Annotated in this window: 51 protein-coding genes and 1 tRNA gene (2 of these 52 running past the window's edge); 35 read left to right on the top strand and 17 right to left on the bottom strand. The window is 37.1% G+C overall.

Annotated elements, in window-relative coordinates; all coding sequences use genetic code 11:
- Both fabF and ACJJVM_RS08075 read right to left on the bottom strand, forming a co-directional pair.
- On the bottom strand, positions 1–285 hold the 5' portion of the coding sequence (gene fabF / locus ACJJVM_RS08080; protein ID WP_298349654.1) for a beta-ketoacyl-ACP synthase II. 969 nt of this gene lie to the left of the window's left edge; the window shows 285 of its 1,254 coding nt (coding positions 1–285); it begins with the start codon at positions 283–285; the stop codon falls past the left edge of the window.
- A 10-nt stretch (positions 286–295) separates the two neighbouring features.
- Complete coding sequence (locus ACJJVM_RS08075; RefSeq protein ID WP_013750595.1) at positions 296–529, bottom strand: acyl carrier protein; 234 nt, start codon at positions 527–529, stop codon at positions 296–298.
- 177 nt (positions 530–706) lie between these two features.
- On the opposite strand from ACJJVM_RS08075, the gene ACJJVM_RS08070 reads away from it, so the two are divergent.
- From ACJJVM_RS08070 to ACJJVM_RS08055, 4 genes are all read left to right on the top strand, one after another.
- Positions 707–1,300, top strand: a complete 594-nt coding sequence (locus tag ACJJVM_RS08070; protein ID WP_405211340.1) for a phosphoribosylglycinamide formyltransferase — start codon at positions 707–709, stop codon at positions 1,298–1,300.
- 4 nt (positions 1,301–1,304) lie between these two features.
- Positions 1,305–1,940: a viroplasmin family protein gene (locus tag ACJJVM_RS08065; protein ID WP_035326140.1), complete on the top strand. Its 636-nt coding sequence runs from the start codon at positions 1,305–1,307 to the stop codon at positions 1,938–1,940.
- Positions 1,941–2,147: 207 nt separating this feature from the next.
- Complete coding sequence (locus ACJJVM_RS08060; RefSeq protein WP_298349664.1) at positions 2,148–3,080, top strand: PfkB family carbohydrate kinase; 933 nt, start codon at positions 2,148–2,150, stop codon at positions 3,078–3,080.
- A 44-nt stretch (positions 3,081–3,124) separates the two neighbouring features.
- Entirely contained in the window at positions 3,125–5,023 is a 1,899-nt protein-coding gene (locus tag ACJJVM_RS08055; RefSeq protein WP_405211339.1) for an amidophosphoribosyltransferase, read from the top strand.
- Between the two features lie 342 nt (positions 5,024–5,365).
- Here ACJJVM_RS08055 and ACJJVM_RS08050 read toward each other — a convergent pair whose 3' ends face one another.
- Positions 5,366–5,974, bottom strand: coding sequence for a superoxide dismutase (locus ACJJVM_RS08050; protein ID WP_298349669.1), 609 nt, complete (start codon positions 5,972–5,974; stop codon positions 5,366–5,368).
- A gap of 267 nt (positions 5,975–6,241) precedes the next feature.
- Here ACJJVM_RS08050 and ACJJVM_RS08045 point away from each other — a divergent pair, with 267 nt between their 5' ends.
- The 4 genes from ACJJVM_RS08045 to ACJJVM_RS08030 all read left to right on the top strand — a co-directional run bounded on the left by ACJJVM_RS08045 (position 6,242) and on the right by ACJJVM_RS08030 (position 14,882).
- Positions 6,242–9,379, top strand: coding sequence for a UvrD-helicase domain-containing protein (locus ACJJVM_RS08045; RefSeq protein ID WP_405211338.1), 3,138 nt, complete (start codon positions 6,242–6,244; stop codon positions 9,377–9,379).
- 24 nt (positions 9,380–9,403) lie between these two features.
- A complete protein-coding gene (kbl, locus tag ACJJVM_RS08040) occupies positions 9,404–10,597 on the top strand; it encodes a glycine C-acetyltransferase (RefSeq protein WP_298349674.1) in 1,194 nt (397 codons plus the stop codon).
- Between the two features lie 120 nt (positions 10,598–10,717).
- A complete protein-coding gene (locus ACJJVM_RS08035; RefSeq protein ID WP_298349677.1) occupies positions 10,718–12,127 on the top strand; it encodes an OmpA family protein in 1,410 nt (469 codons plus the stop codon).
- 64 nt (positions 12,128–12,191) lie between these two features.
- Positions 12,192–14,882 carry a PD-(D/E)XK nuclease family protein gene (locus ACJJVM_RS08030; protein WP_405211337.1) on the top strand — a complete coding sequence of 897 codons (2,691 nt, stop codon included), beginning with the start codon at positions 12,192–12,194 and terminating at the stop codon, positions 14,880–14,882.
- 129 nt (positions 14,883–15,011) lie between these two features.
- On the opposite strand, the gene ACJJVM_RS08025 is transcribed toward ACJJVM_RS08030, so the two are convergent.
- Positions 15,012–15,806, bottom strand: coding sequence for a universal stress protein (locus ACJJVM_RS08025; RefSeq protein ID WP_298349683.1), 795 nt, complete (start codon positions 15,804–15,806; stop codon positions 15,012–15,014).
- Positions 15,807–15,853: 47 nt separating this feature from the next.
- Here ACJJVM_RS08025 and ACJJVM_RS08020 point away from each other — a divergent pair, with 47 nt between their 5' ends.
- A complete protein-coding gene (locus ACJJVM_RS08020) occupies positions 15,854–16,354 on the top strand; it encodes a GNAT family N-acetyltransferase (protein ID WP_405211335.1) in 501 nt (166 codons plus the stop codon).
- A 20-nt stretch (positions 16,355–16,374) separates the two neighbouring features.
- On the opposite strand, the gene ACJJVM_RS08015 is transcribed toward ACJJVM_RS08020, so the two are convergent.
- Positions 16,375–16,521, bottom strand: coding sequence for a hypothetical protein (locus ACJJVM_RS08015; protein ID WP_405211334.1), 147 nt, complete (start codon positions 16,519–16,521; stop codon positions 16,375–16,377).
- On the opposite strand from ACJJVM_RS08015, the gene ACJJVM_RS08010 reads away from it, so the two are divergent.
- A complete protein-coding gene (locus tag ACJJVM_RS08010) occupies positions 16,463–17,740 on the top strand; it encodes an MATE family efflux transporter (RefSeq protein ID WP_405212190.1) in 1,278 nt (425 codons plus the stop codon). The genes ACJJVM_RS08015 and ACJJVM_RS08010 overlap by 59 nt on opposite strands.
- A gap of 56 nt (positions 17,741–17,796) precedes the next feature.
- Here ACJJVM_RS08010 and ACJJVM_RS08005 read toward each other — a convergent pair whose 3' ends face one another.
- Entirely contained in the window at positions 17,797–19,683 is a 1,887-nt protein-coding gene (locus tag ACJJVM_RS08005; protein WP_405211333.1) for a cation:proton antiporter, read from the bottom strand.
- Between the two features lie 218 nt (positions 19,684–19,901).
- On the opposite strand from ACJJVM_RS08005, the gene ACJJVM_RS08000 reads away from it, so the two are divergent.
- From ACJJVM_RS08000 to ACJJVM_RS07980, 5 genes are all read left to right on the top strand, one after another.
- Positions 19,902–20,762: an MBL fold metallo-hydrolase gene (locus ACJJVM_RS08000; protein WP_405211331.1), complete on the top strand. Its 861-nt coding sequence runs from the start codon at positions 19,902–19,904 to the stop codon at positions 20,760–20,762.
- Positions 20,746–22,440 (top strand): S8 family peptidase, encoded by a 1,695-nt coding sequence (locus ACJJVM_RS07995; RefSeq protein ID WP_405211330.1) that lies wholly within the window; start codon positions 20,746–20,748, stop codon positions 22,438–22,440. Before ACJJVM_RS08000 ends, ACJJVM_RS07995 begins: the two co-directional genes overlap by 17 nt.
- A 72-nt stretch (positions 22,441–22,512) precedes the next feature.
- Positions 22,513–24,360, top strand: coding sequence for a M1 family metallopeptidase (locus ACJJVM_RS07990; RefSeq protein WP_405211329.1), 1,848 nt, complete (start codon positions 22,513–22,515; stop codon positions 24,358–24,360).
- Between the two features lie 114 nt (positions 24,361–24,474).
- Positions 24,475–25,104 carry a hypothetical protein gene (locus ACJJVM_RS07985; protein WP_405211328.1) on the top strand — a complete coding sequence of 210 codons (630 nt, stop codon included), beginning with the start codon at positions 24,475–24,477 and terminating at the stop codon, positions 25,102–25,104.
- Between the two features lie 294 nt (positions 25,105–25,398).
- The gene (locus ACJJVM_RS07980) at positions 25,399–26,154 is read left to right on the top strand and encodes a hypothetical protein (protein WP_405211327.1); all 756 of its coding nucleotides are present in this window, start codon (positions 25,399–25,401) and stop codon (positions 26,152–26,154) included.
- 99 nt (positions 26,155–26,253) lie between these two features.
- On the opposite strand, the gene ACJJVM_RS07975 is transcribed toward ACJJVM_RS07980, so the two are convergent.
- From ACJJVM_RS07975 to ACJJVM_RS07965, 3 genes are read right to left on the bottom strand one after another with little or no spacing between them, the layout of a single operon-like run.
- Positions 26,254–27,588 (bottom strand): hypothetical protein, encoded by a 1,335-nt coding sequence (locus ACJJVM_RS07975; RefSeq protein ID WP_299148604.1) that lies wholly within the window; start codon positions 27,586–27,588, stop codon positions 26,254–26,256.
- Between the two features lie 59 nt (positions 27,589–27,647).
- The gene (locus ACJJVM_RS07970; protein WP_405211325.1) at positions 27,648–28,922 is read right to left on the bottom strand and encodes a Y-family DNA polymerase; all 1,275 of its coding nucleotides are present in this window, start codon (positions 28,920–28,922) and stop codon (positions 27,648–27,650) included.
- Entirely contained in the window at positions 28,919–29,380 is a 462-nt protein-coding gene (locus tag ACJJVM_RS07965; RefSeq protein ID WP_405211324.1) for a S24 family peptidase, read from the bottom strand. Before ACJJVM_RS07965 ends, ACJJVM_RS07970 begins: the two co-directional genes overlap by 4 nt.
- A 32-nt stretch (positions 29,381–29,412) precedes the next feature.
- Here ACJJVM_RS07965 and rnpA point away from each other — a divergent pair, with 32 nt between their 5' ends.
- From rnpA to ACJJVM_RS07940, 5 genes are all read left to right on the top strand, one after another.
- Positions 29,413–29,793 (top strand): ribonuclease P protein component, encoded by a 381-nt coding sequence (gene rnpA, locus ACJJVM_RS07960; RefSeq protein ID WP_299148601.1) that lies wholly within the window; start codon positions 29,413–29,415, stop codon positions 29,791–29,793.
- Positions 29,768–30,583 carry a DUF4349 domain-containing protein gene (locus ACJJVM_RS07955; protein ID WP_405211322.1) on the top strand — a complete coding sequence of 272 codons (816 nt, stop codon included), beginning with the start codon at positions 29,768–29,770 and terminating at the stop codon, positions 30,581–30,583. Before rnpA ends, ACJJVM_RS07955 begins: the two co-directional genes overlap by 26 nt.
- A 63-nt stretch (positions 30,584–30,646) precedes the next feature.
- Positions 30,647–32,272: a S41 family peptidase gene (locus tag ACJJVM_RS07950; RefSeq protein WP_405211321.1), complete on the top strand. Its 1,626-nt coding sequence runs from the start codon at positions 30,647–30,649 to the stop codon at positions 32,270–32,272.
- Positions 32,265–33,146 (top strand): OmpA family protein, encoded by an 882-nt coding sequence (locus tag ACJJVM_RS07945; RefSeq protein WP_405212188.1) that lies wholly within the window; start codon positions 32,265–32,267, stop codon positions 33,144–33,146. Before ACJJVM_RS07950 ends, ACJJVM_RS07945 begins: the two co-directional genes overlap by 8 nt.
- A 19-nt stretch (positions 33,147–33,165) precedes the next feature.
- The gene (locus ACJJVM_RS07940) at positions 33,166–33,585 is read left to right on the top strand and encodes a carboxypeptidase-like regulatory domain-containing protein (RefSeq protein WP_405212186.1); all 420 of its coding nucleotides are present in this window, start codon (positions 33,166–33,168) and stop codon (positions 33,583–33,585) included.
- Positions 33,586–33,642: 57 nt separating this feature from the next.
- On the opposite strand, the gene ACJJVM_RS07935 is transcribed toward ACJJVM_RS07940, so the two are convergent.
- Positions 33,643–34,098, bottom strand: coding sequence for a GNAT family N-acetyltransferase (locus ACJJVM_RS07935; protein WP_298349729.1), 456 nt, complete (start codon positions 34,096–34,098; stop codon positions 33,643–33,645).
- 33 nt (positions 34,099–34,131) lie between these two features.
- Positions 34,132–34,563, bottom strand: a complete 432-nt coding sequence (gene rpiB / locus ACJJVM_RS07930) for a ribose 5-phosphate isomerase B (protein ID WP_038598131.1) — start codon at positions 34,561–34,563, stop codon at positions 34,132–34,134.
- Between the two features lie 1,330 nt (positions 34,564–35,893).
- On the opposite strand from rpiB, the gene rnr reads away from it, so the two are divergent.
- The 4 genes from rnr to ACJJVM_RS07910 all read left to right on the top strand — a co-directional run bounded on the left by rnr (position 35,894) and on the right by ACJJVM_RS07910 (position 39,869).
- Complete coding sequence (gene rnr / locus ACJJVM_RS07925; protein ID WP_405211319.1) at positions 35,894–38,098, top strand: ribonuclease R; 2,205 nt, start codon at positions 35,894–35,896, stop codon at positions 38,096–38,098.
- A gap of 66 nt (positions 38,099–38,164) precedes the next feature.
- Positions 38,165–38,332, top strand: a complete 168-nt coding sequence (locus ACJJVM_RS07920; RefSeq protein ID WP_169741090.1) for a hypothetical protein — start codon at positions 38,165–38,167, stop codon at positions 38,330–38,332.
- A 60-nt stretch (positions 38,333–38,392) separates the two neighbouring features.
- A complete protein-coding gene (locus ACJJVM_RS07915) occupies positions 38,393–39,064 on the top strand; it encodes a head GIN domain-containing protein (RefSeq protein ID WP_405211318.1) in 672 nt (223 codons plus the stop codon).
- 103 nt (positions 39,065–39,167) lie between these two features.
- A complete protein-coding gene (locus ACJJVM_RS07910; RefSeq protein WP_035326195.1) occupies positions 39,168–39,869 on the top strand; it encodes a LysE family translocator in 702 nt (233 codons plus the stop codon).
- Positions 39,870–39,917: 48 nt separating this feature from the next.
- Here ACJJVM_RS07910 and ACJJVM_RS07905 read toward each other — a convergent pair.
- The 3 genes from ACJJVM_RS07905 to ACJJVM_RS07895 all read right to left on the bottom strand — a co-directional run bounded on the left by ACJJVM_RS07905 (position 39,918) and on the right by ACJJVM_RS07895 (position 40,767).
- A tRNA-Cys gene (locus ACJJVM_RS07905) sits at positions 39,918–39,988 on the bottom strand.
- A gap of 153 nt (positions 39,989–40,141) precedes the next feature.
- A complete protein-coding gene (gene folB, locus ACJJVM_RS07900) occupies positions 40,142–40,498 on the bottom strand; it encodes a dihydroneopterin aldolase (RefSeq protein WP_035326199.1) in 357 nt (118 codons plus the stop codon).
- Between the two features lie 59 nt (positions 40,499–40,557).
- Positions 40,558–40,767, bottom strand: a complete 210-nt coding sequence (locus ACJJVM_RS07895) for a zinc ribbon domain-containing protein (protein ID WP_035326201.1) — start codon at positions 40,765–40,767, stop codon at positions 40,558–40,560.
- Between the two features lie 190 nt (positions 40,768–40,957).
- On the opposite strand from ACJJVM_RS07895, the gene ACJJVM_RS07890 reads away from it, so the two are divergent.
- From ACJJVM_RS07890 to ACJJVM_RS07875, 4 genes are all read left to right on the top strand, one after another.
- Entirely contained in the window at positions 40,958–42,991 is a 2,034-nt protein-coding gene (locus tag ACJJVM_RS07890; RefSeq protein WP_405211317.1) for a glutamine--tRNA ligase/YqeY domain fusion protein, read from the top strand.
- A gap of 182 nt (positions 42,992–43,173) precedes the next feature.
- Positions 43,174–43,548, top strand: coding sequence for a YtxH domain-containing protein (locus ACJJVM_RS07885; RefSeq protein WP_298349752.1), 375 nt, complete (start codon positions 43,174–43,176; stop codon positions 43,546–43,548).
- Between the two features lie 21 nt (positions 43,549–43,569).
- Positions 43,570–43,989 carry a phage holin family protein gene (locus ACJJVM_RS07880; protein WP_405211316.1) on the top strand — a complete coding sequence of 140 codons (420 nt, stop codon included), beginning with the start codon at positions 43,570–43,572 and terminating at the stop codon, positions 43,987–43,989.
- The gene (locus ACJJVM_RS07875; RefSeq protein ID WP_405211315.1) at positions 43,976–44,236 is read left to right on the top strand and encodes a hypothetical protein; all 261 of its coding nucleotides are present in this window, start codon (positions 43,976–43,978) and stop codon (positions 44,234–44,236) included. The genes ACJJVM_RS07880 and ACJJVM_RS07875 overlap by 14 nt, the downstream gene beginning before the upstream one ends.
- Positions 44,237–44,302: 66 nt before the next feature.
- Here the strand turns inward: ACJJVM_RS07875 and ACJJVM_RS07870 are convergent, their stop codons facing one another.
- Positions 44,303–45,262, bottom strand: a complete 960-nt coding sequence (locus tag ACJJVM_RS07870) for an SPFH domain-containing protein (protein ID WP_035326207.1) — start codon at positions 45,260–45,262, stop codon at positions 44,303–44,305.
- A gap of 168 nt (positions 45,263–45,430) precedes the next feature.
- Here ACJJVM_RS07870 and ACJJVM_RS07865 point away from each other — a divergent pair, with 168 nt between their 5' ends.
- Positions 45,431–46,105, top strand: coding sequence for a hypothetical protein (locus tag ACJJVM_RS07865; RefSeq protein WP_299149368.1), 675 nt, complete (start codon positions 45,431–45,433; stop codon positions 46,103–46,105).
- Positions 46,106–46,161: 56 nt separating this feature from the next.
- Here the strand turns inward: ACJJVM_RS07865 and gltX are convergent, their stop codons facing one another.
- Complete coding sequence (gene gltX, locus ACJJVM_RS07860) at positions 46,162–47,679, bottom strand: glutamate--tRNA ligase (protein ID WP_405211314.1); 1,518 nt, start codon at positions 47,677–47,679, stop codon at positions 46,162–46,164.
- Between the two features lie 173 nt (positions 47,680–47,852).
- On the opposite strand from gltX, the gene ACJJVM_RS07855 reads away from it, so the two are divergent.
- A complete protein-coding gene (locus ACJJVM_RS07855) occupies positions 47,853–48,815 on the top strand; it encodes a hypothetical protein (RefSeq protein ID WP_405211313.1) in 963 nt (320 codons plus the stop codon).
- 5 nt (positions 48,816–48,820) lie between these two features.
- Here ACJJVM_RS07855 and ACJJVM_RS07850 read toward each other — a convergent pair whose 3' ends face one another.
- Complete coding sequence (locus ACJJVM_RS07850; RefSeq protein WP_405211312.1) at positions 48,821–49,876, bottom strand: alkane 1-monooxygenase; 1,056 nt, start codon at positions 49,874–49,876, stop codon at positions 48,821–48,823.
- A gap of 155 nt (positions 49,877–50,031) precedes the next feature.
- Here ACJJVM_RS07850 and ACJJVM_RS07845 point away from each other — a divergent pair, with 155 nt between their 5' ends.
- The 5 genes from ACJJVM_RS07845 to ACJJVM_RS07825 form a co-directional block, all read left to right on the top strand.
- Positions 50,032–53,568, top strand: a complete 3,537-nt coding sequence (locus ACJJVM_RS07845) for a hypothetical protein (protein ID WP_405211311.1) — start codon at positions 50,032–50,034, stop codon at positions 53,566–53,568.
- Entirely contained in the window at positions 53,555–53,962 is a 408-nt protein-coding gene (gene ybeY / locus ACJJVM_RS07840) for an rRNA maturation RNase YbeY (RefSeq protein ID WP_405211310.1), read from the top strand. The genes ACJJVM_RS07845 and ybeY overlap by 14 nt, the downstream gene beginning before the upstream one ends.
- A 176-nt stretch (positions 53,963–54,138) precedes the next feature.
- Positions 54,139–56,016: a tRNA uridine-5-carboxymethylaminomethyl(34) synthesis enzyme MnmG gene (mnmG, locus tag ACJJVM_RS07835; protein ID WP_405211309.1), complete on the top strand. Its 1,878-nt coding sequence runs from the start codon at positions 54,139–54,141 to the stop codon at positions 56,014–56,016.
- Between the two features lie 37 nt (positions 56,017–56,053).
- Complete coding sequence (locus ACJJVM_RS07830; RefSeq protein ID WP_405211308.1) at positions 56,054–56,887, top strand: class I SAM-dependent methyltransferase; 834 nt, start codon at positions 56,054–56,056, stop codon at positions 56,885–56,887.
- A 307-nt stretch (positions 56,888–57,194) separates the two neighbouring features.
- Positions 57,195–57,671 carry the 5' portion of an OmpH family outer membrane protein gene (locus ACJJVM_RS07825; protein ID WP_298349775.1) on the top strand. It continues 39 nt past the right edge of the window, so 477 of the gene's 516 nt are visible here — the first part of the coding sequence; it begins with the start codon at positions 57,195–57,197; its stop codon lies beyond the right edge, outside the window.

Below are 57,671 nucleotides of genomic sequence, written 5' to 3'. Positions count from 1 at the left end.
CGAGTCAAGGTCTATGCCCGCATCATTGATAGCCTCATCTGAGGCTACCAATGCGTACTGAGCAAATCTGTCTAGCTTACGAGCTTCTTTCCTATCAAAGAAGTCGAGAGCATTAAAGTTTTTAAGTTCACAAGCAAACCTCGTTTTAAACTTTTCTGCATCAAAATAGGTGATGGGCGCGCACCCGCTTTTCCCTGTAGAAAGTCCTTCCCAGTATTCCTGAATATTATTTCCTATCGGGGTAAGTGCACCAAGTCCGGTAACTACTACTCGCTTTAACTCCATATGTAGGGACTTATTTAGCCTCTTCTATATAAGATACTGCTTGACCTACGGTCGCAATATTTTCTGCTTGATCATCTGGAATCTGGATATCAAATTCCTTTTCAAACTCCATAATGAGTTCCACTGTGTCTAGTGAATCAGCGCCTAGGTCGTTTGTGAAGCTTGCTTCAGTTACAACTTCGTTTTCGTCTACTCCTAATTTGTCTACGATAATCGCTTTTACTCTTGATGCAATGTCTGACATAATTTTCTAATTTAAATTTTTATTTAAGTCGCAAAAATAACAAACTTTACGGTTAAACAAGTTTGCAACTCAAAAATGTGAAGGTAATTTACGGAAATATAAAAGAAGTTCCTTTCTATAACCTTCAAATAGTTACTAATATTTCTTTATTTCGCACCCACAACAGCAACAAGAAAAATGAAACGAATTGTGATTTTTGCCTCGGGTAACGGTACAAATGCCCAGCGTATTATAGAGTATTTTCGGGATCGTACGGATGCACAAGTCGTGCAAGTACTTACTAACAACCCGCGTGCCAAAGTTTTAGAACGCGCCACAAAACTAGATGTATCCGCATTAAGTTTTAACAGAAAAGCTTTTTATAAAAGTGATGATGTACTGCATTTACTCACTGCAACAAAGCCAGATCTTATCGTTCTTGCTGGTTTTTTATGGCTTTTTCCAGAAAAAATCATTTCGGCATTTCCAGATAAGGTCATAAATATACATCCTGCGTTGCTACCTAACTTTGGCGGTAAAGGGATGTACGGAATGAATGTGCACGAGGCTGTTTACGCTTTCGCGAAAGCGGAATACCTTAAAAATCCCACTCAAAAAATTCAAACAGGCATCACCATACACAAGGTAACACCCGAGTATGATAAGGGAGATTTTTTATTTCAAGCCAAAGTTGAAGTTACTCCAGAAGACACCCCAGAAGCAATTGCCAAAAAAATACACCAGCTAGAATACACGCACTTTCCAGAGGTAATCGCAAAGTTCTTATCTTAGAGAGATGGCAAAAAAAGAAAAATTCTACGTGGTCTGGGAGGGTAAAAAACCTGGAATCTATACATCTTGGAAAGATTGCAAGGCAATGATTACCGGTTATGCTGGGGCAAAATACAAGAGTTTTGACACCTTTGCTAAAGCAAAAACCGCTTACAATGGAGACTATAATGACTTTAAAGGCTCCTCAAAAAAGAAAAAAGTACTCACCGCCGAAGAAAAAGCAACATACGGCGAGCCTAACCTCTACTCTATCGCGGTAGATGCGGCAAGCTCTGGTAACCCAGGCGTGATGGAATATCGTGGGGTAGATACTCAAACAGTAAAGCAACTCTTTCACCAAGGGCCTTTTAAACAAGGAACTAATAATATAGGAGAGTTTCTAGCACTTGTACACGGGCTGGCCTACTTAAAAAAGATAGGTAGCGACCGTCTTATATATAGTGACTCCCGCATAGCAATAGGCTGGGTAAAAAAGAAGCATTGCAAGACTAACCTCAAACAAAGTCAAAAAAACAAAGATGTTTTTGACCTCATCACACGGGCAGAGCAGTGGCTTAAAACAAACACCTACACAACCACCATCGTAAAATGGGAAACCAAAGCCTGGGGAGAAATCCCAGCAGATTTTGGAAGGAAATAAGTATGATTATGAAGACAGAAAAAAAGAGAATATATACGATAGCAATTTCGGCTTTTCTTACCACGCTGGTTATAAGAAACTGGGATGCTTTAAAAAGTTTTATTGCTAATTTATTTGCATAATTTAATTTAAAATTTTCGCGAAAGCGGTCTCCTTAAAGTTGAGTTGTCAAACATTCAAAACCGTATATTTGCACAAAAATTATAGATGAGTAAATTGGTTATAGTTGGTTCTTGCGCTTTTGATGCTATAGAAACACCTTTTGGAAAAACAGATAAAATTATTGGGGGAGCTTCTCCTTATATAGGACTTGCTGCGGCACAGTTTGATAATGTTGATCCAGCCATCGTAGCCGTAGTAGGTGATGACTTCCCTCAAGAGTATCTTGATTTTCTTGCAGAGAGAGGTATTAACACAGACGGTATAGAGGTTGTAAAAGGTGGTAAAACATTTTTCTGGAGTGGTAAATATCATAATGATATGAACTCTAGAGATACACTAGCAACAGAGCTTAATGTACTAGCAGATTTTTCTCCTAAGGTTCCTGCATCACATAAGGAAGCACCTATTGTAATGCTAGGTAACTTGCAACCACAAGTACAGCTTAGTGTTATCGAGCAAATGGATGTAAAGCCTAAGCTTGTGATACTAGACACAATGAACTTCTGGATGGATATCGCGCTTGATGAGCTTAAAACTACGCTCAAAAAAGTAGATGTTATTACTATAAATGACGAGGAAGCACGCCAGTTGAGCGGTGAGTACTCTCTTGTGACTGCTGCAAAGAAGATTCACGAGATGGGACCTAAGTATGTAGTCATTAAGAAGGGCGAGCACGGAGCGCTTATCTTTGAAGGAGATAAAATGTTTTTTGCACCAGCATTACCACTAGCAGATGTTTTTGACCCTACGGGAGCTGGAGACACCTTTGCGGGAGGATTTGCAGGTTATATTGCACAAGCAGGAGACACTTCTTTTGAAACAATGAAGACGGCTCTTATATATGGCTCTTGTCTAGCATCCTTTACTGTAGAAAAATTTGGAACAGAGCGATTACAATCTGTGACACCAGAAGAAATAAAAGAAAGATTGCATCAGTTTAAACAACTTGTTCAATTTGACATAAACATAAACGACTAAATCCTGCGCTCCAAATTTTTGGAGCGCTTTTGTTTTATAAAGCTATGAGTGACGCTATTAAGCACGAATGTGGTATTGCAGTAATAAGACTAAAAAAACCACTAGAATTTTATAAAGAAAAATACGGTACCGCTTTTTACGGTGTAAACAAGATGTACCTTATGATGGAAAAACAGCACAACCGTGGTCAAGACGGAGCTGGTTTTGCCAGTATAAAACTAGATGTTGCTCCGGGTGAGCGTTACATCTCAAGACAGCGCTCTACGGCACAACAACCCATACAAGATATTTTTGCAGAGATTAATGGGCGTATCAATACCCTTATGACGGCAAATCCAGATAAAAAGGATGACGTAGCCTGGCAAAAAAGTAATGTCCCTTACATAGGTGAGCTACTATTAGGTCACGTGCGCTATGGGACCTTTGGAAAAAACAGTGTAGAGAGTGTACACCCTTTCTTGCGTCAAAACAACTGGATGCACCGTAACCTTATAGTTGCTGGTAATTTTAATATGACTAATGTAAACAAGCTTTTTAACAAGCTCGTTTCATTAGGACAGCACCCTAAGGAACAAGCAGACACTATCACAGTGATGGAAAAAATAGGTCACTTCCTTGATGATGAAGTAGCAAAACTTTACAAAAAACTTAAAAAGGAAGGTTTTAATAAACAACAAGCCTCACCTCAAATTGCAGAGCGTCTCAAGGTGGCAAAAATTTTACGCCGTGCTTCAAAAGATTGGGATGGCGGTTATGCAATGGCAGGACTTCTAGGTCACGGAGATGCATTTGTACTAAGAGATCCAGCAGGTATACGTCCAGCATATTATTTTGAAAATGACGAGGTAGCCGTGGTAGCAAGTGAGCGCCCAGTTATACAAACCGCCTTTAACGTGCCTTTTGAAGAGGTAAAAGAGCTTGATCCAGGTGCCGCAGTTATTGTAAAGAAAAACGGAACGCTTACTGTAGAGCAAATTTTAGAACCGCTTACGCGAAAAGCGTGTTCTTTTGAGCGCATTTATTTCTCAAGAGGATCTGATGCCGAGATTTATAAAGAGCGTAAAATGCTAGGTCGTTTATTAATGCCTCGTGTATTAGAAAGTATAGATCACGACACAAAAAACTCTGTTTTTTCATTTATACCTAATACCGCCGAAACATCTTTTTACGGGATGGTAGAAGCAGCACAAGATGAGCTTAACAGACAAAAGGGAGAAAAAATACTCGCAGCAAAGGGTAATCTTACAGAAGTGCAGCTTACAGAAATTTTATCGCAGCGATTACGTACTGAGAAGATAGCTATAAAAGATGCAAAGCTTCGTACGTTTATTACAGAAGATAGTAGCCGTGATGATCTTGTAGCTCACGTTTATGATGTTACCTACGGAGTAATAAAGCCAGAAGACAAGCTAGTAATTATAGACGATAGTATCGTAAGAGGTACCACTCTTAAAAAGAGTATTATCAAAATGATGGCTCGTTTAAACCCTGCCAAAATAATAGTAGTTTCAAGTGCTCCTCAAATACGATACCCAGATTGTTATGGTATAGATATGGCGAGACTTGAAGATTTTATTGCCTTTAGAGCAGCTATAGAGCTTCTTAAAGATACTGGCAAGGAAAGTCTTATAGATGAAGTATACAAACAGTGTAAAGAACAAGTAGATCTTAAAGATAAGCACGTTAAGAATTATGTAAAGCGTATTTATGAACCATTTACGCAGCGTGAGATTTCTAAAAAAATCGCTCAGTTACTTACAGACAGTACTATAAAAACAGAAGTAGAAATTATCTATCAAACGGTAGAGAGTTTACACGAAGCGTGTCCAGAAAACCTAGGAGACTGGTATTTTACCGGAGACTATCCTACTAATGGTGGACACCGTGTAGTTAATAGAGCTTTTATAAACTTTGTAGAAGGAAATAAAGAAAGAGCCTATTAATGAGCTTCTTAAGAAAACCTTAAATTATTAAAAAACTGTGTATTTCGTCTAAAAATTGAGTTTTTTATCTAAAAATTAAGTAATACTTAAAAAATGACACCTATATTAGCAAAGCCATAACATAAGTAGGTTAAGTTAATGGTAGATTTGGGGCAAAAAAAGGTGGATCTTTCCGCCTTTTTTTATGTGCAATTTTCACCTAGAATGATGTAGTCAATTTCTTATTAAAAGATTTTTATCACTCCTCATTACAAACTTTAGTAGCGTACTCTCTCAGAGAGTTAAAACATAAAAAAAGGTCCATTCTAACGAATGGACCTTTGTAATTATATAGGCTATCGCTTATTTATTCTGAGCATATAGAGCGCTTACTTTATCCCAGTTTATAACATTAAAAAATGCGTTTACATAATCTGGACGTCTGTTTTGGTAATTAAGGTAGTATGCGTGCTCCCATACATCAAGTCCTAAGATAGGAGTTCCTCCACAACCTACTTTAGGCATAAGTGGGTTATCTTGATTAGGTGTTGAGCAAACCTCAACTTTTCCTCCTTCGTGCACACATAGCCAAGCCCATCCTGAACCAAACTGTCCTCCTGCTGCAGATGAGAACTTGTCTTTAAAAGACTCAAAGTTTCCATAAGCGGCATTTATTGCATCTGCTAGTTCACCCGTAGGCTCTCCTCCACCGTCTGGAGACATTACTTCCCAAAAAAGTCTGTGGTTATAAAAACCTCCACCGTTATTACGCACAGCAGTGTTAGACATATCTAGGTTAATAAGTATATTTTCTATAGTCTTACCGTCAAGGTCTGTTCCCTCTATGGCTTTGTTAAGTTTTGTAGTATATCCAGCGTGGTGTTTTCCGTGGTGGATCTCCATTGTCTTTGCATCAATGTTAGGCTCTAGAGCATCTTTTGCATATGGTAATTCTGGTAAGGTAAATGACATTTCTCTTTCGTTTTTGGTTAAACTTCAATTCTGATTTTAACAAAGTTACATAAAGTAAGGTATTCTTTGTGTTATAGAATTCTTATAAATGGGTGTACGCTTTCGCGAAAGCGTAATAATACTCAACAAATTAACGCAACTATTTAGAAAATAATGGTCTTACACATATAGACACTCATTTTAGGGGTATTATATGTGTCTATATTTTTATTAGTTTGATGTTTGACAAGGCCACCTTTTATGGGTGGCTTTTGCTATATTAGTGCTATGACCGAAAAGAATAGCTTTATTGTTCTCAATGCCTCTGCAGGATCTGGTAAAACATACAGCCTTGTAAAGCAATATATCACTACACTTCTTAAAAGTAATGACCCTAACAAGTTTAGACATTTACTAGCCATCACTTTTACAAACAAGGCTGTGGCAGAGATGAAAAACAGGGTGCTAGATACTCTTAAAGCTATAGGTGATTATAATGGTGGTGACAAACCAGATATGCTAGAAGACCTAGCAGTAGCTAGTAATATGCCAGTAAATGTTGTGGTAAAAAAAGCTAAGGAAATCCTCAATAGGATTCTCCATAATTATGCGGCTTTTGATATTGTTACTATCGATACACTTACACATAGAATTATACGCACCTTTGCAAAAGATCTTAATATCTCTAGCAGTTTTGAAGTGTCTCTAGATCAAAAAACGCTTAGTGCGCAGGCCGTAGATGCTCTTGTGGCAAAGGTGGGTGTAGATGACACCATTACTAAGGTGCTCGTAGATTTTGCTCTTGAAAAGGCAGATGATGATAAAAGCTGGGATATAAGCAGAGATTTACTAGAAATTGCCTCGCTACTACATAATGAAAATGACCTTAAGGCGCTGGACCGACTTAAAAGCAAGTCGCTATCAGACTTTGATGCACTTGCTACATTTCTTAATACCCAAATTAAGTCCCTAGCTAGCAAGCAACAAGAAATGGGCAAAAACCTTATAGATTTTATACACGGGTTAGGTCTTGATCAAAAAAGTTTTGCCAGCGGCTACTATTATAAATTTATAGTCCAAGTGGCAAGTGGTGTAAGAGGCCTGAAATTTTCTGGTTCTGGTTATAAAGATAATATTGAGGAATATGCGTTCTATACAAAAGGACAAAAAGATGATATAAAATCTATAATAGATGCAAACAGGCAGCGCTTTGTAGATGACTTTTTAAAACTAAAATCTCTTGCCAGTAAGCAAAAAAAGTATGAGGCTTTTCGCTCTAAGCTTATACCCCTTTCTGTTTTACACCTTATAAAAAAGGAGCTCGACCTTATTAAAGAAGAAGAAAATGTATTGCTCATATCAGATTTTAATGCCCTTATCTCAAAATCGCTTAAAGATCAACCTGCTGCATTTTTATATGAGCGACTAGGTGAGCGTTATACAAACTACTTTATAGACGAGTTTCAAGACACCTCTGTGATGCAGTGGGATAACCTTGTCCCACTTATAGATAATACCATAAGTAGTGCTTCTGGTGATGAAGTAAGTAATTCTCTACTACTAGTGGGTGATCCAAAACAAGCAATTTATAGATGGCGTGGTGGAGAGGCAGAGCAATTTATCGCTCTCAGTCATCAGATTAATCCTTTTACCACAGAGGCTACCGTGGCTCGCCTAGACACTAACTATAGAAGTAATGAGTCTATTATTCATTTTAATAATAGCTTTTTTACCCACCTCGCCACTCATTTTGATAATGAGCTTTATGGTGAGATATATAAAGCAGATAACTCACAGGGTACAAACAGCAAAAAAAATGGGTACGTATCTCTAGAGTTTATTGATTATGAAAATAATACCGAAGCAGATCTACTCTACCCTGAGCGCATTCTAGAAATCATAAAGAACGTCACTTCACAAGGCTATTTACATAGTGATATTTGTATACTTACCAGAAGTAATAAGCACGGCACTCATATAGCACAAGTTTTACAAGAGGCGGGTACAGAGGTAGTATCTTCAGAGAGTTTACTTATCGAAAATTCTCCTACCGTGCAGTTTATACACAACTTTATCACAATGCTTTCTTTTCCAAAACAGTTAGAGTATAGACTTGCTGTACTTTACTTTTTGGGAGCACATTATAATATAAAAGACACCCATAATTTTTACAGTACTCATACGGCTAGCACATTATCTGAATTTTTAGAGCAACTCAAAGCTTTTGATGTTTTTATACATCTTGATTACTTAAAAAACCTCTCTCTTTATGAGTATATAGAGTATATCATTCGCTCCTTTTACTTAGCCCCATTATCTGACGCCTATGTTGTGGCATATCTTGACCTAGCATATAATTATGCACAGGGTAATAGTGGCGGCATTCTAGGTTTTATAGACTACTGGGAAGAAAAAAGAGAGAAAGCAAGCATTGTAGCTCCAGCACAAGAAAGCGCTGTACAGATTATGAGTATACATAAATCCAAAGGGCTAGAATTTCCAGTTGTAATTTATCCTTATGCAGACTCAGACTTATATCGTACTCGTGGTGAGCACCAGTGGTATCCTATGGAAAATGAAGATATAAGTGATTTTGAGACACTAATGGTTCCGCATAATAATGCACTTAATGATTTTGGAGAGGCGGGTACTGCTCTTTTTGAAAAAAGAAATAATGAGCAACAATTTGACACTATTAATGTTTTATATGTGGCTCTTACTAGAGCTTCTGAGCGGTTATATGTGTTATCACGCTTTCGCGAAAGCGTAAAAAAAATAGGTTCGTACAGCGACCTTTTTATCGAATACTTGCAAGCACATAATATATGGAATAACGACCAGCGAGTTTACTCCTTTGGGACAGAAACCCCTGCTCATAAAAAAGACGAAGCAAGCGATTATACATCCTTTGTACCCACCATACGGTCTACAGCCAAAGAAGAGTTAGGTATACAGGTAATTACTCAGGCTAGTTTTTTATGGGATGAGAAAAAGCAAAATGCAATTACTTACGGTAATCTCATACACGAGTTAATGGCTGCTGTTACAGACCACAATACAATTACAGCCGTAGTAGACGATGCTGTGCGCCACGGTATCATACCTCAAGAAAGCCGAAAGGTTATGACAGGCATAATGAATCAGGTTGTCTCACATCCAGACCTAAAGGTATTTTTTGAAGAAGAAAACACGGTTTATAATGAGCGTATGATACTGGCTAGCGATGGTCGTTTTCATATACCTGATCGTGTTGTAGTTACTCCAGACGGAAGCACTATAATTATAGACTATAAAACGGGTGTCCATAACGACTCTTATGCAAAACAACTTGCAACCTACGCCGGGTTATATCAAGAGATGGGTTATAAAGTAACTCACAAACTGCTTGTTTATATAGACAGCACGATAGAAGTAGTCGCGGTTTAATACCTTTGTAAAAAACAAACACATATGTACGGTAGTATACAACAACATTTACAAAAAGAACTTGCAGAAATTAAAGATGCAGGGCTATATAAAAAAGAGCGCATTATCACATCTCCGCAAGATGCGGTAATCACAATTTCTACAGGAGAAGAGGTAATAAACTTTTGTGCAAATAACTATCTAGGGCTATCATCACACCCAGAAGTAATACAAGCTGCAAAGGATACAATGGATACTCACGGTTTTGGGATGAGTTCTGTACGTTTTATTTGTGGTACACAAGACATACATAAAGAATTAGAGCAGCGTATTGCAAAATTTTATGGCACAGAAGACACTATATTATATGCTGCCGCATTTGATGCAAATGGTGGTGTTTTTGAGCCGCTACTAGGTAAGGAAGATGCTATCATATCAGACTCGCTTAATCACGCTTCTATTATAGATGGTGTACGTCTTTGTAAAGCTGCTAGATATCGCTATGCAAATAACGATATGGCAGATCTAGAAGAACAGCTCAAAAAAGCAAATGCGGATGGCGCTCGTCACAAAATAATTGTAACAGACGGTGTATTCTCAATGGATGGTCTTGTTGCTCCCCTAGATGAGATCTGTGATCTAGCAGATAAGTACGATGCCCTTGTAATGATAGATGAATGTCACGCTACAGGTTTTATAGGTGAGCGCGGTATAGGCACACTAGAAGAAAAAGGTGTGCTAGGTCGTATAGATATAATAACTGGCACTTTAGGTAAAGCACTAGGTGGAGCTATGGGTGGATACACAACTGCAAAAAAAGAGGTGATAGAAATACTACGCCAGCGCAGTCGTCCATATTTGTTTTCAAATTCACTAGCCCCTGCCATTGTGGGTGCATCAATAAAAGTCTTAGATTTATTAGAAAAAGACACTTCTTTACGAGATAAGCTAGCAGAAAATACAGCATATTTCAAAAAAGGGATGAAAAAAGCAGGTTTTGATATTATAGATGGAGACTCAGCAATTGTTCCTGTAATGCTATATGATGCAAAGCTCTCCCAAGATATGGCAGATGCACTTTTGGAAGAGGGAATTTATGTTATAGGATTCTTCTTTCCCGTGGTACCAAAGGGAAAAGCCCGTATTCGCGTACAATTAAGTGCTGCACATTCTGTAGCACATCTTGATGCCGCCATTGCAGCTTTTACAAAAGTTGGTAAAGATTTAAAGGTGATTTAGACCCTGCTTACCCCCTGTCTATAAGGGCGGTTTGTAAAAATTTAGTACTTTTAGCTTTGTTGATTAATTTTAACAACTTACTTTTGTCGGTAATTAACACTTAAAATTTAAGACTAAACAATGAAACATCTTAGCAGATTTTTAGTTGCAGCACTTATGATTCTTGCTTTAGGATCAGTGAATGCACAAGACGCAAACAATCCTTGGGCTATCTCAGTCGGAGTAAACGCAATTGACACGTACCCAGTAGGTGACGCACTAGACGTATCTCCAGGAGCTGGTGAATTAAGAGGAAATCTTTTTGAAGAATTCTTTAATGTTGAAGATCACTGGAGCATTGTTCCTTCAGTTTCTTATGTAAACGTTTCTCGTTATTTAGGAGATGGTTTCACATTTGGAGTATCTGGTTCTTTAAACAGAATTGATAAATTAGGTGATGAAAGACCAAGAAACGAATTACAATACTACGGAGCTGATGGAGATTTCTCTTATAGCTTAAGAGATCTTATCAATGGTGAAGGTGGATGGTTTGATCCTTCTCTTTCTGTTGGTGCTGGTTATACGTGGGTTGAGAGTTCACTAGACGGTGAGTTAGGTGGTTTTGGAACTGCAAATGCTGCTGCTGGAGTTAAAATCTGGTTAGGAGAAAACTTCAATGTTGGTGTACAATCTAAATATAAGCACGCTTTTGAAGATGACGGAATCAAGCACTTTCAACACGTTGCTGCTGTAGGTATTGTTTTCGGAGGAAAAGATACAGATGGTGATGGTATATATGACAAAAATGACGCTTGTCCAGAAGTTGCAGGTCTTCCTGAATTTGACGGATGTCCAGATTCTGACGGTGACGGTATCCAAGATTCTAAAGATGCTTGTCCTACTGTTGCTGGTTTAGCAGAGTTTGATGGTTGTCCAGATACAGACGGTGATGGTATCCCTGATCCTAAGGATGCTTGTCCTACTGTTGCTGGTATCGCTGCCTTAGGTGGTTGTCCAGATGCAGATGGTGATGGTATCAAAGATGCTGATGATACTTGTCCAAACGAGGCAGGACCACGTGCTAACAACGGATGTCCTTACCAAGATAAAGATGGTGACGGTGTTTTAGATAAAGATGATGAGTGTCCAGACGTTGCAGGTACTGTAGCAAACAATGGATGTCCAGAAGTATCTGTTGAGGTACTTAATGACCTTAACGTACAGTTCAAAAACGTACTTTTTGATTACAACAAAGCTTCTTTACGTTCAGAGTCTTACTCTACGCTAGATAATGTTGCATCTATAATGATGGAATACCCAAAAACTCGTTTCCTTATTGAAGGTCACACAGATGATAGAGGTCGTGATTCTTACAACCTAAACCTTTCTGATCAGAGAGCTGCTTCAGTAAGAAGCTACTTAACAGGAAAAGGAATCCCAGCTGCTCGTTTAGAGTCTAAAGGATTTGGTGAAGCTAGACCAGTTGCTTCAAATAAAACTGCTGCAGGACGTCAAGAAAACAGACGTGTTGAGCTTTCTATTCTTAAGTAATAGAAAAAAGATTTTATAATCTTAAAAACGCCTCGCAATTGCGAGGCGTTTTTTATTTTAGACTATGCAAAGTTTTATAGACGTAGTACTAAATAAAGAACAGAATATAGAGGGTGCTAACCTTATATTTATTGTTCCTAGTAGAAGAGCAGGTAATACACTTAGAAAGAAGGTTGCTGTACGTGCAAGTAAGACTTCATTTGCACCACAAATATTTTCTATAGAAGAATTTATATCCCATATTACTGGACTGAAGTCTGCGAGTAATGTAGATCTAATTTTTAATCTTTACGAAAGCTATACAGACGTCGTAGAAAAAGAGAAATTAGTTCCTTTTCAAACTTTCTGTGGATGGGCGCAATCCATACTTAGTGATTTTAATGAAGTAGATAGATTTTTACTCGATCAAAAAGAAGTCTTTAATCATCTCAAAGATGTAAAAGAGTTATCAGAACACTGGTCTTCTTCTACAAATGAGATTGTTGTAAATTATATAGACTTCTGGAACAACTTGCTTGAGATTTATACAGTTTTTTGCGAGAAATCTCTGCGTACAGATGCTGTACATCAAGGTTATATTTATAGACAAGCTGTAGAAGTTATAGAACACTACATATCCTCATCTTTAGAGATACGTCACATCTTTCTGGGTTTTAACGCTCTCAACACCGCAGAGCAACAAATTATACAAGCTATACTAGCCTCTGGAAATTCTGAGATATATTGGGATACAGAAAAGTCATTCGTCAAAAACCCATATCACGAGACTAACCTCTTTATAAAAAAATACAAGAATGACTGGGCGTATTATAGTACCAAAGACTTTTCTTGGAGTTTTGATAACTACAGCACCCCAAAAGTAATTAATACATACGCTTGCTCTCAAGATATACTACAGGCTAAGACACTTGGGTCTATACTAGAAAATATACCTCAAAAAAACTTGTCGAGTACTGCAATAGTTCTAGGTGATGAGGCACTATTGTTACCAGTTCTTAATGCGTTGCCCACCCATATACATAAGGTGAACATTACAATGGGAATCCCGATAGGTAAAACACCCACGGCTTCATTCTTTGATCAATTACTTTCATTAAAGAAAAACCCACAAAAAAACGGTTATTATTTTAAGGAGGTTTTAAAGATACTACGTAACCCTATAACACAATCACTGCTAGGTGATACGGCAACAGTACTTCAAGAAGAAATTATCAAAAAAAATCTCATATATGTTTCACTAGAAGATATTCTTACTAAAGTGAAACCAACTGACCTACAGATCACAAAAACGCTCTTCTTAGATTGGGACAATCAGCCCAAAAGTGCAGTTACAAATTGCCTTAATATCATACAAGAATTAAGAACTAGTTATGATGAAAGCAAAGACGCACTGCAAGTAGAGTACTTATATGGATTTTACGTAGCATTTAATAAGTTAAAAACGCTTATGGATGATAGAGACCATATAACAGATGTTGCTACATTTATTCTCTTCTATCGTGATATTATATCTTCAGAAACGATAGACCTTAAAGGTGATCCAGATGAGGGATTACAGATAATGGGGGTGCTAGAATCTCGTGTGCTAGACTATGAGCACGTAATACTCACCTCGGTTAATGAGGGTATACTTCCTTCTGGAAAGAGCCAAAACTCTTACATACCCTATGATTTAAAAAAGTTATATGACCTGCCTACCTATTCAGAAAAAGATGCTGTATATGCCTATCACTTCTATCATTTATTACATAGGGCGCGCACTGTAGATTTACTATATACCACTCACAGCACAGGGCTGGGTAGTAGTGAGCAAAGTAGATTTATAAGACAGATAGAAGAAGAAGGAATACATACCATACATAAATATACCGTTACTCCCGCTTCACAACCCGCCACAATAACTGCAGAAAAAATAGAAAAAACGCCAGAGGTAATCACAAAATTATCTCGCCTTTTTAAGAAAGGTATATCTCCCTCTGCACTCACCACCTACTTACGCAATCCAGTAGTATTTTATGAACGATACATTCTGGGCATAGATAATAGTGATGAGGTAGAAGAAACTGTAGCGGCAAATACAATGGGAACCATTGTGCATAATACGCTAGAGGAGCTTTATAAACCCCACATAGGTATTGTACTTACAGAAGATATTTTAAAAAATCTCATAAAAGGTATCGAACCAGAGGTGCGTAATCAATTTAAACTAGAGTATGGCCTCACTCATATACAAGAAGGTAAAAATAAGATCATCTACGCGGTGATATGTCGCTACGTTTACAATTACCTAAAAAGAGAGATATCTCTGCTTAAAAAGGGGAATGTGGTCATAATACAGGCGGTAGAAGATGATTTGCGAGACATACCTCTCACAGACACTGTTTCCCTAAGAGGTAAAGTAGATCTTGTAGAGCAACGCAATGGAAATCTCAACATAGTAGATTATAAAACTGGTAAAGTAGCACAGACAGATCTCAACCTAAAATCTTATGAAGACTTACTCCTTCCAGAAGGTAAGTTTGAGAAAGCTTTTCAAGTTCTTATGTATGCTTATATGCTCAATAAGAAAAAGCCCCTAAGCTTCCCTGTAAGTGCTGGGATTATTTCGTTTAAAAATCTACAATCAGGTTTCTTAGCTTTCAAATACAATAAAAATCAAGAGATCACAGCAGAAACACTTCTGGAGTTTGAGGCCGTTTTAAAAAGATTGGTAGAAGAAATATTAGACCCTTCTATTCCCTTTACAGAAAGGTAGTTTACGCTTTCGCGAAAGCGTACTAAAAACATATAAAAAACCCATCAATAGGAATTGATGGGTTTTCTTTTTTTAAGTCTATGCGTCGAATTCTAGTTTTCAATTTGGCATTAGTGCCGAAATTAAAATTTACTCTTGAACTCTTAAAATGAGTAGTGGCTTAGATGTAAAAAACTCTTTTTTGAGTACTACATTTTTCTCCCAAAGCTTTTTAAAGAAACCTCTCTTTCTGCGCACTACACAAACCATATCTGGATTTACAGACTGAAAGTGCTCAAGAACACCTTGATATGTTGTTGCGTTTGAGGTGGTTTTATAAGATGCACTTATCTCCTTAAGATCTTCAGAGATTTGCTTCATCTTTTCATCACTTTCTGGAGTTTCTACGTGTAGCAGTTGAATTTCTGTGCCAAAATGCTTCTGCATTTTTTTAAGCGGTTCTAAATGGCGTTTTTTATCAAAATTTCCATTTTTAAAAGCCATTAGTATTTGAGATGGCTGCTTAAAAGTTTCATTTTCTGGCACAATAAGCGCTGGTATATTTGTACTCTTTACAAGCTTTCCGGTTGTATTACCAAGATAAACCTCATCACGTACAGAGTTACTGCGTGGCGAGAGTACCATAAGATCTACAGGCACGTGTTTATTAAAACGCTCTACACCATCTACCACTCCACCTTTTATAGGATGCGATACAACAGAGACTCCTTTATGATCAACAGTACTTACCACTTTCTCTAGTGTGTTTTCTGTATCTTCTTTAAGAACGGTGTTTAACTTTGAGGCACTTCCTGCTTTAGAAAATTCTTGAAACACTGAGATAACGTACACATTTGCATCTACCTCTTGGGCAAGATCTATTGCATATTGAAGTGTGTTAACCGCACTCTTTGATGAACCTATAGGAACAAGAATATTTTTCATACCGTAATTTGTAATTTTACATAAGATTACAAAAATACTTTTAAACTGTGATTGTAAAGGCAAAAAAAATAGACATTCCAGAGATACTTGCGCTCACTAGAGCGTGCGCAAAATCTATGATTGATAAAGGCATCTATCAATGGAATGAGCATTATCCCAGTGCCAGCGCTTTTGAGCAAGATATAGAGCGTGAGGAACTTGTGGTTTTAAAAAAAGACGGAGCTATCATAGGGACCATCGTGGTGTCTACCATTATGGACAAGGAGTATGAAGATGTTGAATGGTTAACTCCATCTCAAGGCAATATCTACGTACATAGACTAGCCGTACATCCAGATATGCAGGGTAAGGGTTATGCAAGAAAAATGATGAACTATGCACATCAATTTGCACAACAAGCTGGAGCACCTTCTATACGGCTTGACACATTCTCACAAAACAAGCGTAATCAACAATTTTATGAATCTCGCGGTTATAAAAGGTTAGGTAGTATCTATTTTCCAAAACAAAGTAATGATCCCTTCTATTGTTATGAGCGCATTTTATAAGGTGTATTTTTGCAACTCAATTATTCTAACATCTGAGTTATCACTATACTATCGCACAACATAGATATTTCCTTTAAGCGCATACAGCAGCTGGCTGTTCCTGCGCTTATTGCTGGTATTGCAGAGCCTGTACTCTCTAGCACAGATGCTGCAGTAGTAGGCAACATTGCAGAAAATAGTGTCGAGGCGCTCGCCGCTGTAGGTATTGTGGGCTCTTTTCTATCTATGCTTATATGGATACTAGGGCAAACACGTAGTGCCATTTCTACTATAATATCTCAAAACCTGGGTGCTGGTAAGCTTGAAGATATTAAAGTCTTGCCTGCACAGGCTATCTACTTTAATATCATTCTATCTATCATTGTTTTAGGCTGTACATACTTCTTTGTAAAAGAGATTTTTATGCTTCTCAATGCAAAAGGGCTAGTGTTATCTTTAAGTATAGACTATTATAATATACGCGTGTGGGGTTTCCCACTTACACTGTTCACCTTTGCCGTGTTTGGAATTTTTAGAGGATTACAAAATACCTTCTGGCCTATGATTGTGGCAATTATAGGCGCCTCTCTTAACATAGGTCTTGACTTTATGTTTGTATACGGTATAGACGGTATTATTGAGCCTATGGGAGTTAAGGGTGCTGCCTGGGCAAGTCTCGCAGCACAGGCTGTAATGGCTATACTAGCGCTTGTGCTTTTACTTATAAAGACAGACGTTTCTCTTAGACTACGATTACCGCTGCATCCTGAGATTAAAAGACTTATCTCGATGAGTCTTAACCTCTTTATAAGATCATTTTCTCTCAATGTAGCTCTTGTACTTGCTGTGCGTGAGGCGACCGCAATAAGTGATGAGACAGTAGCCGCCCACACCATTGCGGCAAATATATGGCTCTTTACAGCATTCTTTATAGATGGCTATGGAGCAGCAGGTAACCTATTAAGCGGTAGATTGCTAGGTGCAAAAGACTACCCTAACCTTTGGCTACTCACAAAACGAGTTGTAAAATATAACTTGGTTGTTGCTGTTTTCTTGATGATTATCTGCGCCATTCTATATAAACCTATGGGCTTACTCTTTAGTAATGACGATGCAGTACTTACCGTATTTTATGGCGTATTTTTTATGGTGATTGTAATGCAACCTATTAATGCTATTGCCTTTACTTTGGACTCAATTTTTAAGGGACTAGGAGAGATGGGCTGGTTACGTAACACGCTTCTTGTAGCTACATTTATAGGCTTTGTACCCGTGCTTTATATAAGTAAATATACGGGGTGGGGTATTTTGGGAATATGGTGTGCCTTTATGGTCTGGATGCTTTTTAGGGCAGGGATGCTCATTTTCTTTTACAAGAAAAAATATTATCCACTCGCTATAAAGTAACGTTTTTATGAATATATGAGGGGTTGAGAGCGCTTTCGCGAAAGCGTACTAAAAACCTATTCTTTTTCTAATGGTTCCTCTACCTTTTTATCGCTCTCTTTTTGAGTGTCTAGCAATTTTTCATCAAAAGGCTTTCCTAAATAAACAATTTGACTACCCTGGAAAGACTTAACATCTAGCTCTTGTGCAAAAGACCCTATAATGTGAATGGTTCCGTTTTTTTGTTTTACAAAAAGTGGAATCATCTCTTCATCATCTGTAATAATTTTTACCGCTTTTGAGTACTCCTCTTTTGAAGAGATAGGCACTTCACTTATGGTAGGATACTGTCTTGTGACCTCTGTCATATTTATAAAATCATCTGTTGCAGAGAAGAGACCTTCTTTAGGTAACTGTGCTATGTTATCCATCTCTCTTTTTGAGATGAGACGGTACGCGCCGTTTTCTCCAAATTGTTTTCTAAAACGGTTTATCGCATACTTATTTATATCACTATTACCCGTAAGAGACATTAGGTATCCTATATCGCTTAGCTCTACGTCATCTGTAAGATCGTCTGCATAAATATTTGCCTGCATTGCCTTAAGTCCAGCTTGTTTTGCAACTTGTATATGATTTGTATTACTGTCAAGTAGCACAACGTGGCGTCCATTTTTTTGAAGATACTTAGCAATAAGACGTGGCATTTCTGAGGCTCCTACTATAAGTATTCCTTCAGATTTTACTAAAAATACGCCCACCGCCTTTGCAAACAGTCTAGCCGTTGTCGCGTTAAGGAGTACTGTACCTAGTACAATCATAAATACAAGTGGTGTAATATACTCTGCACCCGGCTCTCCTTTAATAAGAAGTTTTGACCCAAAGAGAGAAGCAATACCTGCCGCTACAATACCGCGTGGACCCACCCAAGAGATAAAAAGCTTTGCGTTAGTCTGTAAATCTGAGCCCCAGGTACTCAAGAAAACCCCTATGGGTCTTACTATAAATACCACAACAAGAAATAATGCTAGTGTCTCCCATCTATATAGTAACTCAAGGTCTACAAGGTTCATATTTGCCGACAGTAAAATAAACAGTACCGATATAAGTAGTACACTAAGTGACTCCTTGAAGTAAAGTAACTCTTTTATATTAGGTAGGTTTATATTACCTAAAACCATCCCCATTACAACTACAGCTAGCAGTCCAGACTCGTGAGCAAACTGGTCTGACATCACAAATACGCCTAGCACTGCCGCTAGTGTAAAGACATTCATCAAGTAGTGTGGTACTAGCTTTCGTTTTACAATAAAGGCAAGCGCGTGTGCAAACGTAAAACCAAAGGTGCTACCAAAAAGCACAATTTTTCCAAACTCAACTAGTGCTGTTTTTGTAAAAGCAGCGCCCTCCCCTACAGAGATAAACTCATACATTAGTACCGCCACAAGCGCGCCTATGGGATCTATAAGAATCCCTTCCCATTTAAGAACGGTAGAGATATCACGCTTTACAGGCACATTTCTTAATATAGGTGATATTACTGTGGGTCCGGTTACAATGATTAATCCAGAAAACAACAACGATATCTGTAAGCTTAGTCCAAAAATCCAGTAAGCAGCAAGACCAGCTCCTATAAAAGTTACGAGACTTCCTATAGAGATAAGCTTGGTAATTACCGGGCCTACATTTCTTATTTCGTCACGCTTTAAGGTAAGTCCGCCCTCAAAAAGTATAATAGATATCGCTAGCGAGACAAAGTAGTACAGACTCTCTCCCGGAAATAATCCTTCTTCTCCATTCCAGATAGGTTCTATCCATTTTGTACCATCTTCAGATATAAGTGTAGATACGGGTCCCACAAAAAGACCTATGAGTAGTAGTGGTAAAATGGCAGGTAATTTTAAACGCCAAGCAGCCCATTGTGCAATGATCCCTAAAATTATGATTCCGGCTAGTTCTAACATATGAATTCAGTTTTGATGCGATATTAATGTTTTAAAGCTTTTGGCTCTCGTTGTGAAGTTACAATTCTTTGTTAAAAACTAGTGTGTATAAGGGTTTAAAAACTCTCTTTTTGGTATTTTGCAGAGATTTGTGCGGTGGTTAACACGCTTTTTTTGAGGTGTATTACGCTTTCGCGAAAGCGTAAAAAAACCATTATCATTCTTATTGACACGTTTTTATGAAAATATACCCTATTGAGGCAGGAAATTTTAAACTAGATGGCGGTGCGATGTTTGGCGTGGTACCTAAGTCCATATGGAGTCGTACTAACCCTGCAGATAGTAACAACCTTATAGATATTGCAGCCCGCTGTCTCCTTATAGAAGATGGAAATAAGCTCATCCTTATTGATAATGGTATGGGTGACAAGCAGTCTGAGAAGTTTTATGGATATTACTACAGATGGGGAGATCACTCTATAGATACATCGCTAGCCAAGTATGGTTTTCATAGAGATGATATTACTGATGTGTTTATGACGCACCTACATTTTGACCACGTAGGTGGCGCCATACAGTGGAACAAAGATCATACGGGTTATGAGCCAGCTTTTAAAAATGCTAAGTTCTGGACTAATGAAAATCACTGGCAGTGGGCTATTGAGCCTAATAATAGAGAGAAGGCGAGTTTCTTAAAAGAAAACCTCATCCCTATGCAAGAAAGTGGACATTTACACTTTATAGAACGTGGTGAAAATGCCTTTAAGGAAACAAGCGAACTAGGTTTTGGTATTCTCTTTGCAGATGGTCATACAGAAAAGCAAATGTTACCACATATACAGTATCAAGATAAGACCATTGTCTTTATGGCAGATCTTGTACCCACATTAGGTCATTTACCCGTACCTTATGTGACTGGTTATGATACACGCCCACTTCTATCTATAGATGAAAAAGAACAATTTTTAAAACAAGCGGCAGATAATAATTATTACCTCTGGCTAGAACACGATGCTCACAATGAGCTTGTTACTGTACAACATACCGAAAAAGGTGTGCGTGCAAAAGATATTTTTACCTTTAATGAACTATTTAATTAATAATATGAAGATTCAAACTACAAAATCCTTTCTTCTTGCAGCTACTGCTGCAGCTTTTCTAACAGCCTGTGACACGCCTAGCGCACTCGTTACAGTACCGGTAGAAAATGTAGATAGCAACCCTCTTAAAGTAGCTGCCCTTACAGATGCTCAAGAAAAAGCGTGGAGCTATGCAGACCTTAAAACAGACACCATACCTGGTATGAGTGTAAATCGCACCTATGAAGAAATCATACCTAATAAAACTGGACAGCAAGTTATTGTTGCTGTTATAGATTCTGGTATAGACATAGAGCACGAAGATTTAAAAAATAAAATCTGGACAAACCCTAACGAGATACCGGGCAATGGTAAAGATGATGATAACAACGGGTATGTAGATGATATACACGGATGGAATTTTCTAGGTGATGTAAATGCAGAGCAGCTAGAGTTTGTGCGTATTATAAAAAGATACGAGAGCCAGTTTGAAGGTAAAACACTAGCCTCTATACCAGCAAATCAAAAAGATGCTTTCCAACAGTATCAAAAAGCAAAAAGTGAGTATGATACAAAAGTAACAGAGGCACAAGCAAATAAAACACGCTATGAGCAAATTTTAGGGCAACTTAAAACATCGCACGCGGCTGTAAAAGCAAAGCTGGGTAAAGAAGATTATACTGCGGCAGATCTTAAAGCCATCGCAAATCCTACGGCAGAGATGCAGCAGCACGTTGCGTTCTTAACACAAATGTTGAGCTATGCAGACTCAATACCTGAGTTTATTAAAAATATAAATGATGGTGTAGATTACTTTACAAATCAGCTAGAGGCAAACTACAACAAAACAGCAGATTTTAGAAAAGTACTAGGTGATGATCCTTATGATATCACAGATACAAACTATGGTAATAACAACGTGTACGGGCCAGAACCAGACGGTGCAAAACACGGTACACACGTAGCAGGTATTATTGCTGCAGAGCGTGACAATGGTAAAGGTATGAATGGTGTTGCAAATAAAAACATCAAGATTATGGCACTACGCGCAGTACCAGATGGTGATGAGTATGATAAAGATATCGCACTAGCAATACGCTATGCGGTAGATAATGGTGCAAAGGTGATCAACACCTCTTTTGGTAAATACTACTCTCAAAATCCAGAGTGGGTTTATGACGCAATAAAATATGCGGCAAAGAAGGATGTACTTATTGTAAATGCTGCGGGTAACGAAGGGATAAGCCTTGATGATCCGGCAAATAGAGTATACCCTAACGATCAGATAGATAATGTAAATGAGATGAGTGACACCTTCCTTACTGTAGGAGCACTTAACCTTAAGTATGGTGGAGAGCTTGTAGCAACCTTCTCAAACTATGGTAAGTCTCAAGTAGATGTATTTGCTCCTGGTGTACGTATATACAGTACCACTCCAGAAGATACGTATGAGTTTTTACAAGGTACATCTATGGCATCGCCTAACACGGCTGGTGTTGCAGCAATGCTACGTAGCTATTATCCAAAGCTAAGCGCTACAAACATTAAAAACATCATAATGGCTAGTGGTCTTGCTACCGGTACTCAAGTTATCTTAGGAGGTGATGAGACTAAGAAAGCGCGTTTTAGCGATATTTCAAAATCTGGTGAGATGGTCAATATGTACAATGCTTTTAAACTAGCAGAACTACAAAAATAATTTTAGTAATTTCTAAAAATCCCAAGTTCCTCAATAGTGGAATTTGGGATTTTAACTTTAAATCAATCTATAATGAAAAACGCTTATAAATTACTGGTGATGGTATCGTTGTTCGCTTTCGCGAAAGCGTATGCACAAAACAACACCTCTTACTGGCAACAACACGTCGACTACGAGATGGAGATCGATATGAATGTAAAAAACTATCAGTACGATGGTAAACAGAAGCTAGTGTATACAAACAACTCACCAGAGACGCTAGACCGTGTGTACTATCACCTTTACTTTAACGCATTTCAACCAGGTAGTGAGATGGATGTGCGCTCGCGCAACATTGCAGATCCAGATGGTCGTGTTAAAGATCGCATAAGCAAGCTAGGGCCAGATGAGATAGGTTTTATAAAAGTAAACAGCCTTACTCAAGATGGTAAAAAATTAAACTATGAGGTAGCCGGTACTGTGCTAGAAGTACAACTCGCTGCACCTATCGCACCAGGAGCAAGTACAACCTTTAATATGGACTTTAAAGGACAAGTACCTGTACAGATACGCCGTAGTGGTCGTAACAATAAAGAAGGTGTCGCACTATCTATGACACAGTGGTACCCAAAAATGGCCGAATATGATTTTGAAGGCTGGCACGCACATCCTTATATCGCTCGTGAGTTTCACAGTGTATGGGGAGACTTTGATGTAAAAATCACAATAGATGAAAACTACACCGTAGGTGGTACAGGCTATTTACAAGATCCAGAGGATATGGGTCACGGGTATGCTGGCACTTCTATGAAGCCTGGTAAAAACGCAAAGCGTGGTAAATTACAATGGCACTTTAAAGCACCAAACGTACACGACTTTACCTGGGCTGCAGATCCTGAATATGTACACGATGTGATTATGGGAGAAAATGATACAGAGCTACACTTCTTCTATAAAAATAAAGAGTCTATAAAGGCAAACTGGAAAAAGCTACAGCCTATGACGGCAGACTTACTTGCCTTTTATAACAAGCACGTAGGTACATACCCTTACAAGCAGTACTCTGTGATACAAGGTGGAGATGGTGGTATGGAGTATGCAATGAGTACACTTATCACTGGTGAGCGCAAGTTTGGGAGCCTTTTTGGTGTGACTGCACACGAGATGGCACATACTTGGTTTCAATTCTTACTGGCAAGTAATGAGGCAAAACACGAGTGGATGGATGAAGGATTTACCTCATATATCTCTGCTCTGGCCGAAAATGAACTTACAGGAGGTAATAACCCTAATCCAGTTGCTGGGTCATACAGAGGGTACTATTACCTTGTAAAAAGCGGTAAAGAACAACCACAAACTACACACGCAGACCGTTACAACGAGAATATGCCTTACAGCATCGCTGCATACAGTAAAGGAGCCGTATTTCTAGCACAACTAGGATACGTTATAGGGGAAGATAACCTTAAAAAAACGCTCAAAAAATACTTTGATGATTTTGCTTTTAAGCACCCTACGCCTAACGATATTAAACGTACGGCAGAGAAGGTTTCTGGTATGGAGCTAGACTGGTACCTTACAGACTGGACACAAACTACAAATACCATAGACTACGGTATCACAAGCGTTGAGGCAGATGGTAATAAAACAAAGGTTACGCTTACGCGAAAAGGGTTAATGCCTATGCCTATAGATCTTTATGTAGATATGGCAGACGGTTCTCAAAAATCATATTATATGCCACTGCGTATGATGCGTGCCGAAAAACCAAACCCAACGCCAAACATTACTCGCAAGCAACTCGCAGACTGGCCTTGGACAAACCCTACATATACCTTTACAATAGACGCACCTATAAGTAAAGTAAAGATGATGAAGATTGATCCTACCTCAAAAATGGCAGATATTGATCAAACAGATAATGTGTGGGAAAACAAGTAAGATAACCTCACATTACTAGCACTTAATTAAACCAGCTCATTACGAGCTGGTTTTTTTGTTTGAATGCTTTTTTGGATATATTGCAAGCTCACATCAATCAAATCATCAATTTTAATGTCACTATTTAATTACAACCCTTCTGGGTTTGCTACAATCACAGGGCTTACTACGCCAAAAATTTACAAAACTACGCTTAGTTGTTTCTTACTACTTATTACCTTAGTAACAACGATAAACGCCCAAGAGACAGATGCACTTCTCGAGAAAGGAATGGTAAAGGCAAACTTGCTTTTTGCCCCATCTATTAATTATGAGTATAATGTATATGATAACTTTACTTTAAAGGCAGAGGCGGGAATAACTCCTACTTACTTTGATATTTTCGGAAGTAAAAAAGTTGCCTTTTTTCAAAAATATGAGGCACAGGGCAAATATTATTACAACCTTAAAAAGAGAGTCTCAAAGGGTAAATCTGTAAGCGGTAATTCTGGAAACTTTGTGGCTGCAGTCTATAATTACCAAAATAAAGAAGCCTTGTTTAGTGAAGCAAGCAGGTCTACAGATTTCTCAACGCTAGGTGGTGTTTGGGGTTTTCAGCGTAGTTATAATTCTGGGCTCAGTTTACTTTTTGAAATAGGCTTTGGTTATGACTTTGCATATCGATCTAATGGCAGAGATACTAACGGAAGACCATTTCCTCTCATAGGTTTTGAACTAGGGTGGGTAATTTTTAAACATAACTAATGAAGAAGCGGCTACTATCTTTAATAATTTTAAAGACTTAAAATTTGAAGATTCTGATACTAACCTAGCGCTCCCTAGCAATGGAGGTTTAGGATTGCGGTTTCTTATTCGCTATCATTTGTGATAAACTGGTAGACATATAGAATATGTGGGAGAACTAGTAATAATCTCACATTACTAGTATACTTATTTAAATCAGCTCATTACGAGCTGGTTTTTTTTATAAAGACTTTATGATTCATAATCTTTTGATACTATGATAGTTTTATATTTTTAAACGTGAGTAAAGCGTTTATGAATTATAAGTTACTTTTTCTTTTTTGCTTGGTGGGGAGTTATACCTCAGCACAGACGCTCGAAGGGACTATTTATAATGCAACGCAAACACTACCTGGTGTAAGTGTAAAAAACCTGTCAAGAAATATACAAACCCAAAGCACTAGTAATGGGTCCTTTATAATTGCGGCGGCTGTAAATGATTCTATTTCTTTCTATCTCTTCCCATATGCACCTCAACTTAAAGTGATCACCGTAAAAGATATGACCAGCCCCATAGTCATTGAGTTAAAAGAAGTAAACAATGAACTTGACGAGGTACTCTTACATAATACACCTAAAAAAGAAACCACTTTTAGTGGGCCAGCTTATGAGCATACAATCCAGCAGTCTATACTAGGAGATATTGACAAAAATGGGCATCTCTACGTCCCACCAGCGTCTACTTTCGGAATCAACTTAGTTGCACTATTTAAAAAGGCACGTAAGCTATTTAAGAAAAAGGACGGACGGAGAAATGCAAAAACAACTCCAGCCATTACGTCCTTACAATTAGAAAAACTCTTTAAAGAGGATCCTGTCTTTAATGATGACTTTTTATACAACGAGCTAGGCCTACCAGAAAATAGTGCTTACTACTTTTTTGACTATTGTGAATCACGACAGTTAGATACAAACCTCCTCAAACCCAAAAACAGCTTCTTGCTTATAGATAAGCTTATCACCCTGAGTGAGGAATACAAAGAGTTGCTTCGTAACCTCAATCAAAATTAATGAACCATTACTTATAGTTACATTCTATTTACTCAGCTTATAATTGTCTATTAATTTTTTTACAACAGAGTAAAGCCTTTCGTAGTTTTATGTTAAGATTTATTTGGTTGGATAATACCAAAATGGAATCGTTCCAAGTGTATCGTTTACAATTGAATCATTCCTATTTGTTGTTTTTGATATAATTTGAAATGTATGACGCCCACGCTCGAGGTTTTTCAAATCAAGAAAAGTTTCATAACCTCTCTGACCGTTTTCCAAAAAACTAGCTATAAAATTATCCGAATATGTAATGCTATCTATCTTAATGACCGTAATACTATTTAAAGTCTTCAAATATTCTTTGAAATTATTTGAGTCATAGTCTACATCATCTTTAAAGAGCTTTGAGAAAAATGTGTTTACACCGCGTTGATCGTTTTCTAAGGATAGTGAATCATTCAATTTCAATATAATATCTTCTAAACTTGCATTATGCGTGAGAAAAACACGTAAAGAGTTTTTTGAAACATTTTTTCTTTGAATTGCAAAGTCTCTAAAATAACGCTTTCTACTATCCTCAACTCCTTCTAAGTACATTCCTCTAGAAGCAAAATTTTCACTTGCGGCATTTTGAGATCTGTGGAAATTAGATTGCTCATATCTTAATGTTGTTAATGTAGCTATCGTAATATAAAATGGTATCATCCAAAAGAGAATCCTTTTACCTTTCCTATCATCTAAAAAATTATAGAGAATAGGACGATAAATAAATGAAAGAGACACATAACTCATAATCCAATAGATTGGAAAATAGAGCATTGCAATCGTTTCATTTTTCTTAAGTATACCTTGTCCTAAAAAATCAACAAGCATAATTAATAGCACAATCGCAAAGCCTATTACCGCAAAGCCAACAAGCATAACAATAACTATTGAGTCTAAATTTGAAGCAGAAACTACAGCAAGTGCAAATATGATGGCAAAGTATATAAGAAAAGACAACCCTATGAAAACAATTAAAAAACTCAAAGAGAAAATGATACTACAGTAATCCTCAAGCTTACCTATGTACTTATCAAACGATACTATCTTCTTACTAAGGTATTTTGTGAATTTCTTAGAATAATTTAATTCTTCAAAAATTATATCTCCTGAGTAGTAACGTAAGCCAATAGCACCTATCCACAATCCTCTCAGGACAAGGTGCACAACCAGGTTAAATATTAGTATATAATTAATACTAAGTAAAACAAACCCAGCCCCAGCAACTAATCCACCTGTGCGTCTATCTACAGAGTTAACTATACTATCCACTTTAGCAATTAAGGGGTCTATGGATGAAAATAATCCTAAAATCACAAACCCAGACACAAGCAATTCTAATTGCCAGCTCTCTCGTTGTAATTTATCAAGCCACTTTCTAAATTTCTTAGATGTATAATCGTTTTGCACTGGGAAAAAATTTCAATAATTACTTGTTAATACTCAGCAATATAAGTGCTATTTTTTAATTACCCCTTCCCTATCTCCAGTAAACTATCCCACTGGGTTGTATATCGTGGGCTGCGCTCCTCTTTAATGAGTTCCCATTCCTTATTACTTTTTGAAGTGCCAGATAATCCTGCCGAAACTGTAGACTTCCCGTAGCGATTATTTATCGCGTCAAAGGCTTTTATGAGGCGCTTATCTCCCGTCGCTTCAGGCATAAAGAGATTACCTTGTACTTGCTCCTCTGGTATGAGACCTAAAAGGTCTACGCCCACTTTTTTGTACTTAAATCCCGGCTTATAAATTCGCTTTAACGCTTTCTTAGCTTCCACGATAAGCATAAATGTATCATTAGTAGGGACAGATAAGGTTACAATGGTCTTATCTGCGTGTTGCACATCATTTGTGCTGTGATAGTTTGTGGTGAGATATACACGCAGTTGTGTGCAGCAACATTTTTGGGAGCGTAGCACCTCGCTTACTTCACTTATGTAGTAAGCGCAGGCTTCTTCTATTTGTGGTAGGTTATCCAGTTTTTTTCCAAAGGATTTTGCCGTTCCTATTGCTTTTTTCTTTCGCGGAAGCGTTTCAAAAGGAATACAAGATTCTCCATTAAGCTCCCTCCACAAGCGCTCCCCTACTACGGTCATTTCTTTACGTACCCACGCCAGTGGTACTTCTGTAAATGCATAAGCTGTAAAGACACCTATGTGAGCGAGACGCTCCACGTGCTTTTTACCTAGCCCCCAGATGTCTTTTGTCTCTGCCCAGTTAAGTGCCTCTATGCGTCGCTCCTCGGTATCCATCACATACACGTGGTCAAAGTGTGCTACCTTTTTTGAAATACGGTTTGCAAGTTTTGCCAGTACCTTAGTAGGTGCAATGCCTACTCCTACGGGTATCCCAGTGCGCTGTACAATTGTATTTTTAATTTGATGACCGTAGGCATTAAGATTTACGTGAGTCATCCCAGAGAGATCTACAAAAGACTCATCTATACTGTACACCTCAACGGCAGGTGAGAACTCGCGCAGCACATTCATCACGCGGTCAGACATATCTCCATACAAGGTGTAATTTGATGAGAAGAGCGTGACATCGTTTTGTGCCAGCAACCCTTTTATTTTAAAAAGTGGGTCGCGATATGGGATATGTGTGAGCGCCTTTGCTTCTTTATTTTTTGCTATGATACAGCCATCATTATTACTCAGTACAGCGACAGGTCTACTCTTTAAGTCAGGTCTAAATACCTGCTCACAAGAGGCATAAAAACTATTACAATCTACCATCGCAATCATACCGCCTTGTGTATTATGTAGCTTATCATTCCCCAGAGTTCTATAGGTTTTGAAGCATTTATTCTTTGCACATCAAAACCCTCTTCTGTAATAACTAATGCCAGTTTACCCTCTTGTACTACTTGTGCGCGATCTATTATCAAAACATCTTTATCAAGAATGTTATGTGACTTCCAGCTATCACCCTTTACACGTACAAAAAAGGTCGCATCACGAGAAGAACTAAGCTCCTTATTGAGGTCTATCATAGGCTCACGATAATGCGTCGCAGGACTGGGGAAACCTGTTTGTACAGACCTGTTACCCGAGTAGTCTGTCACGGCACGTTTTACTTTTTGAGGTTCTGTATTCATAGATGACAAAATTATGGATATTTTCCAATAAAATGTATTTTTTCCATTATTTGATGTGCTGTATTGTGATTTTTTTGCTTTCGCGAAAGCGTATATCTCCTCCATTACCTACCTCAATTCTACTATCTTTGCCAGCAATGGCACACACATACCCAAGAAAAGAAAAGCTAAAATCTAAGAAGCTCATAGAAGCGCTTTTTATAGAGGGAAGGTCTGTCAAGTCTTTTCCGCTGCGGCTCATATATATAGAGACACCGCTCAAGGAAGAAGGCATATCACATCAAGTGAGCGTTTCTGTATCTAAGCGCAATTTTAAACTTGCCGTATCTCGCAATCGTATAAAACGCTTGATGCGGGAGTCATATCGTTTACACAAAGACCAGATTTGTATAAAAGGCACGACCTTTGTGATGCTTATTATCTATACAGGTCGAGAAGAAGTCTCTCAACAACAGCTGCATAAGGCTATGGTCAAACTTATAAAACGATTTAATGATGCGATATCTACTACTACTTAGTTTTCTACTTATAATCGGTTGTGATAAAAATACTGATGGGCTTAATGATAATCTCATAGCGGCAGATGCTGGATATGCACCAGAAATGCTAGAAGAAATGGTTATTACGGAGGTTAATAGCCCTCAAAAATCTACATCTTCTAAAATAATTAAAACAGCGTCCATACGTTTTGAAACTAATGATCTTACCACCACTCACAAACGTATTCTTAAAGCTATCAAAGAGGCACAAGGCTATGTACAAAATGATAATGCTGGCACCCATAGCTATGGTCGTACGTATCAAAACCTAACCGTACGTATACCTACTCGCAACTTTGATAGTGCTATAGAGCGCATATCAGAGGGAGTTGCATACTTTGATGAGCGCACTATCTCGCAAGAAGATGTAACTGCAGAGTTTATAGACATAGACGCACGCCTTAAAGCAAAGCGTGCGCTAGAAGACCGTTATTTAAATCTCCTTTCACAAGCAAAAAACGTGAAGGAAATGCTCGAGATAGAACGCGAGCTGGCACAAATACGTGAAGAAATAGAAGCAAAACAAGGAAGACTTAAGTACCTACAGAGTCAAGTCTCGCTTAGTACGCTTGAGATCGAGTTTTATAAGGATGAAGTAACTACACAGGTTACAAACTCTTATGGTAGTAAGATGGTTAATGCACTTAAAAGCGGTTGGAACGGAGTTTCGGTTTTCTTTTTAGGTTTGTTGCATCTCTGGCCTTTTCTTATCTTGTTAGGTATAGGCGCATTTTTTATGCGCAGATGGATTAAAAAAAATAAAAAGTAGATAATTACGCTTTCGCGAAAGCGTTATACGCACAACTATAGTCTCCTAGAGACATCTTGTATTATGAAAAAGAAAATATTCATTCCCGTTATTGCTGTAGTCATAGGTATCAGTACGGTTAGTTTTAAAAGCGACTTTTTTGAAATCGCAAAGCAAATCGAAATTTTTACAGAGCTCTTTAAGGAGCTTAATATGAATTATGTAGATGAGACAAACCCTGCAGAGCTTATGGATAGTGCCATAGAGGGTATGCTTGCAGATCTTGATCCCTATACAAAGTACTGGACCGAGCAAGAGGTAGAAGATGCAAAAATTAACCGCTCTGGAGACTACTCTGGTATAGGTGCCACCGTGCGCAATCAAGACGGAAAGATGACCATTACAGAACCGCGCAAAGGCTACCCGGCAGATAAAGCAGGTCTTAAAGCAGGTGATGAGATTATAAAAATAGGTGACATTACCGTGGCAGATGTAGATGGTGATGCCGGAGATTTACTTAAAGGAGCACCAAACAGTGAGGTGGTCATTACCTACAAGCGCCAAGGAAAAACCGATAAAGCAACTATAAAACGCTCTGCGGTAGAGATAGATGCAGTCCCGTTTTCAAAACTCATAAATGGTGATACTGGGTACATCGTGCTTACAAAGTTTAATAAAAAGGCATCTAGCCAGGTAAAAGAAGCACTTGTGAGTCTTAAAACAGATGGTGCTACAAAGATTATACTTGACCTACGTGGTAACGGTGGTGGCTTACTAAGTGAGGCTATAAATATTTGCAATCTCTTTTTACCTAAAGGATCTCTCATTACAACCACAAAGTCTGTAGTAAAAAAATACAATAAGACCTATACGACTTCGCAAGAACCTATAGATACAGAGATACCGCTTGTGGTGCTTGTAAATGGTAGATCTGCCTCTGCCTCAGAGATTGTTTCTGGAGGTTTACAAGATTATGATAGAGCTGTGGTGGTAGGTGCTAGAACCTTTGGTAAAGGTCTTGTACAGCGCCCTAAACCGCTCACTTACGGTACATCTGTAAAAATTACAATATCTCGCTACTACACGCCTTCTGGTCGCTGTATACAAGCCCTAGATTACTGGAATCGTGATGAAAATGGAAATGCTGTACGCACCGATGCTGCAGACTATAATGAGTTTAAAACTAAAAACGGTCGTAAGGTATTAGACGGTGGTGGTGTATTACCAGATATACAAGTGAGCTCTGCAAAGTTGAGCCCAGTAACTACTGCCCTTCTCAAGGATAATGCGATTTTTGAATATGCTACAGATTACTATTATAATCATCAGTATAGCGATATGAGTGAGTTCTCGTGGTCACAAGCAGATTTTGCAGACTTTAAATCATTTTTAAATCGTACAGGTTTTAAGTATGAAACCGGTACAGAAAAAGCATTTGCAAAGGCACTAGAACAAGCAGATAAGGATGATCTTAAAACAGAAGTGTCGGCGGCTTACAATCAACTTAATAATGCGATAACCCTAGCAAAAGAAAAATCTATAGATGAGCGTCAAGATGAGATTGAAAATCTACTCATAGATGAGATTGTAAAGAGATACTTTTATCGAGATGGTCTTTATGAGTACCAGATTATAAATAATGTAGAGGTTAAGGAAGCGCTAGCAGTACTAGCAGATAAAAATCGCTACAATAAGATTTTAAATAATTAAAAGGACTGCGCTACATATAGCCCTACTCCTATTATCTGTACAAGCTTTTGCTCAGGTAGATAAAACACACGAAACCTTTTTTGAGACAGATAAATCTAATCTCGTTGCTATAGAAAATGCAAAGCTAGAACGCTTTATTACCTCTTTGCCTCTAGATAAAATAGAAGATATCTCTATTTATGGCTATTGTGATGACCGTGGCACAGATGCCTATAATAACTGGCTCTCACAAGAGCGTGCAAATACTATTAAACAAAAGTTTGTAGATAGAGGTATTGCAGATAGTATCATAAAAAACTCAGACGGAAAAGGAGAGCTACTTCTCACCAGACTAGATGATGTAGGTAGTGAGGTGCAACGTACCCTTAATCGTAAAGTAGAGATTATTGTTTCTTTATTACAACCTCGCGTAGTTCCAAAAGAAGCCGTTGCCGAAGAAAAAGAACTAGAAGAGACAAAGGATAGATATAAAACCTTTGAAGATGAGCCTATTGTAAAGGGAGACCGTATCCTTTTAAAAAACATCCTTTTTAAAACTAACTACAGCTATATACACGGAAAATCTCGTAAGGACCTCAACAAGCTAGCCAAATATCTTGCTGCACATCCTGAGATTATTTTTAAGATACAGGGTCACGTGTGTTGTGTAGACCACGGCCGTGATGGTATTAATCTAAAGACCGGAAAACGTAATCTCTCTGAGGCGAGAGCAAAATTTATATACGATTATCTTGCAGACCACGGTGTAGCAAAAAAACGAATGCGCTATCAAGGTTTTGGTAGTAGATTTCCACTAGGTGGTGACCCTAAAGATGATAAGCGTGTAGAGATTCTCGTTACTTATGTGAAGAAAGTAAAGCCGAAGAAAAAATGAAATTAATTTGAAATGACTTATCCTTTTTTTACTCCTTGTTAATGTTACAATAGTTATATCACAAAATAGTGACACTCATACTTCATTTCGACAAATAACAGGTGTTCTCATAGATGAAAACGAAATGCCTATTCCTGGACAAAATGTAATTATATTAGGTACTACAGTTGGTACTCAAACTGATTTTGATGGGAAATTTTGTCTTACAATTCCCAATGATATTTTGGTCTTTATTTCCTTACCATTTTGTTTTGAACAAATTACTCGTCAAGTTAAAAGTGATGATACTCATTTGATTTTACAAATTGGGAAAAAGAAAAGAAAATCAGAAAGAGCAATGATTAAATGGAACTTAGTGAGTGATAAACAGAAGCTAGATTTTCAATCAATATATAGGGGTAATGCTTATCTAAAAGCTCAAAAATCTTATTGCCAGTAATTAATTAGCTAACATTGCTTGAAGTACGCTTTCGCGAAAGCGTAAAAATTCTCACTATTATTTTTTCAGCATCCCAATATGAGGAATACCATCTTCTAGATAGCCCTCACCTACTTCTTTAAAACCAAGATTGTTGTAAAAACGTTTGAGATACGTTTGAGCAGATATTTTTATGGTTGTCTCATCATAATACCGCTCTACAGCTTCTATAGATGTGTTCATTAAATCATAACCGTAAGTGTGAGCGCGTTCATTTTCTTGCACTACTACCCTACCTATACTGGCATTTTCAAAATAGGCTCCTGGTCCAAAAATTCTGGTATATGCGACTAGCTTTTCGTTTTTATAACCCATCACGTGTACTGCATCTTGATCTTTACCATCTACATCTTGATACACGCAGTCTTGCTCTACTACAAAAACCTCAGCTCTAAGTTGTAGTATATCGTACAACTCGCTCGTATTAAGAAATTCAAACTTTTTGATTTTAAAATCAAGGGCTACTTTGTCCATAAGTAATACCCGCGTAGCGGGATTTTTATAAGGCTAGTTACAAGCTATTTTATCTACACGTCTCTGGTGGCGACCTCCTTCAAACTCTGTAGTAATAAATGCTTTTACCATCTCAAGCGCCTGCATTTCTGAAGTGTAGCGTGCTGGTATCGCTATTACATTTGCATTATTATGCTCACGTGCAAGAATGGCAATCTCTTTTATCCAGCATAGTGCCGCACGTACACCTTGATGCTTATTAACAGTCATTGCAATACCGTTACCACTACCACATATAACGATACCAAAATCTGCCTTACCCTCCTCTACATCTGTCGCAACAGGATGTCCAAAGTCTGGATAGTCTACACTATCTGGTGTGTCTGTACCATAATTACTAACAGTATGCCCGGCTTCTTTTAAAAACTTGACAATAACATTCTTATAACTAGGTCCTGCGTGATCGTTTCCTATAGAGATTTTCATAGTACGTTTGTTTGAGTAACAAAGTTAGTAAATAGCGGTATTGTTTTATCGTTTTACTTAAGCGGTAATTTAATACTGACTATAATTTTGTGCTCTTTTTGTTCTTTGATAAAGTTACACACTTAATATGCTGTCTATCACAACCTTAATAGGTGTATGTATATAAACCTCTTACTTTGTTTACAATTGTTGATAACCGTGAAAAACCTGTTAATAGCAATTGTCAATAACTTTTAAGCAATACTGATAACTCTATTTGTGATTATAAAATAAAAATACAATACAGGGCTTAGGGTATATAAACCTAATTTTTCTATCCCAAATAATGATCAAAATTATGAGCACTAAAAGGAGCGATTTTTAATAAGTTAATAACTCAAGTTATAAGCAATTGTATGTGAAGTGTGGTTATCAACATTTGTTAACTACCTAACGTAACATACAGATTTACAAGCCTATTTAACTGTAATAACTCGTAGATAAGATGTCAATAACTATCAAAAAGTCACTTTTACAAAGAACAGTTCAAAAAGTTATACCGCTATTCACACTATATAATAAGCATCAATTTTTTTTTAAATTTTTAAAGAAAAGAAATATATATAATATTATATGTGAATAACATCTAGAAGTAACTAGAAGAAAAAAAGGAGAAGAAGACTGTTTTAAAAAGTGTTGACAAGGAGATTTGTTTCACTTACGTAAAAAGGGAAACTGAAAAGAAAAATAAAGTTGCTAGGTTATGAGTGATAACTCACTCGCTCTTGAGAAAACGGTGTCGAGGTGTGATTAGAGTTTTCTTCCTCAAAGGTTGCGTTTATATATATCGCAAAGCCTATGATTCCAATAATGAAGATTATTAGAAATAGTAAAGTGTTTTTATGAAAAAGCTTTGATGTATTCATAGTGCTCGTCTCTATAAAGACGCTACAAAAATACAATTGTTACACTAATTTTAAGATTTTTTTAAGAAAAATAGAAATAACTGTTAATTTTAAAGTTTTGATTTTTAAAATGTTACCATAAAAGGGATGTTTTAAGTGATATGAGATTAAGATTTACTGTTTCCGTAATTTTGAGAATGACTGTTATAAAATGTTTTAAGGCATAGCTTTTGCACAGTACTCTTTACATATCAAAATGTCTTGACTTAAAGAGTATAAAATTTTAATGCTCTTGCTACATACTCTTATAAGTAGCTCGTTTCATCTTTTCGCGAAAGCGTAATAATCACAAACCCTGTTTCTAAAAGGTTATAAAAACTTAAAATTTTAACAGAAATACTGAAGTTGAACATTTTAAGACTAATTTTGTACCAGATATAAAATAAATGAATAAGAAGAAGAGAAGGAGAGGACCAGGAAAAATAACAAACCTCTCAGAAAGAATACTAAAAATTCTAAAAGCAGATCATCACAAAACTTACAATTACAAACAAATAGCGGCAAAACTTGATGTAGATGATCCATCTAGCCGTAATCAAATAATCAAAAACTTACAGCAACTTAAAGCCAAAGAACAAATCGTAGAAGAGGGACGTGGCCAGTTTAAGATTGCAGCAAATAAAAATTACCACACTGGGATACTAGATGTTTCTGGTAAAGGTGGTGGTTATGTGATGGTAGATGATCTTGAACAAGATATCTATGTACCACCTCATCACTTAAATAAAGCACTTAATGGTGACGAGGTTGAGGTATATATATACCGCCAGCGTCGTAGTAAGAAACACGAAGGTGAGATTACAAAAATCATCAAGCGTAAAACTGAAGAATTTGTAGGGGTTGTAAAACTCCAAAAAAAGTTTGCCTTTGTACTTACATCTGAGTCTAACAAGATGTATACAGACATCTTTGTACCACTTAAAAAAATAGGTGATGCACAAGATGGTGATAAAGTAGTGGTTACCATAGAAGACTGGCCAGAAAAAGCAGACTCTCCTTATGGTAAAATCACAAAAGTACTAGGTAAACCTGGTGAGCATAACACAGAGATACACTCTATACTTGCACAATATGGATTGCCATATGAGTTTCCAAAAGAGGTAGAAGAGTATGCAAATAAGATAGATACTTCTATAAAAGAAGAGGAGATCGCAAAGCGTCGTGATATGCGTGATGTACTCACATATACCATAGATCCAAAGGATGCAAAAGACTTTGACGATGCATTAAGTTTCCAAAAACTAGAAAATGGTAATTATGAAGTGGGAGTGCATATTGCAGATGTAAGCCACTACCTCGTACCAGGTACCATACTAGATGATGAGGCTTATGAGCGTGCAACCTCTGTATATCTTGTAGATAGAGTAGTACCTATGTTACCAGAAATATTGAGTAACGGTGCTTGTTCTCTACGTCCCAATGAAGAAAAATATACCTTCTCTGCTGTATTTGAGATGGTACCAGAAACTTCAAAAATTGTAAACTCTTGGTTTGGACGTACAGTTACTTACAGTGATGCGCGTTTTGCTTATGAAGAAGCACAAGCCATTATAGAGAGTAGATCTAATATTATTCCAGCGGCAGTATCACTTACTGGTGAAGAGTATACAGTTACAGATGAGCTTGTAGAAGCAACGCTAGAGCTAGATAGACTCGCAAAAATTATGCGCCGCCAGCGTATGAAGGATGGAGCTATCTCTTTTGATAAAGTAGAGGTAAAGTTTAATCTTGATGATGATGCAAACCCTACAGGAGTTTTCTTTAAAACATCAAAAGATGCAAATAAACTCATAGAAGAGTTTATGCTACTTGCAAACAGAAAGGTGTCTGAGTTCATAGGTAAACAACGACCTAAAAAGACCTTTGTATACCGTATACACGACGAGCCTAATGATGAGAAGCTTGCCTCTCTTGAGAAGGTGGTAGGCAAATTTGGTTATAAAATGAACCTCACAGATCGTAAAAGTGTAACCTCTTCTCTTAACCAGTTACTCGTAGATGTACAAGGTAAGAAAGAGCAAAATATGGTAGACACACTTGCCATACGTACTATGAGTAAAGCTGTTTACAGTACAGAAAACATAGGTCACTACGGTCTTGCTTTTGAGTATTACAGCCACTTTACCTCACCTATACGTCGTTATCCAGATGTAATGGTGCATCGTTTATTACAACATTATCTAGATGGCGGAAAATCTGTTAGTGAAGAAGAGTATGAACAAAAATGTAAGCACTCATCTCATATGGAGCAGCTTGCTACAAGTTCAGAACGTGATAGCATAAAGTATATGCAAGTCAAGTTTATGCAAGACCATCAAGATGAAGAGTTTGTGGGTGTTATCTCTGGAGTTACAGAGTGGGGAATCTACGTAGAAATCATCTCAAATAAGTGTGAAGGTATGGTGCGTTTGCGTGACATAAAAGGAGATCACTATGAGTTTGATCAAGATAGCTACTCGGTCATAGGGCAGAAGTCTGGTAACCAGATTACCCTAGGAGACGAGGTAGTAGTAAAAGTAAAAGAAGCAGATCTTGTTAAGAAACATCTTGACTTTACACTTGTAGGTGTTAAGGAAGGGCTGCATCAATAATAAATACGCTTTCGCGAAAGCAAAAAAATAAGCCACTTTATAAAATTTATAAGGTGGCTTTATTGTATGAAAACAAAACAATGCCATACCTGCAGTACACAAACTGAAGTTGCCTTTAGAGTACGACTTGACAGTAAAAAGCAATGGGTTTTTATTTGTGAAGACTGTTGCAATCTTCATAAAGATAGTCCTGGTTATACGTATGGCGGTACTTGGAAAGGGAAGCGTCATTAATTGTAAGACTGTAACAATAGAGAATACCACCTGTCTCTATAACAAACAAAGACAATTATTATGAAAACAATAGTAACATTTATAGCTATACTTATAACGAGTATTTCTTTTGCTCAAAGTCCTATCACAAAAAATGTAGGAGATTTTACAGAAGTAAAAGTATATGATCGTATTGTGGTAAACCTTGTAAAGTCTACCGAGAATAAGGTGGTGATTACTGGTGAAGACGTAAGCCAGGTTAATGTGGTAAACAAAGATGGAACCCTTAAGATTAAAATGGATCTAGATCTCATTTTTGATGGTAATAAGACCTTTGTATACGTGCATTATAATAATCTAGAAGTTATAGATGGTAATGAAGGAGCTGTTATTACCTCAAACGAGCTTATAGAACAAGACAAGATTGAGATTAAGATGCAAGAAGGAGCTCGCGTTAGAGTAGGTTTACAAGTGCGAGAAGCCCTTTTAAGAGCAGTTACAGGAGGTATTATAGAAGCGAGTGGTCAAGCAACGGTACAGAGAGTAAAAGTAAATACAGGTGGCATTTATGAGGGTCGTAATCTAGAGACAGAAACTGCAGAGATATTTGTACAAGCTGGAGGAGAAGTAGAGGCTTATGCGAGTAAAATGGCAGACCTTACTATACGTGCCGGTGGTGACATTGTGATTTACGGTAATCCTGCAGAGGTAAAGAAGCATCGCACCTTTGGAGGGCGTATAAAGATTATGTAACCATAATGTATTCTTAAATTATAGAGGGATGTTCATAACCAGTGAGCATCCCTTTTCTTTTGTAAATCCCTTTACCTAACTTTGTGTAAAGCACTATACTTTTATGTTTGAAGATCTACACACGGCCATACCCCTAGGATTTTTCCTAGCGTTCTTAATAGGGCCTGTGTTTTTTGTGTTGCTGGAGACGGCGGCTACAAAAGGTTTTAGAGCTGCTCTAAGTTTTGATATAGGTGTTATCATAGCAGACATTATTTTTATAATGGTTGCTTACTTAAGTAGTTATCAACTGCTAGAAAACTTAAGTAACCAGCCAGGTCTCTACGTTTTTGGTGGTGCTATATTGATAGTGTACGGCCTTACTATTTATCTCAAAAAACCTACGCGTGATGCATTAGATCCTAATAGAGCAAAGGTGAAAAAAGGAGGCTACCTACAACTTTTTATAAAAGGATTCTTACTTAATTTTATAAATATAGGAGTGCTAGTTTTCTGGCTAGGTATCTTAATAATTATAGGACCTACTGTAGAAAATGATGGAGAGCGCCTTCTTGGGTTTTTTATCGGGATGATAGGTGCTTACTTTATTACAGACTTAGGTAAGATTATTCTAGCAAAACAACTTAAAAGATATCTTACTCCACGTAGAATTTTCAAACTAAAAAAGGTTTTAGGCCTTGTTCTTATAGTTTGTGGTCTTGTACTAGTTACTAAGGGTTTTGTACCCTCAGACGAGTTTAATATACAGCAAGAGATGGAGCGTTTTCAAGAAATCCCAGAGATTACGCCAGATAGTATTACCTAGAAAATAATACTGCATAAAAAAAGGAACTCCGTATGAAGTTCCTTTTTGAGGTATCGAGCGGATTCGAACCGCTGTAGATGGTGTTGCAGACCACTGCCTAGCCACTCGGCCACGATACCAGTTGTGCGTGCAAATATAGGAATAGATTTGTGATATAACTTATGAGAATCACTACTTTTTTACATCCTCCTAGTTGCAATTATGCATTATCAAGAAGAGATATAAAAACCTTGTCCTTTTTTTACAGCATTTATATTGTTTAAAATTAGTACTTAACGGGTTTTAGTACGCTCTACTGTAACCATTTCTACATCGCCACCTATAGGAGGATTTACCTTAGATACTGCGACTGTTGCTACTTGTATGAGTGCTTCCTCATTAAAAAATCGTACCAGTATACGCTCGCAAACGGTCTCAAGTAGGGCAGAGGGTATTGCCATTTCTTCCTTAACAATACGGTTAAGTAACACATAATCTACCGTGTGAGATAGCGTGTCTGTTTGAGCACTTTTAGATAAATCTGCCTCAATTTCTACATCTACTCTATAATCAGATCCTATGGCTGTCTCTTCAGAGAGGCAACCGTGATATGCATAGGCACGTATATTTGTTACTCTTATTTTTCCCATATAGCGGTATTGTTTATAAGTAGTCAAAGTTACAATACGTACAATGTATTACAAGAGTACTATGCTCCAAAGAGATCAAAAATATTACTCAGCGCACTAGTTTTTGCTTTATAGAACTCCGTATATGAGCAGTTTTTGCAAGTAACCGTACTGTATTTTTCGGTTTGCATATTAAGTAATTTAGTAAGAAAGCTACCAGTAGCTCTCATTTGCCCTATGCTATAAGTTGTATTTGCACATTTTGGACAGGTATAGTTGAGTGTTTTCATAAAGGTATTTTGATTACTATATGAGTATGGGTTTACCTTGTTTTGTTACAATATGTAGAAAGTGTTGAGTTATATATATATGATTTATAGAGGTTGTACTACGCTTTCGCGAAAGCGTAAAAAATACCCGTCAAAACACCTGCACAACCCATCGTCAAAATGATTAATTTTACCACAAGAATTATAGGTTATGACAGAAGAACATAAATCATTAAATTTTTTAGAGCAAATCGTTGAAGAAGATCTTAAAGGGTCTTATTCTAAAGAAGATTTACGCTTTAGATTTCCACCAGAGCCTAATGGGTATTTACACATAGGGCACTGTAAGGCTATATGTATAAGTTTTGGACTAGGGGAGAAGTATGGTGCACCGGTAAACTTACGTTTTGACGATACAAACCCAGCCAAAGAGGAGCAGGAGTATGTAGATGCCATTAAGGAAGATGTCTCGTGGTTAGGATACCAGTGGGATAAGGTATGTTTTTCTAGTGACTACTTCCAGCAATTATACGACTGGACTATCCAGCTCATTAAAGATGGAAAGGCTTATGTAGACTCACAATCTAGTGAGGCGATGGCAGAGCAAAAGGGCACACCTACACAACCTGGTGTACCTGGACCTTATCGTGATCGCACAGTAGAAGAAAACTTAGACCTCTTTGCTAGAATGAAGGCAGGAGAGTTTAAAGAAGGAGAACACATACTACGTGCTAAGATTGATATGGCACACGTAAATATGTTAATGCGTGACCCTATTATCTATAGAGTGCTACATAAAGATCACCACCGTACAGGTAGTGACTGGTGTATATACCCTATGTATGACTGGACGCACGGAGAGAGCGATTATATAGAGCAAATATCGCATAGTTTATGCTCACTTGAGTTTAAGCCTCATAGAGAGCTATATGACTGGTTTCTTGACCAAGTTTATACAGGTGAAGACTTACGTCCAAAACAAAGAGAGTTTGCACGACTTAACCTTAACTATACCATTATGAGTAAGCGCAAGCTTCTTAAACTGGTAGAAGAAGGTGTTGTATCTGGCTGGGATGACCCACGTATGCCTACTATCTCTGGTTTACGTCGTCGTGGGTATACTCCTGCTTCTATACGTAATTTTATAGATGCAGTAGGTGTTGCAAAGCGTGAGAATGTGATAGATGTAGAGCTATTAGAATTTCATATACGTCAAGATTTAAATCGTACAGCACCACGAGTGATGGCAGTTCTTGATCCTGTAAAGCTGGTGATTACAAATTATCCAGAAGGAAAAGAAGAGTGGCTAGATGCAGAAAATAATCCAGAAGATGAGAGTGCAGGTGAGCGTAAAGTTCCTTTTAGTAAAGAGCTGTACATAGAACGTGAAGATTTTAAAGAAAATGCTGGTAGTAAATACTTTAGACTTACTACGGGTAAAGAAGTCCGTCTCAAAAATGCATATATCATAAAGGGTGAAGAAGTCATAAAAGATGCAGATGGAAACATCACAGAGATACATTGTACCTATGACCCAGAGAGTAGATCTGGAAGCGGTACAGAAGCTTCTAAGCGCAATGTAAAGGGAACACTTCACTGGGTATCTATACAACACGCGATTAAGGCAGAGGTGCGCTTATTTGATAGACTTTTTAGTGATGAAAATCCAGATGGTCACGAAGACAAGGATTTTATGGAATTTATAAATCCTAACAGTTTAACAACCATTACAGGCTACCTTGAGCCTAGTCTCAAAGATGTTGAGGTAGGTGACTTATTTCAGTTTCAGCGCAAGGGATATTTTAATGTAGATAAGGACAGTACCCCATCACATCTTGTTTTTAATAGAACGGTAGGTTTACGTGATTCTTGGGCAAAAATTAAGCCTAAGCAAGCCTCACAAAAAAATCAAAATGCACCAAAACCTCAGCAGCAACAAGCATCTGCATTGAGTACCATAAATAAACTAGGTAAGAAGCTAGCAAATCTTCCAGAGGAGAAGCGTCTTACTACAGTAGCAGATATTCAAAAACTAGCAGCCCAGCTTACAGAAGAAGAGGTAAAAGGATTCTTTAACACTGCGGCAAAAAAGGTAGGAACTCGTCTTGCGGGTATGGAGAGTTTATACGCTTTCGCGAAAGCGCAAAACAAAACCATTAAAGACATAGAAGGTGCAGAAGCATTTGTCGAAAAAGCAAGAGAAGATAAGAATGAGTTGCTGCAAGAAGCGGCAGCAAGGTTTTAAGAAATAGGGATCTCTATTTTAACTAAAATTGGCATAAAAACCCGTTATCTAGAAAGATAGCGGGTTTTTTTAACATTTATTATGAGCTGGTATTGTGGATATTAACCGGTTATTAACGGAGAATAATGGGCTATCAAAATATCTTTACACAACAACAATTACTAATCAAAAAAAGCAGAGATATGAGTAAGTCAAGTAATACATTATTAGCATTAGTTCTAGGTGGTGCAATAGGTGCAGCAGCAGGAATTCTTTATGCTCCAGAAAAAGGAACTAAGACTAGAAAAGACCTTTCTAAAAAGGCTAAGAAAGAACAAGAAAAGCTGGTAAAACAACTTAAAGAGACTAGAGAGTCACTTACAGATAATGCACAACAGGCAAAATTATCTTTTGAAGAAAAATTAAATAATACTATCTCAACTGCAAGTCATAAGGCAGATGATGTAATTTCTACACTAGAAACAAAACTTGCAGAACTGAGACTTCAGAACGCAAAATTGCAAAAGGAAGCAACAGTCGAAAAAGCAAAGGTAAAAACAGAAAAAGCATTATCATAAGCCTACTTAAACCAATCAAATATGGCTTTTGAAAAGTTAACAGATAACCTAAAAGGACTCACAGATAACGGGCAACAGTATGCTAAGGTTACTGCAGAGTACTATAAACTCTCATTGTTTAAAAACGGGATGAGAGGATTAGTAAGTGCTGCAAATATGGCTTTACGAGCTACTTTTGGTCTACTTGCTCTACTATTTTTATCTATTGGACTTGCTATTGTAATAGGTGATGCATTAGATAGTCCAAGCAAGGGCTATTTTATAGTGGGCGGTATATACTTTCTTATTTTCTTGTTAGTATTCTTATTTGCAGGAAAACCACTTGAGCGTATGTTACTTACAAAGTATAGTAAAATGGCTTTTAGCGATGATTCCTTTAAAGAAACGCCCTCTGCAGGAGTTCCTATGTCTATAAAAAATAAGATAGATGAGAGTATATAATAACTTTGACCAGATAGAACACGATCTTAAAATCCTTAAACTTAAGAGACAAATAAGTGAGGAGGAGGTAAGAATTAATGTAAATGGCGCAAAGACTGGAATGAGCTCTGGCCTATCTCCAGTTTCCTCTATAGGTAATCTTGTAGGCTCACTCGTACAAAAGGCAGTAGTAGCAAAATTACTTAGTGCAATCTTTGGCTACAAGCGCGTTAAGGAAGTAGATAAAAAAGGAGAATATAAAGCGTAGTATCGCATTATTATTTACAAAAAAAGCCCCAAGATTTCTTAGGGCTTTTTTAATATTAAAAAGATTTTAGTCTTCTTGAGAATCTCTATTTTTCTTGTTTATGATTCCTTTTGCTTCATTTTCTTTTTTCATTTGCTCACCTATTTGATTTGAAGCTACAAATGAGGTGATCATATCATTAAGCATATTGCTACCCGCCTGTGGTGAGTTAGGCATAAGTATAAGGTTTGAGTTAGTTTGCTCACCCATAGATTGTAAAGTATCATAGTGTTGTGTTACAACAATAAGAGCAGATGCTTCTTGAGAATTTATCCCCACATTATTTAATACATCTACAGACTCCTCAAGACCACGAGCGATCTCTCTACGCTGGTCTGCAATACCTTGTCCTTGTAAACGCTTAGACTCTGCTTCTGCACGTGCTTTTGCTACTATCTTTATACGGTCTGCTTCTGCTTCAAACTCTGCAGCCACTTTCTCGCGTTCTGCTGCATTAATTCTGTTCATAGCTGCCTTTACCTGTAAATCTGGATCAATGTCTGTTACAAGTGTTTTAATGATGTCAAAACCGTAGTTAGACATTGCTTCATTAAGCTCACGCTTTACTGCAATGGCAATATCATCTTTACGCTCAAAAACGTCATCTAGTTTCATTTTAGGCACCTCTGCACGTACTACGTCAAAAACGTATGAAGTAATTTGATCTCCTGGGTTTTCTAGTTTGTAAAAAGCATCATATACTTGATCTTTTACTACTTGAAACTGTACAGAGATTTTAAGTCTTACAAAAACGTCATCTTTTGTTTTTGTTTCTACCACAACATCTAGTTGTTGAATTTTTAGGTTGATACGCCCCGCAATTTTATCTATTAGAGGGATTTTAAATTGTAATCCAGAATTACGTACCCCTACAAATTTCCCAAAACGCTCGACTACAGCAGCGGTTTGTTGTTTTACCATAAAGAAAGCAGAGATTAATACAAATAGTGTAAACACTATTAGTACAGGAAGAATAACTTGACTCATAATTATTGTTTTTGATGGTTTATTGAACCCTTTACAAAGGTTCTCATAAAGATAAGTAGCTATTATCGAGAAAAAGTAACACTTAAGCTAAAAGTTTCTGAAACGAAATAAACTTGCTCTATATTACAAACTGATTAATCAAAGTCGTTCTAGTCTGAACCTCAATATATGAGATACATAGTTTTTTTAATATTCTTTGTTATAGGTATGGTTACCGTAACAGCACAGTCTTATTATAGTCCAGGTAACTATAATAGATTAGGGCTGCAGGCAAAACTCTCAGTACTAGATATAGATACCCAAAACTTTAATCTAGAAGGAGAAACGGGGTTTCTAGGTGGTCTTACCACAAGGGGTAGATTATACAACGATTTTGGAATTGTTTATGGGATTGATTTTTTAAGTGCTAATATAAATTTACAAAGTCGTCCACTAGGAGAATCGCGTCTAGAAGAAACAAGATATACAGTAATAGGAGCACAGCTTAATCTATTATTTAGTTATAATCTTATAGAAAAACATCTTGCAATAGATTTTGGTCCTGCCTTACTTGTTAATGGTAAAATGAATTTAAGACAGACGGGCCAGAGGGATAATATAGTAGAAGGCTACACAGCATTAAGAGCAGAAGATATTGAAGAAATATCACGTATAAATGGCTTTGGAATTATAGGTATCACCGCTGGTTTTGAGCACGTGAGATTTATTATACAATATCAATATGGATTTACAAATATGTTTAATAATCTTAATGACCGAGATCTATTAGATGTAGATCCTAATGCAAATAATTTTAAAGGATCTCCATCTTTACTAGCTGGAGGTATTGTTCTTTATCTTTAAAGCACAAAAAAAGAGGAAGCTATAAACTCCCTCTTTTTTAGAATATCAAGTAATAATTATCCTAGCGTAGCGATAGCATAATCTATACGTCGCAGTGTTTCTTCTTTACCTATAGTAGTTGCAATATCAAAAACATCTGGTCCCTGCATAGCTCCCACTAGCGAAAGCCTAAAAGGTTGCATTACTTTACCAAATCCTAGTTTACTATCTACTATCCAAGCTTTAAGAGCTGTTTGTGCCTCTATAGTTGTAAAGTTATCTACACCATTAAGTATGATTTTTACTTCTTCCATAATAGCGTTAGTACCTTCTTTCCAGGCTTTTTTTGACGCTTTTTCATCAAAGGCAGTAGGAGCTGTAAAGAAGTAGCTACCTAAGGTCCAAAGATCTTCTACAAATACAGCACGCTCTTTTATAAGTGTTACAACCTGTGTAGTATATGCTTCTGTAGCCTCAACACCTTTCTCAGTTAACAATGTAGAGAAAGCTGTTGCAATAGTTGCTACGGGTGTTTCTTGCATATACTGCTGCTGGAACCATTTTGTTTTTTCTGGATCAAATTTGGCACCGCCTTTATTAACACGTTTTAGGTCAAAGGCAGCAATAAGCTCATCAAGACTAAAGATTTCTTGCTCTGTACCTGGATTCCATCCTAAAAAGGCAAGCATATTTACTACAGCCTCTGCAAAGTATCCATCTTCTCTGTAACCAGAAGAGATTTCATTACTCTTAGGATCCTGCCATTGTAGCGGAAACACTGGAAAACCTAGTTTATCTCCATCACGCTTACTTAACTTTCCTTTACCCACTGGTTTAAGGATAAGCGGTAAGTGTGCAAATTTTGGAGCTGTCCACCCTAATGCTCTGTATAGCAATACGTGTAAAGCAAGAGATGGTAACCATTCCTCACCGCGTATTACGTGAGAGATTTCCATAAGGTGGTCATCTACAATATTTGCTAGGTGATAAGTAGGCATACCATCAGACTTAAATAAAATCTTATCATCTAGTATGTTTGTATCTATCTCCATATCACCACGTATCTCATCTTGAAGTTTTAAAACTTCATCTTGAGGAGATTTAAAGCGTATCACATAGTTATCACCAGCTGCGATGCGCTGTTTAGTTTCTTCTTGAGAGAGTACAAGTGAGTTATCTAGTTTAAGACGGTTATGCCAGTTATATATAAAAGTTTTACCGTTTGCCTCGTGATCTTTTCGGTGAGCATCTAGGCTCTCTGCCGTGTCAAAAGCATAGTAAGCATTACCAGAATCTATAAGCTTCTGTGCATAGGTATGATACATATCCTTGCGCTCGCTTTGTCTATATGGTCCATATCCACCATCTTTAGTAGGTCCCTCATCATAAGAGATACCGCACCAGTCTAGACTCTCACGTATGTAATCTTCGGCACCAGCTACATAGCGATTTTGATCTGTATCTTCTATACGTAAGATAAAAGTACCTCCGTGTTTCTTTGCAAATAAGTAATTAAAAAGCGCCGTGCGCACACCACCGATGTGCAATGGCCCAGTAGGTGAAGGTGCAAATCGCACTCTAACATTTTGAGACATAGTCTTAGATTTTGTGCAAAGATACTTTTAAGAAGAGTAAAATTTTGAGATTTGGGGTTTAAAGTTTTTACGCTTTCGCGAAAGCGTATTTCTTAAAAAATCGTAGCTAATGATTATCGGAATTTACTTTCCCGATAATAGATGTGATTACATTTATTTCAAAATAGAAAATTATGAGACAAATTATTCTTTGTGTAATGCTTGGTTTACTTGTAGGTTGTGAAACAGATGAAAAGGCAATAACAACCGTCTTAGAAGAGGTAGAAAGAGGTGCAATTATACGTACTGTATCTTATAATAATGGTGAAGTATATGTAGGAGATGAAAACTCGATGTTTAGCTTAAATATTGAAGAACAAGATATTATGGATGGCGATCTTTTAGAATCTTTATTGATTTATGTTTCATTTATTGATCGTACACCAGATAATGGCAGTAATAATATAGAACGTATAGAGCTAGAGACACTACTCGCTTCAGATTTTAATGAAGGTCCCTCTGGTTTACCTGTAAAAACACTAGAATACTCATATGCAGAGCTTCTAGCTGCCACTGGTTTATCTATTGACCAAACAATGTGTAGGGATCAATTTAGATTGGACTTAGAATTAAATCTTACGGATGGAAGAATATTTAGAACCACAAATTCTGCAGGAACCGTGGTAAATAATTCAGGCTTTTTTAAATCACCTTTTACCTATCTTATTAATATCGTATCACCTATACAGGAAGCAGAATTTACTGGGATATATTTTATGGAGCAAATAGAAGAGGGACCTCTAGGCAAAACTTTTCCACTTATTCCTACAACTGTAAGATTGGATAGAGGACATTCAAATAATGTTAGAACAATTACTCTTTTGGATATAGGAACAGATGATTCGCCAGATATTGAGTTTAGTATTGCTTGTGACTATGCAGAAATCACGAGGTATCAGAAGACAAAATTACCTATTTGTTTACACGGTCCTGATCCCACAGATCGTATTTTAATAGGTCCAGATAATCCTCCGGGACTAGTAGACGAAATAGATGATACCGTTTTTGAATTATATATTTTAGAAGGTTTTGAAGGTTATAATACAGAGTGTGACTTAGTTGATTCTCCAGCAAAGTTTAGGTTAACTAAGCAATAGATTTATTATGACTTATGGGATTCAATGCGCTGATCTGCTGGGACTCGCTTGTTCATAATCTTAAACCATAAGGGTGGTAATAGCGATAGTACCATACTGGTAGGATATCCATATGGTAGTTGCGGGCTTATGTCGTGATAATCTAGTAATTGATATTTCTTATTTGCACGATAGTGGTGATCACTGTGACGGGTAAGTTCATAGAGCATTATGCGTCCAAAAACGTGGTTACTATTCCACGAGTGTACTTCTCTTACACGCTCATAACGGCCACTAGGAAGTTTTTTACGTCTCAACCCATAATGTTCTATGTAATTAATAGTCTCAAGGAGTAAAAAGCCTGCGATTGCTGCAAAAATTACAACCATAAGACCTAAAGAGCCAAAAAACCAATAGGCAACAAACAAATAACTAGCTTGAAAAATGTGATACCAGAACATATCATTTTTAAAAGATAAAAAAGAGTTATTTGCTCTTTTTAATAGGTCCATTTGTATCCTCCAGGAGTTTGTATACTGCTTGTAAATAGAAGAAACCCAAAAAGAATAGAGCGATTGATTATACTTTGCTGTGGCCGGATCTTCTGGAGTGGCAGCTTTAAGATGGTGGCCATAGTTATGTTCTATATAAAAGTGCATATAGAGTGCTGGCAGTAGGAGGAGTTTACCTAGAGTTCGCTCAATTTTACTTTTACGATGACCCAGCTCGTGAGCTACGTTTATTCCATTAGAGCCTATTACAATACCGGCAGAAAATATGAGACCTACAAGCTCTGCAAGGCTAGTTTCTTGAGTAGTTACTGTGGACAATGTAAGTAATAATATACCGTACACAATCACAATGTTTAGATACAATAAGAAATCTGTCCAGTGTAATGATTGCTTATCTTCCTTTTCTTGAGAGTCTATATTAACCTCATTTACAGGTAAAATTGATTCAATGATAGGTACAAGTACAAAGGCATAAATTGGGGTTAACCACACCCAGACATCTTGATAAGTAAGACCTATAAAAGCACATAGTGGAGTAGAGTAGGCAGTAAGATATTTGAGATCTTTCATAGGGTAAAAGTGCTGTGTTTAATATATTGTTAGAAAGGACAAAGCAATAATCTTGCATAAAGTGTTGATAGGCAAGATTATTGTAGACAAAATAGAACATTCTTAAAACATAATAAAATAGTACTTTAGAGGTTGCTATAAAGAGAATACCTATAATGATGAACAGGTTTGAAAAGATAGAGAGGAAGTTAGAAGGTTTTATTAAGAAGTATTACACAAATGAGTTGCTTAAAGGCGTGATTTTGTTTTTTGCTTTTGGGGTCTTATATTTTTTACTCACCCTCTTAATTGAATATTTCTTTTGGCTCAGTCCTGCAGGTCGTACCGTTTTATTTTGGGTTTTTATTCTTGTAGAAATAGCACTTCTCGCCAAATTCATTTTACTACCACTATCTAGACTTTTTAAACTCTCAAAGGGAATTAACTACAAAGATGCTGCGAGTATAATAGGTAATTATTTTCCAGAGGTAAGTGACAAACTTATAAACACATTACAGTTACACAAAGATGCTGGAGACTCAGAACTTATGCTGGCGAGCATAGCACAAAAAAGTGAAGAGCTAGAGCCGGTACCTTTTAAGCTAGCCATAGATTTTAAAAAAAATAGTAAGTACTTAAAGTATGCTGCCATCCCGATTGTGGTATTTCTTATCGCAAACTATGCAGGTAAGGAAAAGGTATTTTCTTCTAGCTATGAGCGTGTTGTAAACTATAATGAAGCTTATGAGCCACCAGCTCCTTTTTCTTTTTATGTGGTAAATGAAGATTTACAAGCTATAGAGAATAAAGATTTTGAACTTAGAGTACGTACCGTAGGAGACGTAATTCCGGAGGAGGCAAGTATACGCTTTAACGATGAGGTTTATTTTTTACAACAAACAGCTCCAGGAGAGTATAGTTATGTTTTTGAGCAACCTACAGAAGATGTGACCTTTAGCCTTCAAGGTAATAAGGTGGTTTCTCAACCTTATGATCTTGAGACACTTAGAGTTCCGGTACTACTTGATTTTGAGATGGTTATAGATTATCCTAATCACACTAATAAGCGCACAGAACGTATTAAAAATACTGGAAATGCAATTATTCCAGAAGGCTCAAACGTGAGCTGGGAGTTACGTACAAGACAAACTGATAATGTAGATCTTGTGCTTAAGGATACGATTATTTCTTTCGCTTTAAGCGAAAATAAAAACAACAGCACATCTTACAGCACCTCTAAGCGTATTTATAATAATACGAGCTACGAGGTAAGTACGAGCAATGCAAGATTAAAAAACTATGAAAGCCTTGCCTATAACTTACAAGTTATAAAAGATCAATACCCTCAACTATTACTAGAGGCAAAAAGAGATACAGTAAACGAACAACAAAACTATTTTTACGGTAAAGTAAGTGATGACTATGGATTAACTAAGTTGCAAATCGTGTATTACCCGTCTGAAACTGAAGTAAAGCAATATAAGACTATTGCTATATCAAACGGTAATGTAGATCAATTTGTTTATGCCTTTCCTGATAATCTTGACTTGCGGGAGGGTGTAAATTATGAGTATTATTTTGAGGTTTTTGATAATGATGCTGTTCATAATTACAAGAGCACAAAGAGTACAATTTTTAGCTACACAAAACTCACAGAGGATGAACTCAAAAACAAACAACTAGAGCAACAACAAAAATCAATTAGTAATCTAGACAAGTCTTTACAAAAGATGAAGGAACGAGAGGAGGAGCTCAAAGAAATCTCTCGTACTCAAAAGGAGAAAAAGGAACTTACCTTTAATGATCAAAAAAAGCTAGACAATTTCTTAAAGCGACAACAGCAGCAAGAAGAAATGATGAAAGACTTTTCTAAACAACTTAAAGAAAATCTGGATGAGTTTCAAAAGGAAGAAGAACAAACAGATGAGGACAAAGAGAGGTTAAAGGAACGTCTCGAACGTCAAGAAAAAAAGGCGAAGGAAAATGAAAAACTTCTCAAAGAGTTACAAGAGCTGCGAGAAAAAATGCCAAAAGAAGAGCTCTCAGAAAAGCTAGAGGAATTAGAAAAACAGAATAAAAATAATAAGCGCAACCTTGAGCAAATGGTTGAACTTACAAAGAGATATTACGTTCAAAAAAAGGCCGAGCAAATTGCAAATGATTTACAAAAGCTTGCAGAAAAACAAGAAGCATTAAGTAAAAAGGAAGGAGCAGAAAATACCAGTGAGCAACAGCAACAACTTAATGAAGAATTTAAAAATCTAGAGGAAGCGCTTAAGGATCTTGAAAAAGAAAATCAAGAACTTAAAAAGCCAATGGATATTCCGGGGGATGAGCAAAAGCAAGAAGAAATTGAAGAAGAGCAACAAGGGGCTTCACAAGAATTAGAAAATCAAGAACAGCAACAACAACAAAGTGGGCAGCCTCAAGACACATCTGCAGCACAGAAAAAACAAAAAAAGGCAGCAGATAAAATGAAGCAAATGAGCCAGTCTATGCAGTCACAAATGCAAATGTCTGGTGAGGAAGCATTAGAAGAGGATGCAGAGATGCTTAGACAGATACTTGATAATCTATTAGTTTTTAGTTTTGAAGAAGAAGTCGTGATGATGAACTTTAGAAGTATGGATGATAAAAATCCTAACTATGCTAAAAAGCTAAGACGCCAGAATGTTTTAAAACAGAATTTTGAGCATATAGATGATAGTCTTTATGCATTATCATTACGTCAACCTAAGCTTGATGAGGTAATAAACGAGTCACTAGTAGACATAGATTATAATATGAATAAGGCGTTAGAGCGTCTTGCAGAAAATCAAATTATACAAGGAGTAAGCAGCCAGCAATATGTTATTACTGGAGCAAATGAACTTGCAGACCTTCTGAGCCAGTCTCTTGATGATATGCAAAATGCTATGATGTCTAGCAAGGGCTCTGGAAAAGGCAAAGGTGCTGGTGTAGGTTCTGGCGGTGGTGGCGGTGAGCAATTGCCAGACATCATACAAAGTCAGGAAGAGCTCAACAAAAAAATGGGAGAGGGAAAAAAACCTGGTGAAGGTAAAGATGGTGAGGATGGTGATGGCAAGGAAGGCGGAGAAAAGGCAGGTGGCGATAAACCAGGTGGTGAAGAAGGTGAAGGAAAAGGAGGGGAGCAACCTGGATCTAATGGAGAAGGCGGAAAAGAAGGTGAAGGAAAAGGTGGTCAAGGAGGCAGTAAAGAATCAAGTAATGGAGATAAAGATGGTGAAGGAGAAGGTTCTGGTAATGGCGAAGGTGAAAATAGTGGGGATGAGTATGAGCAAGGATTGCTTTATGAAATTTACAAGGAACAGTCTAGATTAAGACAGCAGTTACAAGATGCAATTGAGCGTGAAGGTCTAGGTGATGACGCAAAAAAACTTGTAAAGGATATGCAGAAAGTTGAAGAGCAATTATTAGACAAAGGATTTAGTAATGAGACTATGCAGAATATGACTAAACTTAAGCACGAATTATTGAAGCTCAAGGAAGCCACTTTTCAGCAAGGTCAAGAAGAAAAACGTGAGGCAAATACAAATCTTAAGAGTTTTTCAAATCCCGTAAATAGTGCTTTAGAAAAAGCGAAAAAATATTTTAATACAACAGAAATTCTTAACCGTAACGCACTTCCTCTTAAAGAAGAATATAAGCGTAAGGTGCAAGATTATTTTCAGAAGAGCGATGATAGAATTTAATAGTACAAATGATTTTGAGTTAGTTAATCCAGAACAAATCATTACTTGGTTAGAAGGAGTTATTAGTGCAGAAATGAAGATTGTCGGTGAGCTTAATTACATCTTTTGTGATGATGCTTATTTACATAAAATCAATGTAGACTTTCTTGACCACGATACATTTACAGATATCATTAGCTTTGACTATACTCAAGGCAATGTAGTAAGCGGCGATATGTATATCTCTGTAGAGCGAGTAGAGGAGAATGCTCAAGATTTTAATTGCTCTTTTAGAGACGAATTAAGCCGTGTTATGGTACACGGTATACTTCACTATTGCGGTTATAAAGATAAGAGTACAGAAGAGGCGAAGCTTATGCGTAGTAAGGAGAATACCTATTTAGCATTGCGTTAAGTAGTAATTTTCTTACAATTACAATTTTCAATAGTTTTGGCTTCTTATAACCTTAACTCTGTAAGTGATTAAAACTATTTATCTTTGCACGATTTTCTGTTAGGGTAATCACGCTTTCGCGAAAGCGTAATACAAAGTGTTCAATAAAGGACACGTTTAATGTTCCACGTGAAACAATGAGTTTATTTCAAGATACATATGATGTAATTGTAGTTGGTGCAGGTCACGCAGGTTGTGAAGCTGCTGCCGCTGCTGCAAATATGGGAAGTTCTACGCTTCTTGTAACAATGAATCTACAAACCATCGCCCAGATGAGTTGTAATCCAGCTATGGGTGGTATTGCAAAAGGGCAGATTGTAAGAGAGATTGATGCATTAGGAGGATATAGTGGTATTGTGTCTGACAAGACAGCAATACAATTTAAGATGCTCAATAAATCAAAAGGTCCTGCTATGTGGTCACCACGAGTGCAAAGTGATCGTATGCGATTTGCAGAGGAGTGGAGATTGCGTCTAGAGGGAACACCTAATCTTGATTTTTATCAAGAGATGGTGAGCGGACTTCTAGTAGAAAATAACAAGGTAGTTGGTGTAACCACTTCTTTAGGTATTAAAGTAAGAGGTAGATCTGTAGTGCTCACAAATGGTACTTTTTTAAATGGACTTATCCATATAGGTGAGAAACAATTTGGAGGAGGTAGAGCTGGTGAAAGAGCAGCTACTGGTATCACAGAACAACTATTGGATTTTGGTTTTGATTCTGGTAGAATGAAGACAGGAACACCACCTCGTGTGGATGGTAGATCATTAGATTTTTCCAAAATGATTATCCAGCCAGGAGATGACGTTCCAGAGAAGTTTAGTTATAGTAAAGAGACAAGCCCGCTTACTAATCAGCGTCCTTGTCATATGAGTTATACTTCGCCAGAGGTACACGATTTATTGCGTGAAGGTTTTGATCGTTCTCCTATGTTTAATGGTAGAATTAAATCTCTCGGACCAAGGTATTGTCCGTCTATAGAAGATAAAATTAACCGCTTTGCAGATAAGGATAGACATCAGTTATTTGTTGAGCCAGAAGGTTGGGATACCTGTGAGATTTACGTAAATGGATTTTCAACATCTCTTCCAGAAGATGTACAATTTAAAGCTTTGCGTAGTGTAGCTGGTTTTGAAAATGTAAAATTTTTCCGTCCAGGTTATGCGATAGAGTATGATTATTTTCCGCCTACACAGCTTAAGCACACCTTAGAAACGAAGCTTGTGAGCGGGCTATATTTCGCGGGTCAGATTAATGGAACAACGGGATATGAAGAAGCCGCTTCTCAAGGTCTTATGGCGGGTATGAATGCACACTTAAAAGTACACGATCAAGAGCCATTTACGTTACAACGTGACGAGGCTTATATAGGTGTTCTTATAGATGATCTTATTACAAAAGGTACAGAAGAGCCATATAGAATGTTTACTTCTCGTGCAGAGTATAGAACCTTGTTAAGACAAGATAATGCAGACGAGCGTCTCACTCCACGATCACATAAAGTAGGTCTAGCATCTGAGGAGCGTCTTGCGACAATGGAAAAAAAGCGCGAGCAATCTGACAATCTAGTTAAGTTTTTTGAGGATACAAGTATACTTCCAGAGGAGGTAAATGATATATTAGAAGAACGAGGGTCTTCCCCTATGCGACAATCTGATAAGATGTTTAAGGTTTTCTCAAGACCTCAAATACATCTAGAGGATATGAAGCAGTTTAAAAAGGTTGCAGCATATATTGACGAGCATAGTCTTGAGCGTGATGTGTTAGAACAAGCAGAAATTAAAGTAAAGTATGCTGGTTATATTGCAAAAGAAAAAGCAAACGCAGATAAGCTTCAACGTCTAGAGAATATCAAAATTCCAGATAATTTTGATTACTCAAAGCTTAAATCATTATCATTTGAAGCTAGAGAAAAGTTATCTAAAATTAGACCTACTACAATTTCTCAAGCATCACGAGTGAGTGGAGTTTCTCCTTCAGATATAAGTGTGATGTTAGTTTATATGGGAAGGTAATTTTAGTTTTCTTTTCGTTCCACGTGAAACAATTTTAATGAAAAAGGATTTTAAAGTTAAAGATCATTCTGTAACAGGAGAAGAATTTGTGCTTACATATGATGAGAAATTACATATGTATTACACGATGCCAAAACCTACTTTGGGAAGTTTACCTTCATATTATGAAAGTGATGATTATATATCCCATACAGATGGTAAACGTTCTTTATTTGAAATTGCTTATCAAACGGTAAAGGGAATTACGCTTTCGCGAAAGCGTAAACTCCTCAAAAAATATCACCCATCTTTGGGTCGTGTTTTAGATATCGGTGCTGGAACTGGAGATTTTTTAGAACATCTGTCTAAGCATAACTGGAATACTTCTGGAATTGAACCTAGCATAAAAGCCAAATCATTAGCTCAAAAAAAAGGACTCAAATTAAAATCTACTATTGAAGAAGTAGGGGAGGAGCAATTTGATGTGATTACAATGTGGCACGTTTTAGAACACGTTTATGATCTGCAAGGACAAATAGATTGGCTTAAAAAACATCTTACTACAAATGGAACTGTGTTTATAGCTGTTCCAAATTTTGAATCTTATGATGCGTCTCATTATAAAGAATTTTGGGCTGCATATGATGTACCTCGTCACCTATATCATTTTTCTGAGCAATCCATAAAAATGTTATTTGAATTAAGTGATTTAAAACTGGTAGAAGTTTTACCTATGAAGTTTGATGCTTTTTACGTGAGCCTACTTTCTGAAAAATATACAACTGGTAAGATGAATTATTTTAAGGCTCTTACTACTGGTCTACGCTCAAACAGGAGAGCAAAAGCAAATGGAGGTTACTCTTCTCAAATTTATGTCTTAAAACACGCTTAAAATTAAAATAAGCCGTTTTAAGAGCGTTTTGTTGGTTTGGTCTTGTCTGTGTATGTAATTATTGTAAAAACTAACTTAAGGCACCTTTTAAGAGGTGCTTTTTAATAGGGATTTCTTATTGATAATTTATTTATTGATTGTTTTTTGTTATTATCTCGTGTTTTGACACATTTATAGCGTGCAATGTTCCACGTGAAATAAAATAAGAGGATTTGAAAATTTATGCATCCATATAACTTGTAGATTTTAAAATGTTAGAATGTTATGGATTCTCAGTATTTTCGCCGCAATTAATTAATAACACACAATGAAAAAAATAGGAGTATTACTAGTTGCAGCAATGATGGCTGTTGCGTGTCAAACAGAGAAGACTGGTTTTGTAGATACTGAAGAGCTACTTACAGAATATGCAGAGCTTAAAGAAGCAAAAGAGCGTTTTACAAAAGAAAACGACGAGATTATGGCAGATCTTGAACTTAAGATCAAAGCTTATCAAATCAAAGAAGATCTTTTTAGAAAAAACGGACCTTCTATGTCTCGTAAGAAGCAAGAGCAACAATACAATGAGTTAGGAGCCGAAGCACAACAGTTACAACAAGAACGCCAGGCAAGAATAGGAAAGCTACAAGTAGAGAGCCAAGAGGTAATAGACTCTCTTATTACTAAGGTTAAAACTAAAGTTAAGGATTACGGTAAGGCAAATGGATACTCATACATTTATGGGTCTAATGATGCTGGAAGTGTTCTTTTTGGGAAAGAAGAATTAGATCTTACAAAGACTATT

Origin of the sequence: Dokdonia sp. Asnod2-E02 (genome assembly GCF_045063915.1) — a bacterium.
Classification (GTDB): domain Bacteria; phylum Bacteroidota; class Bacteroidia; order Flavobacteriales; family Flavobacteriaceae; genus Dokdonia.
Note: the sequence above shows the minus strand (reverse complement) of the source record. Positions and strands in the feature narration are given on the sequence as shown.

Bases quoted from the DNA above. Each gene is read 5' to 3' on its own strand.
- ACJJVM_RS08075 (WP_013750595.1), bottom strand. From the start codon at position 529: ATGTCAGACATTGCATCAAGAGTAAAAGCGATTATCGTAGACAAATTA.
- ACJJVM_RS08070 (WP_405211340.1), top strand. From the start codon at position 707: ATGAAACGAATTGTGATTTTTGCCTCGGGTAACGGTACAAATGCCCAG.
- ACJJVM_RS08065 (WP_035326140.1), top strand. From the start codon at position 1,305: ATGGCAAAAAAAGAAAAATTCTACGTGGTCTGGGAGGGTAAAAAACCT.
- ACJJVM_RS08060 (WP_298349664.1), top strand. From the start codon at position 2,148: ATGAGTAAATTGGTTATAGTTGGTTCTTGCGCTTTTGATGCTATAGAA.
- ACJJVM_RS08055 (WP_405211339.1), top strand. From the start codon at position 3,125: ATGAGTGACGCTATTAAGCACGAATGTGGTATTGCAGTAATAAGACTA.
- ACJJVM_RS08050 (WP_298349669.1), bottom strand. From the start codon at position 5,974: ATGTCATTTACCTTACCAGAATTACCATATGCAAAAGATGCTCTAGAG.
- ACJJVM_RS08045 (WP_405211338.1), top strand. From the start codon at position 6,242: ATGACCGAAAAGAATAGCTTTATTGTTCTCAATGCCTCTGCAGGATCT.
- kbl (WP_298349674.1), top strand. From the start codon at position 9,404: ATGTACGGTAGTATACAACAACATTTACAAAAAGAACTTGCAGAAATT.
- ACJJVM_RS08035 (WP_298349677.1), top strand. From the start codon at position 10,718: ATGAAACATCTTAGCAGATTTTTAGTTGCAGCACTTATGATTCTTGCT.
- ACJJVM_RS08030 (WP_405211337.1), top strand. From the start codon at position 12,192: ATGCAAAGTTTTATAGACGTAGTACTAAATAAAGAACAGAATATAGAG.
- ACJJVM_RS08025 (WP_298349683.1), bottom strand. From the start codon at position 15,806: ATGAAAAATATTCTTGTTCCTATAGGTTCATCAAAGAGTGCGGTTAAC.
- ACJJVM_RS08015 (WP_405211334.1), bottom strand. From the start codon at position 16,521: ATGTTGCCTACTACTGCAGCATCTGTGCTAGAGAGTACAGGCTCTGCA.
- ACJJVM_RS08005 (WP_405211333.1), bottom strand. From the start codon at position 19,683: ATGTTAGAACTAGCCGGAATCATAATTTTAGGGATCATTGCACAATGG.
- ACJJVM_RS08000 (WP_405211331.1), top strand. From the start codon at position 19,902: ATGAAAATATACCCTATTGAGGCAGGAAATTTTAAACTAGATGGCGGT.
- ACJJVM_RS07995 (WP_405211330.1), top strand. From the start codon at position 20,746: ATGAACTATTTAATTAATAATATGAAGATTCAAACTACAAAATCCTTT.
- ACJJVM_RS07990 (WP_405211329.1), top strand. From the start codon at position 22,513: ATGAAAAACGCTTATAAATTACTGGTGATGGTATCGTTGTTCGCTTTC.
- ACJJVM_RS07985 (WP_405211328.1), top strand. From the start codon at position 24,475: ATGTCACTATTTAATTACAACCCTTCTGGGTTTGCTACAATCACAGGG.
- ACJJVM_RS07980 (WP_405211327.1), top strand. From the start codon at position 25,399: ATGAATTATAAGTTACTTTTTCTTTTTTGCTTGGTGGGGAGTTATACC.
- ACJJVM_RS07970 (WP_405211325.1), bottom strand. From the start codon at position 28,922: ATGATTGCGATGGTAGATTGTAATAGTTTTTATGCCTCTTGTGAGCAG.
- ACJJVM_RS07965 (WP_405211324.1), bottom strand. From the start codon at position 29,380: ATGGAGGAGATATACGCTTTCGCGAAAGCAAAAAAATCACAATACAGC.
- rnpA (WP_299148601.1), top strand. From the start codon at position 29,413: ATGGCACACACATACCCAAGAAAAGAAAAGCTAAAATCTAAGAAGCTC.
- ACJJVM_RS07955 (WP_405211322.1), top strand. From the start codon at position 29,768: ATGATGCGATATCTACTACTACTTAGTTTTCTACTTATAATCGGTTGT.
- ACJJVM_RS07950 (WP_405211321.1), top strand. From the start codon at position 30,647: ATGAAAAAGAAAATATTCATTCCCGTTATTGCTGTAGTCATAGGTATC.
- ACJJVM_RS07935 (WP_298349729.1), bottom strand. From the start codon at position 34,098: ATGGACAAAGTAGCCCTTGATTTTAAAATCAAAAAGTTTGAATTTCTT.
- rpiB (WP_038598131.1), bottom strand. From the start codon at position 34,563: ATGAAAATCTCTATAGGAAACGATCACGCAGGACCTAGTTATAAGAAT.
- rnr (WP_405211319.1), top strand. From the start codon at position 35,894: ATGAATAAGAAGAAGAGAAGGAGAGGACCAGGAAAAATAACAAACCTC.
- ACJJVM_RS07920 (WP_169741090.1), top strand. From the start codon at position 38,165: ATGAAAACAAAACAATGCCATACCTGCAGTACACAAACTGAAGTTGCC.
- ACJJVM_RS07915 (WP_405211318.1), top strand. From the start codon at position 38,393: ATGAAAACAATAGTAACATTTATAGCTATACTTATAACGAGTATTTCT.
- ACJJVM_RS07910 (WP_035326195.1), top strand. From the start codon at position 39,168: ATGTTTGAAGATCTACACACGGCCATACCCCTAGGATTTTTCCTAGCG.
- folB (WP_035326199.1), bottom strand. From the start codon at position 40,498: ATGGGAAAAATAAGAGTAACAAATATACGTGCCTATGCATATCACGGT.
- ACJJVM_RS07895 (WP_035326201.1), bottom strand. From the start codon at position 40,767: ATGAAAACACTCAACTATACCTGTCCAAAATGTGCAAATACAACTTAT.
- ACJJVM_RS07890 (WP_405211317.1), top strand. From the start codon at position 40,958: ATGACAGAAGAACATAAATCATTAAATTTTTTAGAGCAAATCGTTGAA.
- ACJJVM_RS07885 (WP_298349752.1), top strand. From the start codon at position 43,174: ATGAGTAAGTCAAGTAATACATTATTAGCATTAGTTCTAGGTGGTGCA.
- ACJJVM_RS07880 (WP_405211316.1), top strand. From the start codon at position 43,570: ATGGCTTTTGAAAAGTTAACAGATAACCTAAAAGGACTCACAGATAAC.
- ACJJVM_RS07875 (WP_405211315.1), top strand. From the start codon at position 43,976: ATGAGAGTATATAATAACTTTGACCAGATAGAACACGATCTTAAAATC.
- ACJJVM_RS07870 (WP_035326207.1), bottom strand. From the start codon at position 45,262: ATGAGTCAAGTTATTCTTCCTGTACTAATAGTGTTTACACTATTTGTA.
- ACJJVM_RS07865 (WP_299149368.1), top strand. From the start codon at position 45,431: ATGAGATACATAGTTTTTTTAATATTCTTTGTTATAGGTATGGTTACC.
- gltX (WP_405211314.1), bottom strand. From the start codon at position 47,679: ATGTCTCAAAATGTTAGAGTGCGATTTGCACCTTCACCTACTGGGCCA.
- ACJJVM_RS07855 (WP_405211313.1), top strand. From the start codon at position 47,853: ATGAGACAAATTATTCTTTGTGTAATGCTTGGTTTACTTGTAGGTTGT.
- ACJJVM_RS07850 (WP_405211312.1), bottom strand. From the start codon at position 49,876: ATGAAAGATCTCAAATATCTTACTGCCTACTCTACTCCACTATGTGCT.
- ACJJVM_RS07845 (WP_405211311.1), top strand. From the start codon at position 50,032: ATGATGAACAGGTTTGAAAAGATAGAGAGGAAGTTAGAAGGTTTTATT.
- ybeY (WP_405211310.1), top strand. From the start codon at position 53,555: ATGATAGAATTTAATAGTACAAATGATTTTGAGTTAGTTAATCCAGAA.
- mnmG (WP_405211309.1), top strand. From the start codon at position 54,139: ATGAGTTTATTTCAAGATACATATGATGTAATTGTAGTTGGTGCAGGT.
- ACJJVM_RS07830 (WP_405211308.1), top strand. From the start codon at position 56,054: ATGAAAAAGGATTTTAAAGTTAAAGATCATTCTGTAACAGGAGAAGAA.